54 protein-coding genes and 1 riboswitch (1 of these 55 running past the window's edge) are annotated in these 57,671 nt (G+C 51.9%); of the genes, 21 read left to right on the top strand and 33 right to left on the bottom strand.

The genetic code is table 11. From position 1 onward, the window contains the following. The first annotated feature begins 22 nt into the window (after window positions 1-22). From HVZ39_RS09080 to HVZ39_RS09070, 3 genes are read left to right on the top strand one after another with little or no spacing between them, the layout of a single operon-like run. Window positions 23-1,300, top strand: a complete 1,278-nt coding sequence (locus tag HVZ39_RS09080) for a nucleoside permease (protein ID WP_181633491.1) — start codon at window positions 23-25, stop codon at window positions 1,298-1,300. After that, window positions 1,297-2,301 (top strand): ADP-ribosylglycohydrolase family protein, encoded by a 1,005-nt coding sequence (locus HVZ39_RS09075; protein WP_019077202.1) that lies wholly within the window; start codon window positions 1,297-1,299, stop codon window positions 2,299-2,301. Before HVZ39_RS09080 ends, HVZ39_RS09075 begins: the two co-directional genes overlap by 4 nt. Continuing rightward, the gene (locus HVZ39_RS09070; RefSeq protein ID WP_104651457.1) at window positions 2,298-3,263 is read left to right on the top strand and encodes a PfkB family carbohydrate kinase; all 966 of its coding nucleotides are present in this window, start codon (window positions 2,298-2,300) and stop codon (window positions 3,261-3,263) included. Before HVZ39_RS09075 ends, HVZ39_RS09070 begins: the two co-directional genes overlap by 4 nt. Here HVZ39_RS09070 and HVZ39_RS09065 read toward each other — a convergent pair. The 3 genes from HVZ39_RS09065 to thiM are packed head-to-tail and all read right to left on the bottom strand — an operon-like array spanning window position 3,237 to window position 5,610. Further along, window positions 3,237-3,983: a GntR family transcriptional regulator gene (locus HVZ39_RS09065; protein ID WP_016153677.1), complete on the bottom strand. Its 747-nt coding sequence runs from the start codon at window positions 3,981-3,983 to the stop codon at window positions 3,237-3,239. The genes HVZ39_RS09070 and HVZ39_RS09065 overlap by 27 nt on opposite strands. 41 nt (window positions 3,984-4,024) lie before the next feature. Next, window positions 4,025-4,825 carry a bifunctional hydroxymethylpyrimidine kinase/phosphomethylpyrimidine kinase gene (gene thiD / locus HVZ39_RS09060; protein WP_181633490.1) on the bottom strand — a complete coding sequence of 267 codons (801 nt, stop codon included), beginning with the start codon at window positions 4,823-4,825 and terminating at the stop codon, window positions 4,025-4,027. Beyond that, a complete protein-coding gene (thiM, locus tag HVZ39_RS09055; RefSeq protein ID WP_181633489.1) occupies window positions 4,822-5,610 on the bottom strand; it encodes a hydroxyethylthiazole kinase in 789 nt (262 codons plus the stop codon). Before thiM ends, thiD begins: the two co-directional genes overlap by 4 nt. Before the next feature lie 31 nt (window positions 5,611-5,641). Beyond that, window positions 5,642-5,738: riboswitch (TPP riboswitch) on the bottom strand. A gap of 221 nt (window positions 5,739-5,959) precedes the next feature. On the opposite strand from thiM, the gene HVZ39_RS09050 reads away from it, so the two are divergent. Then, window positions 5,960-6,292 (top strand): RcnB family protein, encoded by a 333-nt coding sequence (locus tag HVZ39_RS09050; RefSeq protein WP_019077205.1) that lies wholly within the window; start codon window positions 5,960-5,962, stop codon window positions 6,290-6,292. A gap of 53 nt (window positions 6,293-6,345) precedes the next feature. Here the strand turns inward: HVZ39_RS09050 and HVZ39_RS09045 are convergent, their stop codons facing one another. The 6 genes from HVZ39_RS09045 to apbC all read right to left on the bottom strand — a co-directional run bounded on the left by HVZ39_RS09045 (window position 6,346) and on the right by apbC (window position 13,052). Then, entirely contained in the window at window positions 6,346-7,329 is a 984-nt protein-coding gene (locus HVZ39_RS09045) for a fimbrial protein (protein WP_181633488.1), read from the bottom strand. 11 nt (window positions 7,330-7,340) lie between these two features. Continuing rightward, window positions 7,341-9,827, bottom strand: a complete 2,487-nt coding sequence (locus tag HVZ39_RS09040; protein WP_181633487.1) for a fimbrial biogenesis outer membrane usher protein — start codon at window positions 9,825-9,827, stop codon at window positions 7,341-7,343. Window positions 9,828-9,840: 13 nt separating this feature from the next. Beyond that, window positions 9,841-10,521: a fimbrial assembly chaperone gene (locus tag HVZ39_RS09035; RefSeq protein ID WP_019077208.1), complete on the bottom strand. Its 681-nt coding sequence runs from the start codon at window positions 10,519-10,521 to the stop codon at window positions 9,841-9,843. 63 nt (window positions 10,522-10,584) lie between these two features. Beyond that, entirely contained in the window at window positions 10,585-11,124 is a 540-nt protein-coding gene (gene yehD / locus HVZ39_RS09030; protein WP_016156961.1) for a fimbrial protein YehD, read from the bottom strand. Window positions 11,125-11,396: 272 nt separating this feature from the next. Next, on the bottom strand, window positions 11,397-11,678 hold the full coding sequence (locus tag HVZ39_RS09025; RefSeq protein ID WP_029139599.1) for a DUF2574 family protein: 282 nt from the start codon (window positions 11,676-11,678) through the stop codon (window positions 11,397-11,399). A gap of 264 nt (window positions 11,679-11,942) precedes the next feature. After that, window positions 11,943-13,052, bottom strand: a complete 1,110-nt coding sequence (apbC, locus tag HVZ39_RS09020) for an iron-sulfur cluster carrier protein ApbC (RefSeq protein WP_016153686.1) — start codon at window positions 13,050-13,052, stop codon at window positions 11,943-11,945. A 164-nt stretch (window positions 13,053-13,216) separates the two neighbouring features. Between apbC and metG the strand changes: the two genes are divergently transcribed. Both metG and HVZ39_RS09010 read left to right on the top strand, forming a co-directional pair. Next, window positions 13,217-15,250 (top strand): methionine--tRNA ligase, encoded by a 2,034-nt coding sequence (gene metG / locus HVZ39_RS09015; protein WP_016156963.1) that lies wholly within the window; start codon window positions 13,217-13,219, stop codon window positions 15,248-15,250. 210 nt (window positions 15,251-15,460) lie between these two features. Beyond that, a complete protein-coding gene (locus HVZ39_RS09010; protein ID WP_181633486.1) occupies window positions 15,461-15,919 on the top strand; it encodes a YehR family lipoprotein in 459 nt (152 codons plus the stop codon). A 42-nt stretch (window positions 15,920-15,961) separates the two neighbouring features. On the opposite strand, the gene HVZ39_RS09005 is transcribed toward HVZ39_RS09010, so the two are convergent. From HVZ39_RS09005 to HVZ39_RS08995, 3 genes are read right to left on the bottom strand one after another with little or no spacing between them, the layout of a single operon-like run. Further along, window positions 15,962-16,432 (bottom strand): DUF1456 family protein, encoded by a 471-nt coding sequence (locus tag HVZ39_RS09005; protein ID WP_016153689.1) that lies wholly within the window; start codon window positions 16,430-16,432, stop codon window positions 15,962-15,964. 46 nt (window positions 16,433-16,478) lie between these two features. Next, window positions 16,479-17,198, bottom strand: coding sequence for a two-component system response regulator BtsR (gene btsR / locus HVZ39_RS09000; protein ID WP_016153690.1), 720 nt, complete (start codon window positions 17,196-17,198; stop codon window positions 16,479-16,481). After that, window positions 17,195-18,880 carry a sensor histidine kinase gene (locus tag HVZ39_RS08995; RefSeq protein ID WP_016153691.1) on the bottom strand — a complete coding sequence of 562 codons (1,686 nt, stop codon included), beginning with the start codon at window positions 18,878-18,880 and terminating at the stop codon, window positions 17,195-17,197. Before HVZ39_RS08995 ends, btsR begins: the two co-directional genes overlap by 4 nt. Window positions 18,881-19,105: 225 nt before the next feature. Between HVZ39_RS08995 and mlrA the strand changes: the two genes are divergently transcribed. Continuing rightward, window positions 19,106-19,837, top strand: a complete 732-nt coding sequence (mlrA, locus tag HVZ39_RS08990) for an HTH-type transcriptional regulator MlrA (protein WP_016153692.1) — start codon at window positions 19,106-19,108, stop codon at window positions 19,835-19,837. 74 nt (window positions 19,838-19,911) lie between these two features. Then, window positions 19,912-20,019 carry a protein YohO gene (locus HVZ39_RS08985; protein WP_003027354.1) on the top strand — a complete coding sequence of 36 codons (108 nt, stop codon included), beginning with the start codon at window positions 19,912-19,914 and terminating at the stop codon, window positions 20,017-20,019. On the opposite strand, the gene HVZ39_RS08980 is transcribed toward HVZ39_RS08985, so the two are convergent. The 5 genes from HVZ39_RS08980 to bglX all read right to left on the bottom strand — a co-directional run bounded on the left by HVZ39_RS08980 (window position 20,000) and on the right by bglX (window position 26,269). Continuing rightward, a complete protein-coding gene (locus HVZ39_RS08980; RefSeq protein WP_065554088.1) occupies window positions 20,000-20,731 on the bottom strand; it encodes an ABC transporter permease in 732 nt (243 codons plus the stop codon). The genes HVZ39_RS08985 and HVZ39_RS08980 overlap by 20 nt on opposite strands. Further along, a complete protein-coding gene (locus HVZ39_RS08975; protein WP_103766537.1) occupies window positions 20,715-21,662 on the bottom strand; it encodes an ABC transporter ATP-binding protein in 948 nt (315 codons plus the stop codon). The genes HVZ39_RS08980 and HVZ39_RS08975 overlap by 17 nt, the downstream gene beginning before the upstream one ends. Continuing rightward, window positions 21,655-22,821 carry an ABC transporter permease gene (locus HVZ39_RS08970; RefSeq protein ID WP_275943475.1) on the bottom strand — a complete coding sequence of 389 codons (1,167 nt, stop codon included), beginning with the start codon at window positions 22,819-22,821 and terminating at the stop codon, window positions 21,655-21,657. The genes HVZ39_RS08975 and HVZ39_RS08970 overlap by 8 nt, the downstream gene beginning before the upstream one ends. Before the next feature lie 15 nt (window positions 22,822-22,836). After that, window positions 22,837-23,754 (bottom strand): ABC transporter substrate-binding protein, encoded by a 918-nt coding sequence (locus tag HVZ39_RS08965; protein ID WP_016153696.1) that lies wholly within the window; start codon window positions 23,752-23,754, stop codon window positions 22,837-22,839. Window positions 23,755-23,971: 217 nt separating this feature from the next. Further along, entirely contained in the window at window positions 23,972-26,269 is a 2,298-nt protein-coding gene (bglX, locus tag HVZ39_RS08960) for a beta-glucosidase BglX (protein ID WP_016153697.1), read from the bottom strand. Between the two features lie 232 nt (window positions 26,270-26,501). Between bglX and dld the strand changes: the two genes are divergently transcribed. Then, window positions 26,502-28,211 (top strand): D-lactate dehydrogenase, encoded by a 1,710-nt coding sequence (dld, locus tag HVZ39_RS08955; protein WP_016153698.1) that lies wholly within the window; start codon window positions 26,502-26,504, stop codon window positions 28,209-28,211. A gap of 100 nt (window positions 28,212-28,311) precedes the next feature. Here dld and pbpG read toward each other — a convergent pair whose 3' ends face one another. Together pbpG and HVZ39_RS08945 are read right to left on the bottom strand one after the other, a co-directional pair. Continuing rightward, window positions 28,312-29,259 carry a D-alanyl-D-alanine endopeptidase gene (gene pbpG / locus HVZ39_RS08950; protein WP_016153699.1) on the bottom strand — a complete coding sequence of 316 codons (948 nt, stop codon included), beginning with the start codon at window positions 29,257-29,259 and terminating at the stop codon, window positions 28,312-28,314. A 180-nt stretch (window positions 29,260-29,439) separates the two neighbouring features. Next, window positions 29,440-30,027, bottom strand: a complete 588-nt coding sequence (locus tag HVZ39_RS08945; protein WP_016153700.1) for a Yip1 family protein — start codon at window positions 30,025-30,027, stop codon at window positions 29,440-29,442. Window positions 30,028-30,191: 164 nt separating this feature from the next. Here HVZ39_RS08945 and HVZ39_RS08940 point away from each other — a divergent pair, with 164 nt between their 5' ends. Beyond that, the gene (locus HVZ39_RS08940) at window positions 30,192-30,764 is read left to right on the top strand and encodes a DedA family protein (RefSeq protein WP_016153701.1); all 573 of its coding nucleotides are present in this window, start codon (window positions 30,192-30,194) and stop codon (window positions 30,762-30,764) included. A 24-nt stretch (window positions 30,765-30,788) separates the two neighbouring features. Here the strand turns inward: HVZ39_RS08940 and mdtQ are convergent, their stop codons facing one another. Next, window positions 30,789-32,228, bottom strand: a complete 1,440-nt coding sequence (gene mdtQ, locus HVZ39_RS08935) for a multidrug resistance outer membrane protein MdtQ (RefSeq protein WP_032931687.1) — start codon at window positions 32,226-32,228, stop codon at window positions 30,789-30,791. Window positions 32,229-32,397: 169 nt separating this feature from the next. Between mdtQ and HVZ39_RS08930 the strand changes: the two genes are divergently transcribed. Further along, the gene (locus HVZ39_RS08930) at window positions 32,398-33,132 is read left to right on the top strand and encodes a class I SAM-dependent methyltransferase (RefSeq protein ID WP_016153703.1); all 735 of its coding nucleotides are present in this window, start codon (window positions 32,398-32,400) and stop codon (window positions 33,130-33,132) included. A 184-nt stretch (window positions 33,133-33,316) separates the two neighbouring features. Here HVZ39_RS08930 and dusC read toward each other — a convergent pair whose 3' ends face one another. The 6 genes from dusC to HVZ39_RS08900 form a co-directional block, all read right to left on the bottom strand. Further along, window positions 33,317-34,267, bottom strand: a complete 951-nt coding sequence (gene dusC / locus HVZ39_RS08925; protein ID WP_016153704.1) for a tRNA dihydrouridine(16) synthase DusC — start codon at window positions 34,265-34,267, stop codon at window positions 33,317-33,319. 61 nt (window positions 34,268-34,328) lie between these two features. Then, window positions 34,329-35,522, bottom strand: a complete 1,194-nt coding sequence (locus HVZ39_RS08920; protein WP_181633484.1) for a 3-hydroxybenzoate 6-monooxygenase — start codon at window positions 35,520-35,522, stop codon at window positions 34,329-34,331. A gap of 14 nt (window positions 35,523-35,536) precedes the next feature. Next, entirely contained in the window at window positions 35,537-36,181 is a 645-nt protein-coding gene (gene maiA, locus HVZ39_RS08915; RefSeq protein ID WP_080858903.1) for a maleylacetoacetate isomerase, read from the bottom strand. A gap of 8 nt (window positions 36,182-36,189) precedes the next feature. Further along, window positions 36,190-36,891, bottom strand: coding sequence for a fumarylacetoacetate hydrolase family protein (locus HVZ39_RS08910; protein WP_016153707.1), 702 nt, complete (start codon window positions 36,889-36,891; stop codon window positions 36,190-36,192). Between the two features lie 15 nt (window positions 36,892-36,906). Next, a complete protein-coding gene (gene gtdA, locus HVZ39_RS08905) occupies window positions 36,907-37,944 on the bottom strand; it encodes a gentisate 1,2-dioxygenase (protein WP_019077221.1) in 1,038 nt (345 codons plus the stop codon). An 11-nt stretch (window positions 37,945-37,955) separates the two neighbouring features. Then, window positions 37,956-39,314, bottom strand: coding sequence for an aromatic acid/H+ symport family MFS transporter (locus HVZ39_RS08900; protein WP_181633483.1), 1,359 nt, complete (start codon window positions 39,312-39,314; stop codon window positions 37,956-37,958). A gap of 126 nt (window positions 39,315-39,440) precedes the next feature. On the opposite strand from HVZ39_RS08900, the gene HVZ39_RS08895 reads away from it, so the two are divergent. The 8 genes from HVZ39_RS08895 to preA all read left to right on the top strand — a co-directional run bounded on the left by HVZ39_RS08895 (window position 39,441) and on the right by preA (window position 46,450). Next, complete coding sequence (locus HVZ39_RS08895; RefSeq protein ID WP_016153710.1) at window positions 39,441-40,349, top strand: LysR substrate-binding domain-containing protein; 909 nt, start codon at window positions 39,441-39,443, stop codon at window positions 40,347-40,349. Window positions 40,350-40,480: 131 nt separating this feature from the next. Then, a complete protein-coding gene (locus HVZ39_RS08890; RefSeq protein WP_016153711.1) occupies window positions 40,481-40,879 on the top strand; it encodes a CidA/LrgA family protein in 399 nt (132 codons plus the stop codon). Continuing rightward, a complete protein-coding gene (locus tag HVZ39_RS08885) occupies window positions 40,876-41,571 on the top strand; it encodes a CidB/LrgB family autolysis modulator (RefSeq protein WP_016153712.1) in 696 nt (231 codons plus the stop codon). Before HVZ39_RS08890 ends, HVZ39_RS08885 begins: the two co-directional genes overlap by 4 nt. Window positions 41,572-41,719: 148 nt before the next feature. Next, window positions 41,720-42,604, top strand: a complete 885-nt coding sequence (gene cdd, locus HVZ39_RS08880; protein WP_016153713.1) for a cytidine deaminase — start codon at window positions 41,720-41,722, stop codon at window positions 42,602-42,604. Window positions 42,605-42,785: 181 nt separating this feature from the next. Next, window positions 42,786-43,505, top strand: a complete 720-nt coding sequence (gene sanA, locus HVZ39_RS08875; RefSeq protein ID WP_016153714.1) for an outer membrane permeability protein SanA — start codon at window positions 42,786-42,788, stop codon at window positions 43,503-43,505. A gap of 2 nt (window positions 43,506-43,507) precedes the next feature. Then, the gene (locus tag HVZ39_RS08870) at window positions 43,508-43,747 is read left to right on the top strand and encodes a DUF2542 family protein (RefSeq protein ID WP_016153715.1); all 240 of its coding nucleotides are present in this window, start codon (window positions 43,508-43,510) and stop codon (window positions 43,745-43,747) included. A gap of 232 nt (window positions 43,748-43,979) precedes the next feature. Continuing rightward, window positions 43,980-45,221 (top strand): NAD(P)-dependent oxidoreductase, encoded by a 1,242-nt coding sequence (locus tag HVZ39_RS08865; protein WP_181633482.1) that lies wholly within the window; start codon window positions 43,980-43,982, stop codon window positions 45,219-45,221. Further along, the gene (preA, locus tag HVZ39_RS08860) at window positions 45,215-46,450 is read left to right on the top strand and encodes an NAD-dependent dihydropyrimidine dehydrogenase subunit PreA (RefSeq protein ID WP_016153717.1); all 1,236 of its coding nucleotides are present in this window, start codon (window positions 45,215-45,217) and stop codon (window positions 46,448-46,450) included. The genes HVZ39_RS08865 and preA overlap by 7 nt, the downstream gene beginning before the upstream one ends. 57 nt (window positions 46,451-46,507) lie before the next feature. Here the strand turns inward: preA and mglC are convergent, their stop codons facing one another. The 6 genes from mglC to folE all read right to left on the bottom strand — a co-directional run bounded on the left by mglC (window position 46,508) and on the right by folE (window position 53,428). Continuing rightward, window positions 46,508-47,518: a galactose/methyl galactoside ABC transporter permease MglC gene (gene mglC, locus HVZ39_RS08855; protein WP_003027393.1), complete on the bottom strand. Its 1,011-nt coding sequence runs from the start codon at window positions 47,516-47,518 to the stop codon at window positions 46,508-46,510. A 15-nt stretch (window positions 47,519-47,533) separates the two neighbouring features. Next, window positions 47,534-49,054, bottom strand: coding sequence for a galactose/methyl galactoside ABC transporter ATP-binding protein MglA (mglA, locus tag HVZ39_RS08850; RefSeq protein ID WP_016153718.1), 1,521 nt, complete (start codon window positions 49,052-49,054; stop codon window positions 47,534-47,536). 71 nt (window positions 49,055-49,125) lie between these two features. Further along, entirely contained in the window at window positions 49,126-50,124 is a 999-nt protein-coding gene (gene mglB, locus HVZ39_RS08845; RefSeq protein ID WP_181633481.1) for a galactose/glucose ABC transporter substrate-binding protein MglB, read from the bottom strand. A gap of 293 nt (window positions 50,125-50,417) precedes the next feature. Then, window positions 50,418-51,443: an HTH-type transcriptional regulator GalS gene (gene galS / locus HVZ39_RS08840; RefSeq protein WP_047359172.1), complete on the bottom strand. Its 1,026-nt coding sequence runs from the start codon at window positions 51,441-51,443 to the stop codon at window positions 50,418-50,420. A 144-nt stretch (window positions 51,444-51,587) separates the two neighbouring features. Continuing rightward, window positions 51,588-52,745: a DUF418 domain-containing protein YeiB gene (gene yeiB, locus HVZ39_RS08835; protein WP_047500983.1), complete on the bottom strand. Its 1,158-nt coding sequence runs from the start codon at window positions 52,743-52,745 to the stop codon at window positions 51,588-51,590. A gap of 14 nt (window positions 52,746-52,759) precedes the next feature. Beyond that, window positions 52,760-53,428 carry a GTP cyclohydrolase I FolE gene (folE, locus tag HVZ39_RS08830; RefSeq protein WP_003027410.1) on the bottom strand — a complete coding sequence of 223 codons (669 nt, stop codon included), beginning with the start codon at window positions 53,426-53,428 and terminating at the stop codon, window positions 52,760-52,762. Between the two features lie 321 nt (window positions 53,429-53,749). Here folE and fghA point away from each other — a divergent pair, with 321 nt between their 5' ends. Both fghA and HVZ39_RS08820 read left to right on the top strand, forming a co-directional pair. After that, entirely contained in the window at window positions 53,750-54,586 is an 837-nt protein-coding gene (gene fghA / locus HVZ39_RS08825; protein WP_016153722.1) for an S-formylglutathione hydrolase, read from the top strand. 348 nt (window positions 54,587-54,934) lie between these two features. After that, window positions 54,935-56,920 (top strand): ligand-gated channel protein, encoded by a 1,986-nt coding sequence (locus tag HVZ39_RS08820; RefSeq protein WP_016156980.1) that lies wholly within the window; start codon window positions 54,935-54,937, stop codon window positions 56,918-56,920. 65 nt (window positions 56,921-56,985) lie between these two features. Here the strand turns inward: HVZ39_RS08820 and lysP are convergent, their stop codons facing one another. After that, on the bottom strand, window positions 56,986-57,671 hold the final stretch of the coding sequence (lysP, locus tag HVZ39_RS08815) for a lysine-specific permease (protein WP_016153724.1). 784 nt of this gene lie beyond the right edge of the window; only the last 686 of its 1,470 coding nucleotides appear in the window; its start codon lies beyond the right edge, outside the window; the stop codon is at window positions 56,986-56,988.

Below are 57,671 nucleotides of genomic sequence, written 5' to 3'. Positions count from 1 at the left end.
ACCTGTCATGAAGGATTTAAAGATGAAAACTACAGTTAAGCTGTCGTTCATGATGTTTGTAGAGTGGTTTATCTGGGGCGCCTGGTTTGTACCGCTGTGGCTGTGGCTGAGTAAAAGTGGCTTTAGCGCCGGGGAGATCGGCTGGTCCTACGCCTGTACCGCAATTGCCGCGATCCTGTCGCCCATCCTGGTCGGTTCTGTCACTGACCGTTTTTTCTCCGCGCAAAAAGTGCTGGCGGTGCTGATGTTCGTCGGCGCTATTTTAATGTACTTCGCCGCCCAGCAAACCACCTTCAGCGGATTTTTCCCGCTGTTACTGGCCTATTCGTTGACCTATATGCCGACGATTGCGCTGACCAACAGTATCGCTTTTGCCAACGTCAGTGACGTTGAGCGTGATTTCCCGCGCATCCGTGTGATGGGGACCATTGGCTGGATCGCCTCTGGGTTGGCCTGCGGTTTCTTACCGCAAATGCTTGGCTATAGTGACATCTCCCCTACCAATATTCCTCTGCTTATCACTGCCGGAAGCTCCGCTCTGTTGGGCGTCTTTGCGTTCTTTTTACCGGATACGCCGCCGAAAAGTACCGGCAAAATGGATTTCAAGGTCATGCTGGGTCTGGATGCGCTGATCCTGCTGCGGGATAAGAACTTCCTCGTCTTTTTCTTTTGCTCTTTTCTGTTCGCGATGCCGCTGGCGTTCTATTACATCTTCGCCAACGGTTATCTGACTGAAGTCGGGATGAAAAACGCCACCGGTTGGATGACGCTGGGCCAGTTCTCTGAAATCTTCTTTATGCTGGCGCTACCGTTTTTCACCAAACGCTTTGGCATTAAAAAGGTATTGCTGCTTGGTCTTATTACTGCGGCTATCCGCTACGGATTTTTTGTTTACGGCGGCGCGGAAGAATATTTCACTTACACCCTGCTGTTTCTCGGCATTCTGCTGCACGGCGTCAGTTACGACTTCTACTACGTCACAGCCTACATTTATGTCGATAAAAAAGCGCCCGTACATATGCGCACCGCGGCGCAAGGGCTTATCACCCTCTGTTGTCAGGGATTCGGTAGCCTGCTCGGTTATCGTCTGGGCGGCGTGATGATGGAAAAAATGTTTGCTTATCAGGAACCGGTGAATGGTCTTACCTTTAACTGGGCTGGCATGTGGGGATTTGGCGCGGTCATGATCGCCGTCATTGCCGTAATGTTTATGATTTTCTTTCGCGAGTCAGATAAAGAAATCACCGCCATTAAGGTGGACGATCGCGATGTAGCGTTGAAACAAGGGGAAGTAAAATGAAAGCAGAACGTATTCTCGGTGCTCTTTATGGGCAGGCGTTAGGGGATGCGATGGGTATGCCGTCGGAACTGTGGCCAAGAACCCGGGTTAAAGCCCATTTCGGTTGGATCGACCGTTTTTTACCCGGCCCTGCGGAGAATAATGCCGCCTGCTATTTTAACCAGGCGGAGTTCACTGATGACACTTCCATGGCGCTGTGTCTGGCTGATGCTCTGCTTGAGTGCGACGGAGAGATTGTACCCGACGTTATTGGCCGCAATATTCTGGCCTGGGCCGAACGTTTTGATGCTTTTAATAAAAACGTGCTCGGCCCGACCTCAAAAATTGCGCTAAAAGCCATTCGCGACGGCAAACCTGTCGCCGAACTGGAAAATAACGGCGTTACCAACGGAGCGGCAATGCGCGTTTCACCGCTGGGATGCCTGCTCCCCGCGCGCGATCTCGATGCCTTTATCGATGATGTGGCATTAGCCTCCAGCCCGACGCATAAATCGGATTTGGCTATCGCTGGCGCAGTGGTGGTCGCGTGGGCGGTATCACGCGCTATCGATGGCGGAAAATGGTCAGAGATTGTCGACGCGCTGCCAGCCATTGCCCGGCATGCGCAGCAAAAAAGGATCACTACCTTTAGCGCATCGCTCTCTGCACGCCTTGAACTGGCGCTGAAAATTGTCCGTAACGCTGACGGCATTGAGTCTGCCTGCGAGCAGTTGTATCAGGTTGTAGGGGCCGGAACCAGTACCATTGAATCCGTGCCATGCGCCATCGCTATGGTTGAGCTGGCGCAGACCGATCCTAACCGCTGCGCCATTCTGTGCGCGAACCTCGGGGGCGATACCGACACCATCGGGGCGATGGCAACTGCCATTTGTGGCGCGCTCCACGGCGTAAGTGCGATTAATCCGGCATTGAAACATGAGCTCGATGCGGTAAATCAGCTGGACTTTATCCGCTACGCCAGTGGATTGATGCGACTGCGCGAGCAGCGGGAGGCACTATGAGCACCACGCGTCTGCAACAACTTCTCCCGCAGTTACGCACACAGCGACCCGTTACGGTGGTGGGTGCGGCGGTGATTGATGTCATTGCCGATGCGTATGCCCTTCCCTGGCGCGGATGTGACATTGAACTCAAACAGCAAGGGGTGAACGTTGGCGGCTGCGCGCTCAATATCGCCGTAGCACTCAAGCGGTTAGGTATCGACGCCAGTAATGCTTTACCGCTGGGTCAGGGGGTGTGGGCCGATATTATCCGCAACCGGATGGCAAAAGAGGGACTGCACAGCCTGATCGATAACGCCGCAGGCGATAACGGCTGGTGTCTGGCTCTGGTCGAGCCGGATGGCGAACGTACCTTTATGTCCTTTAGTGGCGTCGAAAATCAGTGGAACGCTGACTGGCTGGCACAGCTGGAGATCCCACGTCACAGCCTGGTTTATCTCTCGGGCTATCAGTTAGCCTCTCCATGTGGTGAGTTGCTGGTGCATTGGCTGGAAGGGCTGGAGGAAGTGACGCCGTTTATCGATTTTGGTCCACGCATCGGCGACATTCCCGAGCCCTTACTGGCAAGAATTATGGCCTGCCGTCCACTGGTATCGCTCAATCGGCAGGAGGCGGAAATTGCCGCCGAGCGGTTTGCATTAAGCCAGGATATAGAAGGTTTTGGCGCACAATGGGTGCAACGTTTTGCCACACCGGTGGTGGTACGCCACGATAAAGACGGTGCGTGGTATTTCAGCACGCAAACTTCCGGTTGCATACCGGCATTTGCGACAGCGGTCGTTGATACCATTGGCGCTGGTGACAGCCACGCTGGCGGCATGCTGGCGGGACTGGCGTCTGGCTGGTCGCTGGCTGACGCGGTACTGCTTGGAAACGCCGTGGCGTCCTGGGTGGTAGGGCATCGCGGGGGCGATTGCGCCCCTACGCGCGAGGCGTTACTCCTCGCACACAAACACGTATAGATCGCTTCGACAATAGCTGATGCTGTATTCAATGGGCCGTTGCTGCTGGTCAAGCGCTACCTGCTTGATCACCAGCACCGGCACTTTGCTGTCCATTTGAATGTGCGCCTGGAACTCTGCGTCAGGCATTCGGGCACTGACACGTGAGCGGGTGCGCTGCGGGAAAATATGCTGGCTGCGAAAATAGTCATACAGTGAAACGCCGATGGCATCCACGTCATGAATTAGATGGGCAGGAACCCATGACTCTTCAATAGAAACTGCATCTTCATCTACGTAGCGAATGCGCTTGAGCAGGAAGACGTCACTCCCCGTGGCAACAGCCAGCTGCTGCGCTACCTCTTCCGGGCAAGGCACAATCCGCTTGTTAACCCACAGCGTATCTGGTTTTTTACCGCGCAACACCACCTGCTGTGAAAAACCACGCGCTTCTTTTAGCGAATACTCGAAGATGTTGTTGATTTGCGTCCCGTAACCGCGGGCGCGCGTCACGACGCCTTCTTCTTCCAAAGCCTGCATCGCCTTACGAACCGTAATTCGCGAAACGCCGGTCAACTGGCTGAGATCGCGCTCGCCGGGCAGGATGTTTCCATGCTCCAGAATCCCGCTGCGCACAGCGTTTTTCACCGTTTGCGCAAATTTCATATACAGCGGCGTGTTATCTGCCGCGGAAATGCGTTCATTCAGTTGCGCGATAAGCTGGGTATGCGCTTGTTCCATTTATCTTTTTCCTGCAGCCGTTTCTGCAGTCAGTATACTCATTACCACCACGCGTGGAAATGATGCACCGGACCAATTCCCTCACCGACTTCCAGGGTGTCGGCCTGCGCCAATGCCGCTGAAAGCCACAACTTAGCTTCCTGCACTGTCTGTGCCCAGTTGTCATGGCGCGGACGCAGCGCCGCCAGTGCCGCCGATAGCGTACAGCCAGTACCGTGGGTATTTTTGGTCATCACCCTTGGCGCGGTAAAACGCTTTTCGCCATCACGGGTAAAGAGCCAGTCGGGGCTTTGCGCATCCTCCAGATGACCGCCTTTCATCAACACCGCCTCGCAACCCAGCGCCCGCAGCGCCCTTCCCTGCTCTAACATCTCCTGCTCAGTCTGCGCATGGGGAGCCCCGAGCAGCGCCGCAGCTTCGGGTAAATTTGGGGTGATAATCGAAACCTGCGGCAGCAAATGGGTACGCAGCGTTTCAACCGCCGAGGGAGACAGCAACGGATCGCCGCTTTTCGCCAGCATCACGGTATCCAGTACGACATTTTGCACCCGATGGCGACGCAAACGTTCGGCGACCGCTTCAACAATATCCGTTTCCGCCAGCATACCGATTTTAGTGGTGTCGATACGCACATCACTGAACACCGAATCCAGCTGTGCAGCGACAAAGTCAGGTTCAATGCGATACACCGACTGTACCCCGCGCGTATTTTGCGCCACCAACGCCGTGATAACCGAGCAGCCGTAAGCGCCAAGCGCCGAGAACGTTTTTAAATCGGCCTGAATACCTGCGCCACCGCTTGGATCGGTTCCGGCAATGGTTAGTGCGTTAATCCGTTTCATAGTTGCTCCTGCGCGTTCAGGTTATAGAGGGCGTCGATAAATGCCGGGACAAAACTGCCCGGTCCGGTTGATTGTTGAGTGGCTATTTGTCCGGCCTGTTTCATCCAGCTACAGGCGGAGGCGACGTTATCAAGCCGGTCACCGTGCAGGGCGCAACTGGCCGCAACGACTGCCGACAGCGCGCATCCGGTGCCCACCACGCGCGTCATCAACGGGTCACCCCCGTTCACGCAGACGGTACGCTGACCATCGGTGATATAGTCAATTTCGCCGGTAACCACGACAATGGTCCCAACCTGACGAGCCAGTGCCTGCGCTGCGGGAAGCGCAGCGGCTGCCGTATCGGTCGTATCCACGCCGCGTCCCCCGCCGTTCATACCCGCCAGAGCCAGTATTTCCGAAGCGTTGCCGCGGATAGCTGCAGGCTGTAGCGCCAACAAATCCAGACAGAAGCGACGACGAAACTCCAGCGCCCCCACGGCAACGGGATCGAGCGTCCACGGGGTTTTAGCAAGTTGTGCCCGCTCAACTGCGGCGCGCATCGCCGTAGCCCGTTCCCGGGTTAAGGTGCCGACATTAATCAGTAATGCACTGGCAATAGACGCGAACTGACTGGCTTCCTCGGGCTCGATTACCATTGCAGGTGATGCGCCCAGCGCCAGCAGCGTATTGGCCGTAAAGCTTTGCACGACCTCGTTGGTCATGCAGTGTGTGAGAGGGGAAAGCGTTCTAAATTGGTGTAAGGTGTGAGCCGCGAGTGTGCGGCTGTGCAGGTCAGGCTGCATGGTTCAGCTCCTGCCCGCGCGAAGAAGGGACACGAGCAGTGTCAGACTTCCCTACGCTGGCATTATCCAGATCAGGTGGTACGGGTATTTCTCAGCCTTCACCAGGAAGGGCACCCCGAGTCGTTGAAACACAAGTTTCGGTAACAGAATACTGCCAACGCTTGATGATGTAAATTAGCGCAGCACCATGGCCCTCCACGAAATTACGGGGTAAGGTTGCAGCTAATCTGTACATTCATTTACACTTTTTACGAAATGACTGGCGTGATCACAAAAAAGTTCTTGTCAGATGCCCTATAAGCCAGGAATGATACACGACTGATGTTGATGACCCGAACAGGTAAAGAGGATGGGTATGAAGAATAAAATGTTGCTGGGTGCACTCCTGCTTGCAAGCAGCGTCGTCTGGGCCGCGCCGGCCGCAACAGCTGCTCCCACCGGAATTGATAAGTATGAGTTGAGCGGTTTCATTGCCGATTTTACCCATTTTAAACCTGGTGACACGGTCCCACCGCTGTACCGTACTGACGAATATGCGATTAAGCAATGGAACCAACGCAACCTGCCAGCACCTACCGCCGGTACCCACTGGACCTACATGGGTGGTGCGTACGTGCTGATCAACGATGCTGACGGTAAGATCATTAAAGCCTACGACGGCGAGATTTTTTATCATCGTTAATAGAAAAAACACGTACTTTCAGCAAGAAAGTACGTGAAATACCCGCAAATCAATTAGTCATAAGATACTGCAAATATTACTTTACTTTGTACTTCACCAGGCAGTAATGATTCCCCTGTCACGCGAACATATTTCGCAGTGATAGGGAAAGTGTACTGATTACTGATTGCTTCCAGTTTGGTCATTCTGTTCATTAGATTATCCCCCTGTTTTAGGGGAGAAGTCGCGGTGCCATTATATATCTGGAACCCCACCCCTTTGGCGCCATTTGCTATCGTGTTTTTTAGTATTTTCCCGCTTTCATCCCAGTCACCGCGCACCACTTTAAAAGTGACGGGATTGGTGGTAACGTTATATATACTTTCGCAATTCAATACCAGATTTGTGGAACCCGATTTGGTATTATTAACCGTGAGCATCTCATTCAATGTGGTATCTGGCATTTTAATTTCGTAGCGGGGTAATGAAAACTGACAGGTGGTGGGTTTATGCGTTACTGTAAAGCTTAAATTCTGTGTAAAAGCTGAATTACTCGATAAACGTCCGGTAACCCAGCAATAAAGATAAGCTAACCAGTTTGAAGTACAAGAATTATCAGAGGTAATACTTACTGCCGGGTCGCTCAGACTAAACGCATCACCGGATACTGTCTGCTTAATAGTCCCTGAATTTACATATTTTGCTGAGATGGTGAAACTTTTGGTATCCAGTACTTCGCCGGCACTAACCGTTTTCTTACCAATACTTACTGGAAAATCATTGCTGGTCAGATTGATATTAATTAAAACCTTCTTGCCGCTGCTCCCCTGAATTGCAACAATGTAATCCTTGAGCGGTGTTGTATAATATAAGCTATCACTGTTAGCTGTACACACTATGTTGCCACTGGAACTGAGATTAATTTGATTTGTTGCTGTTCCAGATGTCATATCCAGATTAATTGTCGTTAACCCGCCATTTTTTGTCTGAAATGTACACCCGGCATCAGCACCAAAGGATGACAGCAGCAAAAATATCAAAAATACGTATCCTTTCATATCTTGCATCCTTATCGGCAAATATAGACTTTATTCTCATCAATCACCCTATCGAAGGTAATTGTACAGAACTGTCCCTGCTGTTTATTAACTGCAACACGTACCGACGCGGGAATATCGTTGGTGCGAATAAATAACCGGCTACCCTGCCCCACCAGGCCAACATTATTACCGATATCATCTTCCACTTCATAACCGAATGATAACGGAGAGCCGTCCGGACGCTCGGCCAGGAAGTACCAGGGTTTGCGCCGATCGGTTTCAAACTCCGTCATCACGACCGCACCGCGATAGGGTACTGTACCTTTTCGATTGCCCAGTAATGCCACATCGCTATTAGTGTCGGAAAGATCCAGCATCAGCATATTTTCACGGTACGGCGTCAGACTGTCGTAAATCGCGTAACCTTTACTGTTGGTTGTTAGATAACGATGCCCCTGCACAGCCGCACCCTGTAACCCAGGCGCTTTAACAATGGCGAATGTATCTGAAAGCCGGGGAGTCAGAGCGACGCCCTCAGACCACACCACGATCCCCCCCTGAATATTGCCGCTGGCCTGTTGATACTTATTCGATTGGCTGTAACTACTGCCTACCGTCGCCACTGGCGCGCGCCAGACCATGCTAACGCCCGCAGTTGTCTCGTTCCCCTGTCGTTGCTGACTGAGGTTGGCACCATAGCTGAATTGATCGCGATGACCCGTCACCCCGCTTAAGCTGGTGTTATTCGACTGAAAGCCGTCATTATCAAACGTCGTGGAATTAGAGACGAACAGATCGCGTCGAGGAGTGGAAATACCGTCCCCCCACGAGAACGGGATGGAGATATACAGGTTAAAACGCTTATCCTCGTGGTTGTCCTCATCGTACGTTTGACTCACGGCAACGGTATAGCTAACTCGCTGCCAGGCGTTAGAGTAGCTAAGCTGATAATCTTTGCCGTTTCCACTGCGTTGCCAATAGTCGCGCCACAGGCCACTGACCGCCAGGGATCCCCAGTTTTCGGGTAACGCTTGATTTATATTCAGTGAAAAACTGTTCTTGCGGCCAAAGTCATTTTGATAGTAGTCCGCAATGTCATAAACGTCGTTTTTATCGCGATTATAGTTATTTTTATTATTCGCCCACACGTAGTCATTAAAGGTACGATAATTCCGCGAGGAATAACGATAAGCTGCAAGTGCAAACTGCGTACCGGTCTGCGTGACATATTTGTTCCATGCAACCTGATAGCTCTGACCATCAAAAACATCACCATTATCCTGCTCGCTATGCGATCGCGTGGCGTCTACCGATACTGCGCCAATGGGGGTATTCCAGCCAGTCCCAAGCACAAATGAAGAATAGTTTTGCGACAGCATTGTACCGCCATAGACCGTTAGCAGATTGTTCAGACCATACTGATAACTCCCTTGCAGGAAATCATACTGATTGCCAGCCCCTTCAATATGACTTCGCCCTGCAGCGAAATCATATTTCGATACGCCCGACTGCAGCATATTTGGCACAGATGAAAAAGGCACCAGATAATGAGATATCGAACCGTTAGCCTCTTTCACACTGACATCTAAATCCGAACCGCCGCCAGCGAGTTGTAGATCATCAATAGCAAATGGGCCTGGTGGTACTTCTTTCTGGTAAATAACAAAACCATTTTGTTCGATGGTTACCAGGGCGTTGCTCTGGGCAATCCCACGAACTACAGGGGTAAAATTCTGTTTTGAGTTTGGTAACATTTGCATATCGCGCCAGATACGCACACCACGAAAACGTACGGCATCAAAAATATCAGCCCCGGTATACATGTCACCGGCGCGCAATGTACCAAGAATCGACGGAACACCACGTTCCACATATAACGTGTTGCTCTTCCATTTGCCGTTGCCCTCGTTACCTTTCGTATAGTTGTCACTTGAATGCAACTGCCACCCCAGCAGGTTCAACCCGCTATTCAGGTTCACATAGCTGCTTTTATCATCACCACCGTGTTTATAATTACTGTAATACTGGCTGGCGTAATAAGAGGTATAAAAAGCGTTTACCCCACGATCCCAGGTTTCAGGCGGCATATATCCTGGTTCATATTCAATCACATATGCCTGAGGCACGCTTAAATTTAGAATAAACTCCCCAATGTCATAACTAACACTGCCGCCCTGCACTGCTGCACGCAGCGGCACGCAGCCTTCTTGTTTATCCGTTTTAATGTTCCCGGTGCGAATACCAATTTGCTGCAATTGAGCCCAGGGCAGACATGTCAGTTCGGGATCGTCTTTAATATCAATATCGTACCGACCACGCCACTTATTATTAAGATAAACATCCATTTCATATATACCGGGCATTGGCTTATCGCCATCAATTTGATAGCGAGAGATTTTCTCACCATTCAAACCACCGATCATAAAGTGGGTATCAAACGTGTCTTCTTCAGCCCATGCGGATGAAGCAGCCAACACCGACAGGATTGACAGTGTAATAGAATTTATCTTTGACATAATCAATCCTTGACTATCTTTCCGTTTTTATTTTTTCACTTAAGTAGTTTCCGTGATCATCAATAAGAGTAACCTTGTAATGATTAACGACAGCAGTGGTGACGACCTTTTTATCTGACCACGGAGCAAGTAACACTGTCTCGCTGTTTATTTTTGAATTACCCACTAGTTCAGGAATAGTAATCCAGTTGGCAGAATTATTTTTGATATTAATGCCACCGCTGACATCTCTGACGCTTAAGCGAGAAAAGCTTTTTTCATCTACACCGGCGATACCCTGCGGGCGATATATAAATTTGATGCGATTCTGCATAGCAAATTTAATCATGTTCTTACCTTCTGATTCCGCAGAATTAGGAGGAATATCTAACACATTCAGGAAAAAAAGACTTTCACGATCTTCCGGTAGCGTATTTGCCAATTGCTTAATTTTCAATTGTTGACCAGAGCCTCCGCTGACCTTTGCCACCGGAGGGCTCATTACAAATGGCACGTGGATTTTTTCGGGTGGCAGACTGGTATCTCCGTCATCTATCCAGGATTGAACCAGCGAGCTGCGACTGCCTTCATTCATTAATTGCACGGTAATTTCTTTTTTCTGCGCCGGATAAATGACACGGGTGCCGTAAATGTATATGCCGCCCCACGCAGGCATTACTGTACCGGCCAGTAAAAACACGAGTATTTTTTTCATTATAATTATCCTTACTGCGGAAATAATCGGCGGCCAGAGCCGCCGACAAACAGGATAGTCATCTTAATCAGTAACAACAGTCATCGTCAGCGAAGAGGCCACATCACCAGCGGAGACATCGGCAGAACCAATTTTCGCGTAGCGTGCGCTAAAGTTCAGAGTATATTTATTGTCCGCAGTTTTAGTTAACTCAATACCTGTATCGGGGTTAACCTGTTTAGTAAAATCATCACCATAGTAAACGGTGAAGCCAGCACCATTATTTGCTGCGGTATTTCGTGTAATATATTTATTATTGCTGTCAAACTGAGAACTGGAGAAAGTAATTTTTGGTGCTTTACTTCCTGTACATTCAACCGTCAATGGCACGGTGGTTTTATTTGAGTATCCTTCATAAACACCACCAGCACTTAAGGCATTTAATCTGTCAGCACCAATTTGGTTCATACCAATGGTCGCAGTGGTATCCCCTGTAAATTTACAGGTGGTCCCTACTACCTTACCAGTAATAATCAGTTCACCCTGATCAGAATCAGCAGCAAAAGCCCCAGCGCTCATAACTACAGCGGACAGAACAGCAGCGGAAATAATTGAACGTTTCATCGTATATTCCTTAATGAATTAACTTCTATTGGTTAAGAGGACTTAACCCGTGAAATTAAATTCGCACACCAGAAACGTTATCGCAATGTAAACGCGTTGTTTTATTGATTTAAAACAAATTGCAAAGCGCAATATAATAGAAACAAATCAGTCGTTTTTTTTATTCTTTTAAATTAATAAATTTACGAGATTAACTGTTGGGATGGAATTCTTCAGAGAAATGATCAGCCACGTATTATTCACAATAATAATGCATGGCTGATAAAAGACGTTTAATCGTAATGCGTCATCACAATTTGTCGTGTAGCGTCACCGGTGATAGTAACAATTTCAGTTACCGCACCTTTTGTTGGATTGGAAACACCCGCTCTGACGTTTGAAAAGGAAATGGCATTGCCACAGCGTTGCTGCACTTCGTTATTTACAACATCAGCGCTACAGGTGGGTTCAGTTACCCGACCATTGATATTCAGGGTGGCAGTATCTGTGGCGAAAGCAGAAGCGCTCATTCCATAAGCCAAAGTAATAACTCCCAAGAATAAATTTTTTTTCATTACGTTCATTATTCCTGTATCGGTTGGGAAACAGCACACAAGCCGTCTTTCCAGTAGATTATGGATTAACTGCCTCGCTAAGACCAATTGAGATTGTAGATTAATTCGACCAATTTAATCAATTTAAATGATGCATTGAGGGTGTTTATTCAGAAAAAGACATGAATTATACAGTCCGGATAAATAATTGAGTGAGATTTTTCATCCAATATATTCACTGCATCAATGCATTATTGATACAGTGAATATTTGTAACGCTATTAATTACACCGCGCGGAAGGCAATTTCACCCGGGATCACTTCCCCTTGCCAGTAGAGCTGGGCAGCGACACGTCCTGCAAGGTCGCGGTAAATGGCGGTAAATTCGCTGTCAGGACGGCTGATGACCGTCGGCGTACCACGATCCAGGTCTTCACGCAGAGAAATATGCAGCGGCATCTGTCCCAGCAGTTGGGTGTGATACTGCTCAGCCAGTTTCTGCGCGCCACCGGTGCCGAAGATTGGCTCGTGATGACCGCAGTTGCTGCAAATATGCATACTCATATTCTCAACAATACCCAGCACTGGCACTTCGACTTTTTCGAACATCACGATGCCTTTTTTCGCATCGATCAGCGCGATGTCCTGCGGAGTGGTCACCACAACAGCACCCGTGACCGGAATGTTTTGCGCCAGCGTCAACTGGATATCACCCGTACCCGGCGGCATATCCAGTACCAGGTAATCAAGATCCGGCCATAAGGTTTCTTGTAGCATCTGCAGCAGGGCTTTGCTGGCCATCGGGCCACGCCACACCATCGCATTATCGTCAGTAACCAGATAACCAATAGAGTTTGTCGCCAGACCGTGAGACATGATCGGCGCCATGTGGGTACCGTCTGGAGAGGTTGGACGCTGGTTCTCCGCACCGAGCATCGTCGGGATTGACGGGCCATAAATATCGGCGTCCAGTATCCCTACCTTCGCCCCTTCCGCAGCCAGCGCCAGCGCCAGGTTCACGGCAGTAGAGGATTTACCTACGCCACCTTTACCCGAACTGACGGCGATGATGTTTTTTACACCATTAATGCCCGGCTGGTTTTTCACGCGTTTCAGCGTCGCAATGTTATGCGACAGTTTCCAGTCGATCGCTTTCGCACCAGTAATACGCAGCAGATCGGCGCTACATTGCTCTTTTAAGTCCTCAAACGCGCTCTGCCAGACAAACGGCATGACCAGCTCAACGTGCAACGTGTCATCCATCCAGGCGACGTGATGCAACGCTTTAAGCGTCGTCAGATTATGTTTCAGGGTTGAATGCTGAAAATTCGCCAGCGTCCCGGCAACCATCGCGCGCAGGGTCTCTGGTGATTTGGCCTGGGATTGTGCGTTCATCCCGACTCCTTTTTGTTGTTCTGAAAATACAATAGTCACCAGGTAGTTTACTCCAACCGCAACAATTATTCATTTACGGATAAATGCCCTTATCGCTTGGCGCAGTAATTACCATTTTGGTACTATCAAAGCCCTTTTCACTACAAAAGAAGTAATTGCCCACTATGACTCAAGTCGCGAAGAAAATTCTGGTAACGTGCGCGCTGCCGTACGCCAACGGCTCTATCCACCTCGGCCATATGCTGGAGCACATCCAGGCTGATGTCTGGGTCCGTTACCAGCGAATGCGCGGCCACCAGGTTAACTTCATCTGCGCGGACGACGCACACGGTACGCCAATCATGCTGAAAGCACAGCAGCTTGGGATCACGCCAGAGCAGATGATCGGTGAAATGAGTCAGGAGCATCAGACTGATTTTGCGGGTTTTGACATCAGCTATGACAACTACCACTCTACGCACAGCGAAGAGAACCGTGAGCTGTCTGAGCTGATTTATACGCGCCTGAAGGAGAACGGTTTTATTAAGAACCGTACTATCTCCCAGCTTTACGATCCGGAAAAAGGCATGTTCCTGCCGGACCGTTTCGTTAAAGGCACCTGCCCGAAATGTAAATCTCCGGATCAGTATGGCGATAACTGTGAAGTCTGCGGCGCAACCTACAGCCCGACCGAACTTATCGAGCCGAAATCCGTCGTTTCTGGCGCGACGCCGGTAATGCGCGACTCCGAACACTTCTTCTTTGACCTGCCGTCATTCAGCGAGATGCTGCAGGCCTGGACACGCAGCGGCGCGTTGCAGGAGCAGGTCGCCAACAAAATGCAGGAATGGTTCGAATCCGGCCTGCAGCAGTGGGATATTTCCCGCGATGCCCCATACTTCGGTTTTGAAATCCCGGATGCGCCAGGCAAGTACTTCTACGTCTGGCTGGACGCACCAATTGGCTATATGGGTTCGTTCAAAAACCTGTGCGATAAGCGCGGCGACACGACCAGTTTTGATGAGTATTGGAAGAAAGATTCCGACGCCGAGCTGTATCACTTCATCGGTAAAGACATCGTCTACTTCCATAGCCTGTTCTGGCCGGCAATGCTGGAAGGCAGCAACTTCCGTAAGCCGACTAACCTGTTTGTACACGGTTATGTGACGGTAAACGGTGCGAAGATGTCCAAATCTCGCGGTACCTTCATTAAGGCCAGCACCTGGCTGAAGCACTTTGACGCCGACAGCCTGCGTTACTACTACACGGCGAAGCTTTCTTCACGCATTGATGACATCGACCTGAACCTGGAAGACTTCGTCCAGCGTGTAAACGCCGATATCGTCAACAAAGTAGTCAACCTGGCATCACGTAACGCAGGCTTTATCAGCAAGCGTTTTGACGGCGTACTGGCGGCTGAACTGGCCGACCCAGCGTTGTATAAAACCTTCACTGACGCTGCTGCGGTGATTGGCGAAGCATGGGAAAGCCGTGAATTTGGTAAAGCTATCCGTGAAATCATGGCGCTGGCCGATGTGGCAAACCGCTACGTTGACGAACAGGCTCCGTGGGTCGTTGCTAAACAGGAAGGCCGCGATGCCGACCTGCAAGCGATCTGCTCCATGGGTATCAACCTGTTCCGCGTCCTGATGACTTACCTGAAACCGGTTCTGCCAACGCTTGCTGAACGTGTAGAAGCTTTCCTGAACAGCGAGCTGAGCTGGGATGCCATTAAGCAACCGCTGCTCGGTCACAAGGTCAACACCTTTAAGGCGCTCTACAATCGCATCGACATGAAACAAGTTGAAGCGCTGGTGGAAGCGTCGAAAGAAGAAGTGAAGGCCGCTGCCGCACCGGTAACCGGCCCGCTGGCGGATGACCCGATTCAGGAAACCATTACCTTTGACGATTTCGCCAAAGTTGACCTGCGCGTGGCATTGATTGAAAACGCCGAGTTTGTGGAAGGTTCTGACAAACTGCTGCGTCTGACGCTGGATCTCGGTGGCGAGAAGCGTAACGTCTTCTCTGGTATTCGTTCTGCCTATCCGGATCCGCAGACCCTGGTTGGACGTCAGACCATTATGGTTGCTAACCTGGCACCTCGTAAGATGCGCTTCGGCATTTCTGAAGGGATGGTCATGGCGGCAGGTCCTGGCGGGAAAGATATCTTCCTGTTAAGCCCAGACGAAGGCGCAAAACCTGGCCAACAGGTGAAATAAATCAGACATCTCGAGCGCTGCAACTGCAGCGCTTTTTTTTGCTGAGGGATTTACCTTTAATCTTAAACACACTCCCCCACTCCATTTTCGGACTGCTTAGCCATCGCTATTAGATTTATTCTATACTGCTCTACTATTAAGGCCGCCCGGCCCCCTCATATTCATTAGCGTTATTATTTAGCATTCGATATTCATAAAATGGAGTTTTACATGACAGCGTTACAAAAATTAGTTTCTCTCGCCGTGGCATCGGTTGTGGTTTTTTCCCTGGCGGGTTGTGGTGATAAAGAAGAGACGAAAACATTCAATGCCAATCTTAACGGTTCGGATATCACCGTCTCTTACACCTATAAAGGTGACAAAGTTCTGAAACAAAGCTCCGAAAGTAAAATCAGCTATGCCTCTATCGGCGCCAACAATAAAGAGGAAGCCGCAAAAGTATTCGATGCGTTAAGCGCCAAATATCAAAATATTGCAGGCGTAGAAGAAAAGCTCACCTATACAGATACCTACGCGCAGGAAAATGTCACTATCGATATGGAAAAAGTCGATATAAAAGCGTTACAAGCAATTTCCGGGATGAAGCTTTCTGAGAAAGCCGATAAAAATATCAGCATGAAGCAAATGCAAACGGTAATGGAATCGGCGGGTTTTAAAGAAGTGAAATAACACCCTGGCGACCCGATATTCATCGTGGTCGCCAGCGTCGTTTTACGCTTTCGTTTTGTGCACTCGCGACGTCAAACCCCGCAGGAAGTAACGCAGAAACTGATCGCCGCATTCGCGATAGTTCTTATGATCCGGCGCGCGCATCATGGCGGTAATTTCCGGCATCGACACACGAAACTTCTGCTCGGTCATAATGGCCAGAATATCATCGGTTTTCAGCGAAAAGGCGATACGCAGCTTTTTCAGCACCGTATTGTTGTTAACACGACGCTCAAGCGCCAGTTCCGGCGCAGAATCGTCTTTTCCACGCAGATGATAAATCAGACCGTTTAAAAATCCGGAGAGAATGATATCCGGGCAGCGAATAAACCCGGCTTCATCTTCTTTTGTCATCCAGGTATCAAAACCTGCGGAGGTGGATTCCATGTCAGCAAGCGCAAGAATACGCACCATGTCGTTATTGTTCGCTTTCAGAGTGTAGCGCAGGCTACGAAGAATATCGTTACTTAGCATAGAGCCTTCAACTGTCGGTGATGCAATGGCGCGCAGTGTATCAGTTTTACAGTCCAATCGCCTCTTTTAGACTTTTAAGATAACGGCGACTTACCGGAACTGTCAGCCCGTTGCGCAAAATCAGTTCGGCCTGACCGTTTTCTTCCAGACGGATCTCCCGCAATTGCGCCATATTCACCAGATACTGCCGATGGCAGCGCAGCAAAGGTGTACGGCTTTCCAGCGTTCTGAGCGTCAGTTCGGTGAAACCTTCTTTACCATCGCTGCTGGTCACATACACGCCGCTCATGCGGCTGCTGATAAACGCCACGTCATCCATTTGCAGCAGATAGATTCGGCTGTGGCCGCTGCACGGAATAAACTTCAGCGCCTGCTGATTCTCCGGCAGTAGCGATACATCCTGCTTCGTGCGCTCCTGACGCAAACGGCTCAGCGTTTTTTCCAGTCGCGCCTCTTCAATCGGTTTGAGAAGATAATCAAACGCGTGTTCTTCAAAAGCTTTCACCGCATATTCATCAAAGGCAGTAAGGAAAACAATATACGGACGATGCTCAGGATCAAGCATGCCAACCATTTCCAGACCGCTGATACGCGGCATCTGAATATCAAGGAACAGGACATCCGGACGCAGTTTATGTACCGCGCCGATGGCTTCCACCGCATTCGAACATTCGCCGACGATCTCGATGTCGCTTTGCGCCTGCAACAGGATCCGCAGATTCTCCCGCGCTAACGGTTCGTCATCGACAATCAGCACTTTGATCATGCCAGTTCCTCCAGAGGAAGTCGTAAAGTGATTCGGGTAAAGCGGTCAGGTTCACACGCTACGCTGATGCCAAAATCGTCGCCAAACCGCTCGCGCAGTCGTTTATCAACCAGATTCATACCCAATCCGCTGGCCTCAGACGTTGGCTGATACAACCCGGCGTTATCTTCAATATCCAGCATCAGATACTGCCCTTCGCGGCGGGCGGTAATCGACACTTCGCCGGTATCCAGTAGCTGAGAGGTACCGTGCTTAATGGCATTCTCCACAATAGGTTGTAGGGTAAAGGCAGGTAATTGCTGATACGAAAGCGCATCTGGCACCGTCAAAGTCACCTGCAGGCGCGACTGAAATCGCGCCTTTTCAATTTGCAGATAGGCATTAACGTGCTCAATTTCATCAGCCAGCGTCACAATCTCCGACGGACGTTTTAAGTTTTTGCGAAAGAACGTCGACAGATACTGCACCAGTTGGCTGGCCTGCTCGCTATCACGTCGGATCACGGCTTTGATGGTGTTGAGCGCATTAAACAAAAAATGGGGGTTCACCTGAGCATGCAGGAGTTTGATTTCCGACTGCGTGAGCATCGCTTTTTGCCGCTCATACTGCCCAGCCAGAATCTGCGCCGAAAGCAGTTGGGCGATCCCTTCCCCCAGCGTGCGGTTGATCGAGCTAAAGAGGCGGTTTTTGGCTTCATACAGTTTGATGGTCCCCATCACCCGCTGGTTTTCCCCCCGCAAAGGGATCACCAGCGTCGAGCCTAATTTGCATTGCGGGTGCAAAGAGCAGCGGTAAGGGACTTCATTCCCATCGGCATACACCACCTCTCCGGTTTCTATCGCCCGTTGGGTGTACGACGACGAAATAGGTTTTCCGGGTAGATGGTGATCGTCACCAATGCCGGTAAATGCCAGCAGCTTCTCGCGGTCGGTAATTGCCACAGCACCGATATCCAGCTCTTCATACAGCACCTGAGCGACCTTCATGCTGTTAACCTCGTTAAACCCCTGGCGCAAAATACCCTCCGTTGAGGCGGCAACTTTGAGCGCAGTGGCGGAAAAAGCAGAGGTATATTTTTCAAACATCGCCCGTTTATCGAGCAAAATACGCATAAATAAGGCTGCACCCACGGTATTCGTCACCATCATCGGCGCGGCGATATTACTGACCAGCCGAAACGCATCGTCAAACGGCCGAGCGATTAACAAGATGATCAGCATCTGCACCAGTTCGGCGACAAAAGTAATGGCACCCGCGGTCAGTGGGCTAAAGACTTTATCGGTACGGCCACGACGGGTGAGCACGCTGTGCACCAGCCCGCCGAGCAAACCTTCCACAATGGTCGAAATCATGCAACTGAGCGCCGTCATTCCGCCCATTGAATAACGATGTAAGCCACCGGTTAGACCGACCAAACCGCCGACCACCGGGCCGCCAAGCAGCCCACCCATCACCGCGCCGATAGCACGGGTATTAGCAATAGAATCATCAATGTGCAGCCCGAAATAGGTGCCCAAAATGCAGAAAATGGAAAAGGTAACGTAGCAAAGCAGCTTGTGCGGGAGCCGGATCGTGACCTGCATCAGCGGGATAAACAAACGCGTTTTGCTCATGAGCCACGCGATAACGAGAAACACACACATCTGCTGAAGCAGCAGCAACACCAGATTAAACTCGTACATACCTGCCAACCACACATCACTTAAAAGCGCGTAACATACATGGGCTGCGCGTAACTTTCTTTGAAGTGTTGCAAAAAAAAAGGAATTTGTGAGAACGATCACTCGAAAGCGCGAGCATGACTACAAATTCACCCATTTGTTGATCAAAAAACAGACAAAACTACCTGGTTCGCAAAAGAGCGTCTAAAGTAAAACTGGGACCTCGCGAGCATAAGTGAGACGACGATGGCGCTTTACACAATAGGTGAAGTGGCTTTGCTTTGTGATATCAACCCTGTCACTTTACGCGCGTGGCAGAGGCGTTACGGATTACTGAAACCGCAGCGAACAGACGGCGGGCATCGCCTGTTTAACGACGCGGATATCGACCGGATCCGTGAGATAAAACGCTGGATAAATAACGGCGTTCAGGTCAGTAAGGTAAAAATGTTGCTCAGCAATGAGAACATTGATGTGCATAACGGCTGGCGCGAACAGCAAGAGACGCTGTTGAGCTATTTGCAAAGTAATAATCTGCATAGCCTCAGGATGTGGATCAAAGAGCGCGGTCAGGATTATCCCGCACAAACGCTCAACACCCATTTGTTCATTCCGTTACGCCGCCGCCTGCAATGTCAGCAGCCGATCCTGCAGGCGTTACTGGGGATCCTCGACGGTGTCCTCATCAACTACATCGCGATTTGTCTGGCCTCGGCGCGCAAGAAACAGGGGAAAGATGCCCTGGTTGTCGGCTGGAACATTCATGATACCACCCGCTTATGGCTGGAGGGTTGGGTTGCCAGCCAGCAGGGATGGCGCGTTGACGTCCTCGCCCACTCGCTAAACCAATTGCGACCGGAACTGTTTGAAGGCCGAACCTTACTGGTCTGGTGCGGCGAAAGCCAAACGCCCGCTCAGCAGCAACAACTGAACGAATGGCGCGCGTTAGGTCACGATATTTATCCACTCGGTATTTAAAACCAACCAGGATCGGCTCTTAATATTCTGTTAACAAACGTGTACAATCCTTAGATTCACATAAGGAGTGCATAATGAGCGCAGCTAAAATCGGTGTCATTACCCTCTTCCTGCTGATGGCCATCGGCGGTATCGGCGGCGTCATGCTGGCAGGCTACACATTCATTTTACGTGCCGGGTAAGGTGGCTCGCTAATCGCTCAAATCCGCGGTCAACGATCACCGCAGCCAGCGCGACCAGCAGCGCCCCCTGAATCACATAGGCGGTATTGAACCCGCTCAGTCCGATGATAATCGGCGTGCCCAGCGTGTTCGCCCCGACAGTTGAGGCTATCGTAGCGGTGCCGATATTAATAATCACCGACGTGCGAATTCCCGCCAAAATAACCGGTGCCGCCAGCGGCAACTCCACTTTACGCAGCCGCTGGCCCTGACTCATGCCCATTCCGCTGGCGATATCCATCACGCTGGGAGAAATTCCGCCGAGTCCCGCCAGAGTTGCCTGCAAGATAGGTAGCACGCCATACAAAATCAGCGCGATAATCGCGGGTTCAAGCCCAAACCCCATCACCGGTACGGCGATCGCCAGCACGGCGACCGGAGGAAATGTCTGCCCCACGGCGGCAATCGTTTCCACCATCGGCCTGAATTCCGCGCCCCAGGGCCGGGTTACCGCTATTCCCGCTCCGGTGCCAATGATGACGGCAATAAGGCTTGAAATCCCCACCAACGCAAAATGACTCAACGCCAGCGCCGTAAAACTTTCCTGCTGATACACGGGACGCGGCAGCGTCGGAAATAGCGAACTAAACAGGGCCTGACTGTGAGGCAACCCCACCAACAGGATCAGAAACAGCGCAACAAGCCATAGCAATGGATCAGCAAGACGTTTCACGGGTCGGCGTCTCCGAAAGCAAATCGCGAAAATGAAGCGTCCCGCAGGGCACCCCCTGAGGCGTCACGACCGGCAAGACATCGCAGCCACGCGCCACGAACACCGACAATGCATCACGTAGCGTCATCTCATCCACCAGCGGCTCGCCGTCTGAGTGTTCGCCGCGACGGATAAAATCCCCTACCGTACGCAGCGACAACAGCCTTACGCCCAGTTCACTGCGGCCAAAAAAAGTTTGCACAAAATCATTCGCTGGCGCAGTGAGCATCGACAGCGGCGTGCCTTGCTTCACAACTTTTCCCGCATCCATCAAAATCAGATGCTCCGCCAGTCTCAACGCCTCGTCGATATCATGTGTCACCAGCACAATGGTACGTCCCAACAAACGGTGGATACGCGTCATCTCCTGCTGCAGCGCGCCGCGGGTAACCGGGTCCAGCGCGCCAAAAGGCTCATCCATCAGTAGCACCTGCGGATCTGCGGCCAACGCACGCGCAACTCCAACCCGCTGCTGTTGTCCACCGGAAAGCTGATGCGGATAACGGTGGCGCAAACTCGCCTCAAGGCCCAGCAGCGCCATTAGTTCATCTGTTCGGTCATCAATACGTGAACGTGACCACTTTTGCAGCTGCGGTACGGTGGCAATATTCTGCGCGACGGTCCAGTGGGGAAACAAACCAATAGACTGAATCGCGTACCCCATGCGCCGTCGTAACTCCAGCACTGGCAGGCTGCGGATCTCCTCCCCGGCAAAACGGATCTGCCCGCTGTCATGTTCAACCAGCCGGTTGATCATCTTTAGCGTGGTAGACTTGCCCGAACCTGACGTGCCAATTAATACCGAAAAGCTGCCCTCTCCTAACTGCAGGTTAAGGTCGTCGACAGCTTTTTGTTGGCCATAGGTTTTACTGACATGGCGAAATTCAATCATTATTCGATACCTTTAGCAGCGCGATCCCTAAATCAAACAGCGCATCAATCAACACAGCCAGCACAACGACCGGGATCACGCCCAACAGCACTAAATCAACGGCGCTACTGAGCAATCCCTGAAAGACCAGCGCGCCAAATCCCCCTGCACCAATCAGCGCGGCTATCACCGCCATTCCCACCGTCTGGACCATCACCACTCGCAAACTGCGCAAGAAGACCGGCAGCGCCAGTGGAAACTGCACCGAGATAAACCGCTGACGCGCGCTCATCCCCATCGCCCGGGCGCTTTCAAGTACATCGCGTGGAACCTGATTCAATCCAGCCACTACGCCGCGAACCAGCGGTAAGAGCGCATACAGCACCAACGCAATAAGCGCAGGCGTCAGACCGGTTCCCGCTACGCCAAGCGAACCCAGCAAGGGAAAGTGCTTCACCAGTCCGGCAAGCGGCGCAATTAACAGGCCAAACAGCGCGACGGAGGGAATAGTCTGGATGATGTTCAGTACCGCGAATACCGGCCCCTGACGGGAGACAGAAAAAGTACACCAGACGCCCAGCGGCACGCCAATGAGCAGCGCGGGCACTACGGTAGCGAACAGAATCGTCAGATGCTGCGCCAGGGCGTCGTTAAAGACATCCTGGCGGTTGGCATATTCTTTAAGCAGAGAAAGATCGTTAAACGTACCGGAGAGCAGTAACACCAGCGGCAAAATGAATATTTGTGCGTGCAATAACCAACGCCACGACGCCCGTTCGGTGATGCGACGAATGGCGTCACTGGCTGCCAGCAGCATCAGTCCCAGCCCTAACCAGAACCCGCTGCCCAGGCTGGTTCTGGCCAGCGGGCTACCCGTCTGAGCCAGATACGTTGCCGTTGTGCCGGCGATGACCAGCGCCGCAATCACCAACAGTTGGCTAACGATAAGCGTCAATATATTGCCGGATTTTCCCGGTACAAAGCACAGAAGAAACAGCAACACGCAGGCCGCCGCTAATCCCCATGCCATGTCGGGTTGGATATCCCAGAGTTGACGCCCTTCACCGGAAACCAGGCGATTGGGAGCATAGCTGATGAAAGGAAGCGCTGCCGCCGCGATGGTCAGAAACACCAGCAGCAACAGCACCCGATTTACTAAAATATTCGACAAAACACCCACCTGCTGCAAACTCCGTTACTTCACCCATCCTTTTTGCTTCAGGTAGTCTGCTGCGACTTTTTTCGCATCCAGCCCCTCCACGGCGATACTGGCATTCAGCCGTTGCAGCGTTTTTTCATCCAGGCTGGCAAATACCGGTTGTAGCCATTCTGCCATTTGCGGGTAGTCCTGCAGCACCGATTCACGCACAACGGGCGCTGGCGCATAAATGGGCTGTACGCCTTGCGGATCGCTTAATGTTTGCAGACCGAGCGCCGCAACGGGACCGTCGGTACCGTAGGCCATCGCTGCATTAACCCCAGAGGTCTGCTGCGCCGCCGCTTTAATCGTCACCGCGGTATCCCCCCCCGCCAGCGACAACAGCTGATTCTGATTCAGTTTGAAATCATAGGCTTTTTCAAAGGCAGGCAGCGCGTCAGCCCGTTCGATAAATTCCGCAGAGGCGGCAAGTTTGAACGTCCCCCCGTCTTTCAGGTAACGGCCTAAATCGGCAAGGGACTCAAGCTTATTCTTTTGCGCGACATCCTGGCGAACCGCAATGGTCCAGGTGTTGTTGGCGGGCGCAGGCGTTAGCCAGATCAGCTTATTTTGCTCTGCGTCCAGCTTTTTCACTTTGTCATAACCGGCCTGCGCATTTTTCCATGCAGGATCATTCTCATCTTTAAAAAAGAATGCGCCATTGCCGGTATATTCCGGATAAATATCCAGTTCACCAGAGGTGATTGCCCCACGCACCACCGGAGTGGTACCCAGTTGTACTTTATTAACGGTTTTCACGCCGTGACTTTCGAGCACCTGCAAAATAATGTTGCCGAGCAGCGCCCCTTCGGTATCTATTTTTGAACCGACCGTGACGGGTGACGCGGCCTGTAAGGGCAAGCTGATCGCGGCTAACAACGCCAGCGAACCCACCCAAACTTTTGAAATTATCATGCTGCACTCCTCATTCTTTTACGGCCCTTTTCAGAGACTTGAGGAAAAAGCATAGTCGAAAAATCAAGCCTTAACCTGGCAATTGGGTAGTAACACTGAGAGTTACTCGCGGTAAGGCGATAATACAATAAAAAAATCCGGCAAACCCAAAGTGAGTTTACCGGATGGTACGATTTCGCAGGCCTGATAAGCGTCACGCTACCAGGCATGATATCAATTACAGCAGTTCAAATTCGCCCTGCTTCACTCTGGCGGAATCCACGCCGATAAAGACGTTGAACTTGCCCGGTTCGGCATCGTATTGCATACGCTGGTTCCAGAATTTCAGCGCTTCAACATCAATTGGGAAGCTAACGGTTTGGGTTTCACCCGGTTTAAGATTCACCTTCTCAAAACCTTTCAGCTGTTTTACCGGACGACTCATTGAAGCGGTAACATCCTGCAAATACATCTGAATCACCGTCGCACCTTCGCGTTTGCCGGTATTGGTCACCTGCACGCTGGCCGTCACGGTCCCGTCACGCTTCATCGTCGGAGAAGAGAGTTTCACATCAGAAACCGTGAATGTGGTGTAGCTCAGGCCATAGCCAAAGGGATACAACGGACCGTTCGCTTCGTCAAAGTAGCGCGACGTGTACTTATTCGGCTTATCGGCATTATACGGGCGACCGGTATTGAGATGGCTGTAATAGACCGGGATCTGTCCGACAGAGCGCGGGAAAGACATCGGCAACTTGCCTGACGGGTTGTAATCGCCAAACAGCACATCGGCGATGGCGTTACCGCCTTCCGTCCCGGCAAACCAGGTTTCGAGGATCGCATCGGCCTGTTGATCTTCCTTAACCAGCGCCAGCGGACGACCGTTCATCAGTACCAGAACCAGCGGTTTGCCCGTGGCTTTCAGCGCGGTAATCAGGTCACGCTGACTCTGCGGAATGGTGATATCGGTGCGGCTGGAGGCTTCATGCGCCATTCCCTGCGCTTCACCAACTACCGCGACGACTACGTCAGACTGCTTCGCGGCGTTAACGGCTTCATCAATCATCGCCTGCGGTGAACGCGGGTCAACCTTCACCGCCTCTTCATACTGGTTGAGGAAGTCGACAATGCCTTTGTCGTTGGTGATGTTCGCCCCTTTGGCGTATACCACTTTGCCCTGCTCGCCGATGGCATTTTTAATCCCCGTCAGCACCGTTACCGACTGATCGGCAACCCCGGCAGCAGACCAACTGCCCATCACATCACGCTTGCTGTCGGCCAGCGGACCGACAACCGCTACGGTGGCGGATTTTTTCAGCGGCAATGTTTCCAGACGGTTTTTCAGCAGCACCAGGCTTTCACGCGCCACTTCACGCGCCTCTTTACGGTGCAAACGGCTTTCCGCGTTGGTGTCCTGCGGGTCAGATTCTTTGGCCCCCAGATGGCTGTACGGATCGTTAAACAGCCCCATATCATATTTCACGTTCAGCACATGACGCGCAGCGTCGTCCAGCTCCGCCATCGTCACCTTACCTGACTTAATCAACCCCGGCAGGTATTTGCTGTAATACTCATCGCTCATGCTCATGTTGATGCCGGACTTGATCGCCACACGCACCGCATCTTCAGGATCGGCGGCAGTGCCGTGCTTAATCAGTTCCTTAATCGCGCCGTGATCGGAAACAGTAATGCCCTTAAAGCCCCACTCATCGCGCAGCACGTCTTTTAACAGCCATGCATCCGAAGTCGCCGGCGTGCCGTTCAGCGAATTAAGCCCCACCATCACCGCACCGCTACCGGCGTCCAGTCCGGCTTTGTACGGTGGCATATAGTCGTTGAACAAACGCTGCGGGCTCATATCGACGGTGTTGTATTCCTTGCCGCCTTCAACCGCGCCATAGGCGGCATAGTGCTTGACGCTGGTCATCACCGAATAGCGATCGGCCGGGCTTTTACCCTGCATCGCTTCCACCATGGTTTTGCCCATCGTGGCGGTCAAATACGTATCTTCGCCAAACCCTTCCGAGGCGCGGCCCCAGCGCGGATCGCGCGAGACATCGACCATCGGCGCCCAGGTCATATTCAGACCATCATCGGCGGCCTCATACGCAGACACTCGACCAACGGTTCTGACCGCATCGAGATTAAAGGAGGATGCCAGACCGAGACTTATCGGGAATACGGTACGCTGACCGTGCAATACGTCGTAGGCAAAAAAGAGAGGGATTTTCAGGCGGCTGAGATCCATCACCTGATCCTGCATTTTGCGGATATCCTGGCGCGTGACGGTGTTAAAAATTGCCCCAACCTGCCCGTCTTTGATCATCTCGCGGATGGCTTCTTTCGGGTTATCAGGCCCGACGCTTATCAAACGCAGTTGCCCAATCTTCTCATCCACGGTCATCTGCTTGAGTAAATCGGTAACGAAGGCATCCCGCGCTTCTGGCGTCAGTGGATGGTTACCAAACAGAGTGTCCGCCAACGCTGGTTGTAATGCCAGACTCACCGCGACACCTACAGAACATAGCCATTTCATGTTGATTCTCTCTTTATTTTTTCCCGACGAGGCAGCGAAAATATAACAAAAACCGCAGTTTGCCGTAAGACTAAACGGGAGCGATAAAGAAAGCTAAGGTTATTCTCCTAATTTTCGAAACCAGCGCGAATCAGTAAAAGACGAACCAGAGACAATATGAATGAGAAAGCGTATTGTCATACAAAGCGCTATGCTTGTTCCTGATATTGAGTCCCACCACAAGGAGTGGAGAATGTCTTCCATTACAACAGATAATAAAGCTTTCCTGAATGAACTGACCCGTCTGGTAGGTCATTCACACCTGCTGACAGAACCTGCTAAAACCGCCCGCTATCGCAAGGGATTCCGCTCCGGCCAGGGCGATGCGCTTGCCGTCGTGTTCCCCGGGTCGCTTTTAGAACTGTGGCGCGTTTTGAGCGCCTGCGTCGCCGCGGATAAAATTATCCTGATGCAGGCCGCTAACACCGGCCTGACCGAAGGGTCTACGCCGAGCGGTAATGATTATGACCGCGAGATTGTCATTATCAGCACCCTGCGTCTTGATAAGCTGCACGTCATCGGCAAAGGTGAACAGGTGCTGGCCTATCCAGGAACCACGCTCTATTCGCTGGAAAAAGCGCTCAAACCGTTTGGCCGTGAACCGCATTCGGTAATCGGATCTTCCTGTATCGGCGCTTCGGTTATCGGTGGCATTTGCAACAACTCCGGCGGCTCGCTGGTACAGCGCGGCCCGGCATACACGGAGATGTCGCTGTTTGCGCGTATTGACGAACAGGGAAAATTACAACTGGTTAACCATCTGGGTATCGAACTGGGCCAGACCCCGGAGCAGATCCTGAGCAAACTGGATGACGAGCGTATTAGAGATGACGATGTTCGCCACGACGGACGTCACGCGCACGATCATGACTACGTTACCCGCGTCAGAGATATCGACGCGGACACGCCCGCACGCTATAACGCCGACCCGGATCGCTTGTTTGAATCGTCCGGTTGTGCAGGCAAGCTCGCGGTCTTTGCCGTGCGTCTGGACACCTTCGAAGCCGAAAAAAACCAGCAGGTCTTTTACATCGGCACCAACCAGCCAGAGGTGCTGACGGAGATCCGCCGTCATATTCTGGCAAAATTCGAGCATCTGCCGGTCGCCGGTGAATATATGCACCGCGATATTTACGATATCGCTGAGCAATACGGCAAAGATACGTTTCTGATGATCGACAAGCTCGGCACCGACAAAATGCCGTTCTTCTTCACCCTGAAAGGCCGCACCGATGCGATGCTGGAAAAAGTGAAAATTTTCCGTCCTCACTTCACCGACCGGGCAATGCAGAAATTTGGTCATTTGTTCCCCAGCCACTTACCGGCGCGCATGAAAAGCTGGCGCGATAAATACGAGCATCACCTGCTGTTAAAAATGGCCGGTGGCGGCGTGGCTGAAGCCCAAAACTGGCTAAGCGAGTATTTCAAAACCGCTGAAGGCGACTTCTTTGCCTGTACGGCGGAAGAAGGCAGCAAGGCGTTCTTGCATCGCTTTGCGGCGGCTGGCGCGGCTATTCGTTATCAGGCCGTGCATGCGGATGAGGTGGAAGATATTCTGGCGCTGGATATCGCGCTGCGCCGTAACGACACCGAATGGTACGAGCATCTGCCTCCAGAGATCGACAGTCAACTGGTGCACAAACTCTATTACGGTCACTTTATGTGTTACGTTTTCCATCAGGATTACATCGTGAAAAAAGGCGTGGATGCGCATGCGCTCAAAGAGCAGATGCTGGAACTCCTGCGCGAGCGTGGGGCGCAGTATCCGGCAGAGCATAACGTCGGGCATCTGTATCAGGCGCCGGAAACCTTGACCCGTTTTTACCGTGAGAATGACCCCACCAACAGTATGAATCCGGGTATTGGGAAAACGAGTAAGCAGAAGTTCTGGAAAGAATCGTAAACCTGAAAAAGATAAGCGCTACCGGGCATGTTGCCGGGGCGCTTCGCTTGCCCGGCCTACTGCTACATTCGCTATGCGTAGGCCGGATAAGACATCTTATTTAATCGTTCTGTGCGGTTTGCTCGCCCTTCGCCGAACCTGCCGCCGCCATCTGCGCAGCTTTTTGCTTTTTATAGCTCAGCGCCGCCGCCGGAACCGGCATCACCTTGCCCGTTTCAATCCAGGTACGTAAACGGCTGGCATCGGCAAAGTGAGTATATTTGCCAAAGGCATCCATCACCACCAGCGCCACCGGTTTGTTGTTAATCACCGTGCGCATCACCAGACAGTGGCCTGCCGCATTGGTAAACCCGGTTTTCGTTAACTGAATATTCCAGTTATCGCGGTATACCAGATGGTTGGTGTTACGAAACGGCAGCGTATACGCAGGGTTGGCAAACGTCGCCATATCTTCACGCGTAGTACTTAACTGGCCGATCAGCGGATACTGTTTGCTGGCGATCAGCAGCTTGGTTAAGTCACGGGCGGTCGAGACATTGTGAATCGACAAGCCAGTGGGTTCCACAAAGCGTGTCTGAGTCATGCCGAGCGCTTTCGCTTTGGCATTCATGGCTTTGATAAACGCGTTGTATCCGCCCGGGTAATGATGCGCCAGGCTCGCCGCCGCGCGGTTTTCTGATGACATCAGCGCCAACAGTAACATGTCTTTACGGCTGATTTCGCTGTTCAGTCGTACGCGAGAGTAAATGCCTTTCATCTCCGGCGTCTGGCTAATATCGACTTTCAGCTTTTCATTCAGCGGCAGTCGTGCATCAAGCACCACCATCGCCGTCATTAATTTGGTAATCGACGCAATCGGACGCACAAGGTCCGGGTGGTTCGAATAGATAACTTTGTTGGTATTCAGATCAACGATCATCGCGCTACCGGACGCTATCTCAGGTTGAGAAGCCGCTGCGGTAGTTGCCGTTTTCGCCACGGCTTGGGGTGCAAAAGGAACGGCCAGCACCAGGGCAAGGCTTAATAATGAAACTCGGAATTTCAGCATGATGAGATTTCTGATAATGGTTCACGCACGTCACAACGCACACCGCCAGAGATTAAGTATTATCTCAAGCTAGCTCAGGCATCATAGCGATCCGGCAGGTTTGCTGCCACAGGAGAATCGTCTCGAAATGCTGCGTTGCTGACTTTTACGTCAACAACGCAGCGTAGACAGGTTTATCCGTCAGAATAACCGATAGCCGTAACCCCACAGGATTACCGTAATAGCCAGCAGAACTTCCAGTACCAGCACACCGATCGCCAGCGTCGAACTGGAAAAACTCAACCCTTCCTCACGAGTGATATTCAGGAACGTCGGAATACCGAGATAAAGTAAATAACCGGTGTAAAACAGCGCGAGAGTCCCGACTAATGCGCACAGCCAGACCAGCGGATAAAGTGCGACCAGCCCGCTTAAAAACAGCGGCGTCGCGACATATCCGGCAAAGACCATACAATGCGCCAGCGACGGACGCTGCGGGTAGTTACGCGCCATCCACCAGATAACCCGGCCCATGACGGCAACGCCCGCCAGCATCACCCCGTAAAACAGAATCGCCATTGCAAATCCAGTCAACAGGGATAATTTAAGGATATTGCCATCGCCAAAATCCCAGCCGATTTGTGTGGTACCGATGAACGCACAAACAACCGGGATTGCCGCCATCAGCAGTACATGGTGGGTATAGTGATGCGAAACGCTTTCGTTTTCGCTGTTGATCACATGCATTTCACGATCGGGATGGGAAAACAGCCCCCAGACATGGTTCATACCGCCCCCTTCTTGTCAGCTCCGGACCTCAACAGTTCAAGTATAATTCAGCTTTGGATTAATTTTTGTACAACAACAAAAATGACGAACCGCTAATTCAGCGCTTTTAAACCCCACGATGATTCACAGGGTGTATGCTTAACGTCGGGAGGTCATCCAGACATATGGATATAAACAGTCTTATTGCACATTACGGTTACGCCGCATTGGTCATTGGCAGTTTGGCCGAAGGTGAAACCATTACCCTGCTGGGCGGCGTGGCGGCACATCAGGGATTACTTAAATTTCCTCTGGTGGTTATCTCTGTGGCCCTGGGCGGGATGATTGGCGATCAATTGCTGTATCTGCTTGGGCGTCGTTACGGTGGAAAAATTTTGCGTCGTTTCTCAAAACATCGCGACAAAATCCGCCGGGCGCAGAAAATGATCCAGCGCCGTCCTTATCTGTTCGTGATTGGCACCCGTTTTATGTATGGTTTTCGCGTGATCGGCCCGTTGCTGATTGGCGCAAGCCATTTGCCGCCTAAAATTTTCCTGCCGTTGAATATCCTGGGGGCGCTGGCGTGGGCGCTGATATTTACCACTCTGGGTTACGTGGGGGGAGAAGTCATTGCGCCGTGGCTACACAATCTCGACCAGCATATTAAGCACTGGATATGGCTGGCTCTGGTGATTGTGCTGGTGCCAGGCGTTCGGTGGTGGTTAAAAAAACGCAGCAGCAAAAGTACAGCCCGGTAGCGCGATGTCTACCGGGCGGGTGCGTTACGAAGCGTGGTAGCCGCCCCCCAGCGCACGGTTCAACTGGATTGAGGCATCCAGCCATTGTCCTTGTAAAAGCAGAGCGTTGCACCGTTCACGTAATGCCGGGATCTTTGCCTCACTGACCCGGGAGCCCGCAATAATTCCGGCATTGAAGCGCGCCTGCGCCAGACCCACTACGCGCAGTGCATCATGCTCAATCTGCTGCTGATGCTGATTCTTCTGCGCCAGGGTTTCTACCTGCGATGCTGCACGCGCCACGTCATTCACCGCATCCACCACGGCTTTGTTGTAATTCGCCACCGTCAGGTTGCTTTGCGCTTGAGTAATGTCGAGATTCGCGTTCAGCCTGCCGCTATCAAAGATAGGTAGCGTCAGCCCGGCCGTTACGCCCATTTGCTGCGCGGAATGGCGAAACAAGTCGCTCAGATGTAACGCATCCTGTTGTAAAAATGCCATCAGATTTACATCGGGATAAAACGCCGCTTTCGCCGCATCAATGCTGCTCAGCGATGACTCAATGTACCAGTGCGCCGCCTGCAAATCCGGTCGGCGGGCCAGCAGCGAATAACCTAGCTGGGACGGGAGCTGGCTTTCCACCGCGGGCAGCGGGGTCGAATGGAGTTTCAGGGCTGTGGACTGCGAGTTGGTCAGCGCGCTCAACCGCGCTTCAATCACCTTCATTTTACCGCTGACATCGTTCAGCTGCTGCTCTGTTTTGCTGGAATCGATGTCGGTTTCAACGCCTTCCACCGAAGAAGTAAGACCATTTTGATACAGTTGACGATCAACGTTAATGACGTTCTGCTGCTCGGTTTCGATTTGCGTCAACACGGTTTTCAGCCCGGCCTGCGTTTGCCATTCCCAGTATAGACGAGCCACACCGCTCGCCAGCACCTGTCGCGTTTGCTCGCGCTCGGCTTCACGCGCCTTAACGGCCCCAATACGTGCCGTCACTTCGGCCCGATTTTTACCCCACAGATCCAGATTCCAGCCAGCAGTTAAACCCAAGGTGCCGTTGGTGTACCACGGCCCGGTCGTCCCGGCGGCCGGATCGGTAATGGCAAACGGACCCATCAGCCCTTCGGCTGACATTCTCTGACGCTCCACATCTGCTGAGAAATCGATCTCCGGGCCATCCTGCGCCTCCACAGCCTTAGCCTGCGCCTCCGCCAGTTGAATGCGCTGTTCCGCGACCTGCATATCAGGGGAGTTTCGTAACGTGCTGTCAATCAGCGCATTAAGCTGGGGGTCATGGTATGCCTTCCACCATTGGCTGTCCGGCCAGCCATTTTTTAACGCCGCAGGCAATGTGGTATCGACATTCGCAGCGGGGGTCTGCTGTGACAGAGACTGGCGGTCATCATGCATCGGCGCGCAACCTGACATCAAAATAAAAAGCGGCAACAATGCCGTCGTGACAAAAGCAGAATTACGATTCATGGAGAGACACAGGTAAGAAAAGATGTGCTGAGATTACGACTTGTCGCGTTTCCTTTTTTAGTTACGCGTGGCAATACACCTTTGGCAATAAAAATATATAATCGGAAAAATATACACCAAACAAATAATTTAGATTAATTAATTTTAATAATTTATGGATGGAGACATTATGTCACAGAATATCTATGACGATCCCGAGTTCTTTGCCGGATATGCCACGCTGGACCGTTCAGTAAAAGGGCTCGACGGTGCGCCAGAATGGCCGACAATACAAGCGATGCTCCCCGCTCTGCAGGGAAAAAATATCCTCGATTTGGGTTGCGGATATGGCTGGTTTTGCCGCTACGCGCGCGATAACCAGGCGGCCAGCGTAGTGGGACTGGATATTTCACAAAAGATGTTAACCCAGGCGCACAGCATGACGCAGGGTAATGGCATCGTTTATCGCCGTGAAGATCTCGAAACGCTTTCCCTGTCGCCAAATTCCTTTGACCTGGTTTATAGCTCACTTGCCCTGCACTATTTGCGCGATATCGCGCGATTATTCGTAACGATTTACCAGTCGTTAACACCGGGAGGCATGTTGGTATTCTCTGCCGAGCATCCCATTTATACTGCACCGCTTAACCAGGGTTGGATAAAAGATAAAACCGGGCAACAGTCCTGGCCGGTCAATCATTATCAGCAGGAAGGCACACGCATCAGTAACTGGTTCGCGGAGGGTGTCAAAAAACAGCACCGTAAGCTGGCGACCTGGATTAATGCGCTGATAGCCGCCGGATTCGAAATCGTTTGTGTCGATGAATGGGGACCGTCCGCTGAACAGATTGCTGAAAACCCGGCGCTGGATGAAGAAAAAGAGCGGCCAATGGTGTTTCTGCTCAGCGCACGTAAACCGGAGTAAGGTCATTACAGGAAGATTTTCAGAGGCTTTCCTATACTTAACCTGAACTCACCAAAAAAGGAACGCTGATGAAAATCTTACTGTGGATTATTTTAGTTATTTTTCTGATTGGGTTATTGGTGGTGACTGGCGTGTTTAAGATGATTTTTTGAAACAAAGGCCACTCCGGTGGCCGATTAATGTGTTAATGCAATTTAGCGATATCAATGGCCTGAATCGCGCGCGCGATATCCGGTGAATTGTTTAATGCGCGGATTTCCTGAAACAGCGCGGTTGCTTCTGAGTATTCTTTACGCAAATACCCTAACCATTGTTTAATCCGCGCCACGTGATACAGCCCGGTATCACCCTGCTTTTCAAGACGGGTATATTTTTGCAATAGCATCACGACATCAGGCCACGGCATACGTGGCTCGTTGTATTTCACCACACGGCTCAGGTTCGGAATATTTAATGCCCCACGGCCAATCATCACCGCATCGCATCCGCTGATAGCCATACAATCCTGGGCGCTTTGCCAGTCCCAGATTTCGCCATTCGCGATAACCGGAATGGTAAGCCGCTGGCGGATCTCACCGATCGCCTGCCAGTTGATATGCTCGGCCTTATAGCCCTGTTCCTTGGTTCGGCCATGCACCGCCAGCTCGCTGGCGCCCGCCTGCTGAACGGCATCAGCAATTTCAAACTGCCTGTCGCTGTTGTCCCAGCCCAGACGCACTTTCACCGTCACGGGGAGATGATCCGGAACTGCCTCGCGCATGGCTTTTGCGCCCCGGTAGATGAGTTCAGGATCTTTTAATAACGTTGCGCCACCGCCGCTGCCGTTGACCAGCTTCGACGGGCAGCCACAGTTCAGATCGACACCAAACGAGCCCAGTTCTACCGCGCGCGCCGCGTTCTCCGCCAGCCACTGCGGATACTGCCCCAGCAACTGTATGCGCACCCGCGTGCCGGATGGCGTCCGGCTATTGTTATGCAGTTCCGGGCAGAGCCGATGGAATACTTTTGCCGGCAGGAGCTGATCCACCACGCGCACAAACTCGGTGATGCACAGATCGTAATCATTCACTTCAGTCAGCAGCTCGCGCACCAGTGAGTCGAGCACGCCTTCCATCGGCGCCAGTAAAACACGCATATCGTCACCCGCAAAAAAAGAGGCGCTATGGTAGCGCCTCCGTTCGGGAGATTAAAGAGGCTCAGCGCGGCAACAGGCAGTTATCTTCTTTCCAGCCGTACAGCCATTCCATACCACGATAAAATTCCGCCTGAGATTTGCCTTTCCACAGCAGATTACGCACCTGGCGCTCGACGCCCGCAGCGTGGTACACACGTCCCATTTCGCGCGTCGACCAGACGATGCGCGCAGTACGCGGAATACGCACCGACTCATACAAGGCAAAGGCATCAGCCGCATCGCCGTCACACTGCTGTAACGCCTTACCGAGAGTAACGGCATCTTCAAGCGCCATACAGGCGCCCTGCGCCATATATTGTGCCACCGGATGCGCAGCATCACCCACCAGCGTAATGCGGTCGGTCCCCCATTTCTCTACCGGTTCGCGGTCAGCGGTGGACCAACGACGCCATGAGGTCGGCTTATCCAGCATCTGACGCGGACGCGCATGAATACCGGCAAAATAGGAGAGCACTTCCTCTTTACTGCCATCCTTTACCCCCCACTCCTCCTGCTGACGACTGTGGAAGGTCACCACCAGGTTATACTGCTTGCCGCCGCGCAGTGGATAGTGCACCAGGTGGCAGTGCGGTCCGGCCCACAGCACCGGCGCGTTAATGCGCAAATCGTCCGGCATATCATCGCAATCAATCACCGCGCGATAGACCACGTGCCCGGTAACGCGTGGCGCATCGCCAATCAGAGACTGACGCACAACCGACTTCACACCGTCACAGCCCACCAAAATATCCGCTGTCCAGTTGTTACCGTGCTCATCAAAGACCGTCACATCATCTTCTGTCTGGCGAATATCAACCACGTTAGTTGAAGTGCGATACTCAACGTTGGGATGAACCAGTGCCGCTTCCCAGACAGAAGCATGAATATCAACCCGATGGATAACCGCATAAGGACCGCCAAAGTGATCGCGGAACGCCTGCCCGGTTTCAATATGTACAACCTCTTTCGCGTTTACCGCATCCATCATGGTGATGTGATCGGTAAAAACGGCGCGCTTGCGAGCGACGTCACCCACGCCAAGGCTGTCCAGAGCAGAAAACGCGTTCGGCCCGAGCTGAATACCCGCACCAATCTCACCAATCTCGTGCGCTTTCTCCAGCAACATCACTTTAATGCCTTGACGGGCCAGCGATAGCGCGGTCGCCGCGCCGCCAATCCCGCCACCCACGATAATTGCGCGAGTCACTTTAGCCATTGTCGTTCTCCTTATCAGGCTGGAATTTTGTCTTGTTGATTCTCGGGCGCGGCGGCGATAAACGCCGGAAGCTGGGTACAGGCATCATATACCGCCTTACAGCGCGGATACCCGCTCAGATCGCAGCCCATACGTAACGCGTTCGCCCACTGCGGGATCAGACAGCAATCCGCCAGCGTCGGCGCATTCCCCACGCAGAACGTCCCCGAGTGACTCTGGCGCAGCATCTGTTCAACCGCGTTTAACCCTTGCTGGATCCAGTGCGCATACCAGCGTTTTTTATCCTCTTCACTGACCTTTAGCTCTTCGCTCAGGTAGCGCAGTACCCGCATGTTATTCACGGGATGGATATCACAAGCGATGGCATAAACAATTTCCAGCACCCGGCTGCGCGTCGGGAAGTCGGCTGGCAGCAGCGGCGACTGAGGAAAGTGACCATCCAGCCAGTCGGTTATCGCCAGCGACTGCCCGAGTGATTCTCCCTCATCAGTGACCAGCGTCGGTACAAGCCCTACCGGGTTCATCCGCCGGTAGGCCAGCTCGTTCTGCTGACCGATGCGAATGTTGACACCCACCGTCTGGTAATCAAGCCCCTTCAGCGCCAGCGCAATGCGTACGCGATATGACGCGGAGCTGTTAAAGAAACTGTACAGCTTCATCATCCACCTCAGACAATCTTCACAGCGATGGGGGTTAAACCGTCTACATTGCCGGTGATCACATCTCCTTTCACCACTGCGCCCACGCCCTCTGGCGTGCCTGTGTAGATCAAATCACCCGGCTGTAGTTCGAAAAAGCCGGACAGATAGCTAATCGTTTCATTAACGGACCAGATGAGGTGGCGAATATCGCTACGCTGATGATCGTCGCCGTTGACCTGCAACCAGATAGGCGCGTTGTTAACATCCGCACTTTCGCTGGCTTTATGCAGCGGCGCGATGGGGGCTGAGAGATCAAATGCTTTGCCGATTTCCCACGGACGCCCCATCTGGCGCATCTCCATCTGCCTGTCGCGGCGGGTCATATCCAGACCAGTGGCATAGCCCCAGATATATTCGTGCGCTTTTTCCAGCGGTATATCGCTGCCCTTTTTACCGATCGCCACCACCAGCTCTATCTCATAGTGATAGTTATCGGTCTGCGACGGGTATGGCAGCTCGAGGGTTTGACCGGCCGCCACCGGAACCACCGCATCGGCAGGTTTACAGAAGAAGAACGGCGGTTCGCGATCCGGATCAAAACCCATTTCACGCGCATGAGCGGCATAGTTGCGGCCCACGCAGTAAACGCGACGCACGGGAAACTGTTCATTACTGCCAACGACCGGAACGGTAACAGGCGCTTGTGGTTCGAATACGTATTGCGTCATTTTCTCTCTCCCAAATTAATAACGTGCTTCACGGAACAACCCCAGCGCTTCCTGAACCGGTCTGTCCGAAAAACTAAATAAGACGGCATCTTCGTGGGCCTGGAATGACACGCCGTGCCAGGTTGGCACCACGAAGATATCTTTTGGCGAAAAATTGAAGATCTCGGTGCCGATGGTGACCTGCCCGCTTCCTTCCACCACGTGATAGATAGTGCTGTCGGTGGTACGCGCCATCCGCGAGGAAAAGCCCTTCGGCAACAGTTGTAAAAAGGTCCCCATTGAAGGCATGGGATAACCACCGGTTACCGGGTTGACGTAACGCATCTTGTAACCGTCCCACTCATCGGCGTCGCCCATGCGGGTCAGGTCATGCAGCGCTTCACGGCTGCGATCGTAGCGATAGTTGAAAATTGGCGATGAGTTACCCTTCTGATGACGCAGCGGCAGCATATTGGCCGCGTAGCGTGGTAAGTAATCCCCTTCCTTGCGCGTGACTGGTTGCTGATCCTCCGGGTAATCTTCCGCAAAGCCGCAACCCAGCAGATTCACCAGTGGCAGATCCAGACCGTCCAGCCACACCACCGGTTCACTGCCTGGGTTGCCGTGGTCGTGCCAGCGCCACTGTGGCGTCAGAATAAAATCGCCTTCATGCATTTGGGTGCGCTCGCCATCCACCGCAGTAAATGCCCCTTTCCCTTCGACAATAAAGCGCAGCGCAGACTGATTATGCCGGTGACTCGGGGCAACCTCGCCCGGCATGATTAACTGCAATCCGGCGTACAGCGTTGGGGTGATTGAAGACTGTCCGCGCAGCATGGGGTTTTCCAGCACCAGTACGCGACGAATTGCCTCTTTCGCGCCAATCAGATCGCCGCTTTCCAGCAGCAGCGGGCGGATCTCCTGGTAGTTCCAGTACGCAGGAGCACAATGTGCGTTCGGCGTTGGAGGTACCAGGCGGTGCAGCGACTCCCACAGAGGGGTCAGATTCTGCCCGGAAATATGCTGGTAAAACTGCTGACGGCTGTTCTTAACATCCTGATTAAGTTCTGACATAGAGATTCTCCTTATTTGTTCACGATGCCTACGCGTGACAACGCGTCAGGGACAGAGGCCGACTGGCGGATAACAACCGTCAGCAGCATAAGCATCACCGCGCTGATGGCCGCCGGAACGGCAATAATGAAAAACAGGTTATCGAATGAGAAATTCATCGCCATCATCACGCCGCCGGAGAGCGAGCCGACAATCGCGCCGCAGCGGCCAATCGCATTAGACCAGCTGACGCCCGTAGCCCGGCTCTGCGTCGGATAAAGCGTGGCGGTTAAGGCATTCAGGCCCACCTGCGAACCGCTGATGCCGATGCCGGTGCCAAAAATGGCCAGCGCCATCAGCCACAGGCCGTTATCGCTCAGGCCAATCATGACAATACACACCGCACCCAGCGCATAGCTCACTGCCAGCACGCGGAAAGGATTGTATTTATCCATCAGCACTCCCAGCACCAGCGCACCGAGCGTACCGCCAATTTGAAAGGCGGCGGTCACCCATGAGGCATGCTGCAGGTCAATTCCGCGATGGTTAAGCAGCGTTGGCATCCAGCTGGAGAGCAGATAAATGATCAGCAGGCTCATAAAGAACACCACCCATAACATCAGGGTAATGGGCAACTGTTGCCCGACGAACAGCTGGCGAATGCTGCCTTTGGCAATCGCGGCGCCCTCGTTGAGATAAAATTGGGTATTGTCATAACGTTCCCGGGTGATGGCGCTGACGGTTCTGGCAATCACGTTTTGCGGCAACTGACGACGAACCTGCCAGCGCGGGGATTCCGGCAGCGCAAACAGCAGAGCCACAAACAGCATCAGCGGTAGCACGCCTCCCAGCACCAGGATGCCGTTCCAGCCAATAACCGGCACCAGCTGTGCGCTGACAATCCCGCCCATCGCCGAGCCCAGGGTAAAACCGCAGAACATCATGGTGACCAGTGCACCACGCCGACGCGCTGGCAGGTATTCTGAGGTCATAGTGATAGTATTTGGCATCGCGCCGCCCAGGCCTAACCCGGTAAGGAAGCGCAAAAAAACCAGCGTTTGCAGATCGGGGGAAAAAGCCGAGATCAGGCTCAGTGCGCCGAACAGCGCCACGCAGAGTTCAATCACCCGTTTGCGGCCAAAACGATCCGATAGCGGACCGCAGAGCAGTGCGCCAGCGGTCAGACCCAGCAGGCCTGCGCCAAACAACGGCGCCAGATCTCCGGCCGTCAGTTGCCAGTGGGTGCGAATATCAGGCGCGATAAAACCAATAGCTGCGGTATCAAAACCGTCGAGCATGACGACCAAAAAACAGCAAATGATAACGCGCCACTGGGTCTTACCGACGGGGGCGGAATCGATCAGTGCTTGTAGATCACGTTGTTGAGTCATAGTGAATGCCTCAGTGCAGGTAGAGTAAATGTCTGTTTTGTTTTAGGTATGTTGCGACTTTGTATGTTTGGAGATGAAATGTACAATGGCTTTTCATGCAGAGGCATAACCTGGAGGTTATAGCAAATGGCTAACTGGGCGCAGAAACTTAAGTTACACCACCTGCAAACGCTTATTGCGCTGGGCGAACAGGGGAATTTGACTCACGTCGCCCGAATGATGAATATCACCCAGCCAGCGTTGTCAAAATGGTTATCACAGCTCGAAGATGAGATGGGTATCACACTCTTTGAACGTCATAGCAAAGGCTTACGCCCTTCAGAAGGCGGCAAGCTGCTACTGCAGCATGCCCAACGCCTGATCAATGATATGGAACGTTCACAGTATGAAATCGCCCGTTTTAAGCAGGGAGGCCTGGTAGGGAGTCTGAAGATTGGCTGCTCGCCGGTGGCGACGGACTGCGTTTCACAGGCGATACTGGGTTTGCTCACAGAGCTGCCGACCTTGCATCTTAATATTGAAGAGAAGGTGATGACCCCGCTGCTGCACGATCTGCTCGCGGGTTCGGTGGATGTGGTGGTCGGACGCGTCGGTGGCCGGGCGCTTCAGTTGCCGCTCAATTACCAGGTGCTGTATACCGAACCGGTCTGTTTCGTCGCGCGCCCCGACCATCCACTGGCAAAATATCCCCTGCTCACCTGGCATGATCTGGCTAACTGGCGCTGGATTGTCTGGCCGACGGGAACGCCCATCCGGATAAGCATTGACAACGCGCTGGTAGATAACGGCGTCATGCTACCGGAAAACATCATTGAGTCGGCGTCGATAAACGTCAGCACCAACCTGCTGCAAAGTAGCGACATGATCTCTATTCTTTCTCTACGCCTGGCGCAGCGTTATGCCGCCCAGGGACAGCTGGCTATCCTGAATCTGCCGAAGATTGAACAAAAAGGCAGCGTAGGCGTGTTCTGGCGCAACAATGAAACGCCCACGACCGCCCTGAATCGTTTTCTGTATTACCTGGCACAGGTTTAACGTGAACAGTTAGGGCCATCGCCCGATGTTCCAGATATCTATTTCTTCTATGCTTAGAATTCATGATGTGATCGGTAGCACGTTTTGAAGTTTAATTGTATGATGAATCAGTCTCGTCAAGGGTTTCAACTATGAGCAAAGCACTGAACATTATCTGGCAATATTTGCGCGCATTCGTCCTGATTTATGCCTGCCTCTATGCAGGTATTTTTCTTGCATCGCTACTCCCCATCACCATTCCGGGCAGCATTATCGGCATGCTGATTCTGTTTGTCTTACTGGCTTTGCAGGTGTTACCGGCAAAATGGGTTAACCCCGGCTGCTATGTGCTGATTCGCTATATGGCCCTGCTGTTTGTCCCGATTGGCGTGGGGATCATGCAGTACTTTGATCTGCTCCGTGCGCAATTTGGTCCGGTGGTGGTGTCCTGTACCATCAGTACGCTGGTCGTTTTCCTGGTGGTGAGCTGGAGTTCTCACATTGTGCACGGTGAGCGCAAAATCGTTGGGCAAAAAGGGTCTAAAGAATGATGTCGTATATCTGGTGGTCGTTACCCCTTACCCTGGCGGTATTTTTTGGCGCACGTAAGCTGGCTGCACGATTTAAAATGCCGCTATTGAACCCGCTACTGGTCGCCATGGTGGTGATCATTCCCATTCTGATGCTGACCGGAATTCCCTACGATCACTATTTCAAAGGCAGTGAGGTGCTGAACGATTTACTGCAACCTGCCGTGGTCGCGCTGGCCTATCCGTTATACGAACAGCTGCACCAGATTCGCGCTCGCTGGAAATCAATTATTGCCATCTGCTTTGCGGGGAGCGTTGTGGCGATGGTTACAGGTACAACAATCGCCTTGTTGATGGGCGCATCGCCGCAAATTGCTGCGTCAATCATGCCGAAATCGGTAACCACGCCTATCGCTATGGCAGTGGGAGGCAGCATTGGTGGTATTCCGGCCATCAGCGCCGTGTGCGTCATTTTTGTTGGTATCCTCGGGGCTGTGTTTGGTCATACTTTGCTCAATGCGATGCGTATTCGCACCAAAGCCGCACGTGGACTGGCCATGGGTACCGCTTCGCACGCCCTGGGTACCGCACGCTGTGCAGAGCTGGACTATCAGGAAGGCGCGTTTAGCTCTCTGGCGCTGGTTATTTGCGGCATTATCACCTCGTTGGTCGCCCCATTCCTGTTCCCGATTATTCTGGCCCTGGTCGGTTAACCTTCAATTTTTGGCTAATTATTTGCGATGCGTTGCACATTTTTAATTTAAGTTTCATAAGTTGCATACACAATGAGATTTGGATCACATATAAAGCCGTAACAGGCCCGTAAACTACGATTCCATTACATTGTTATGAGGCATCGCCATGCATCCACGTTTTCAAACTGCTTTTGCCCAACTCGCGGATAACTTGCAATCAGCCCTGGCGCCTGTTCTGGCGGATGCGCATTTTCCCGCCATGCTGACTGCTGAGCAGGTCTCTTTGCTAAAACGCGAATCGGGACTGGACGAAGACGCGCTGGCATTCGCTCTACTGCCGCTGGCTGCGGCCTGCGCGCGTACTCCGCTGTCCAACTTCAACGTTGGGGCAATTTCTCGCGGCATCAGCGGCACCTGGTACTTCGGTGGGAACATGGAGTTCCTGGGGGCGACTATGCAGCAAACCGTTCATGCCGAGCAAAGCGCCATTAGCCATGCCTGGCTGCGCGGTGAAAAAGGGCTCGCCGCCATCACCGTCAACTACACGCCGTGCGGCCACTGTCGCCAGTTTATGAACGAACTGAACAGTGGACTGGATTTACGTATTCATCTGCCGGGACGTGCGCCACACGTGCTGCGCGATTACCTGCCAGACGCCTTCGGACCGAAAGATCTGGAGATTAAAACGCTGCTGATGGACGATCAGGATCACGGCTTCGCGCTGCAGGGCGATGCGTTGACCCAAGCGGCTATCACCGCCGCCAACAGATGTCATATGCCGTACAGCAACTCCCCAAGCGGCGTGGCGCTGGAATGTAAAGATGGTCGAATTTTTAGCGGTAGCTATGCGGAAAATGCCGCCTTCAACCCGACCCTGCCGCCGCTGCAAGGCGCGTTAAACCTGTTGAACCTTAACGGTTATGACTACCCGGATATCCAGCGTGCTGTGCTGGCTGAAAAAGCCGATGCGCCGTTGATTCAGTGGGATGCGACCTCCGCTACCCTGAAAGCGCTGGGCTGCAATAATATTGAGCGCGTGCTGCTCGGTTAATTGCCTGGCGCTACGCTTATCTGGCCTGCAATCGCTCCAGGTTGTCGGCCAGATTTGCTGTTGCTACCATCCAACAGGGCCGTTTTGCTGAAAATCCCCTCAATCAGATTGCTGTTTCTTGCGCTACGTCTTCCGGTACAGTAGCCTGATTGAAATTCCATCCAAATAACGAGTTTTCTGCATGTTAAAGCGCGTGTTTTACAGCCTGTTAGTCCTGGTAGGCTTGCTGCTTTTGACTGTGCTTGGGCTCGACAGGTGGATGAGCTGGAAGACCGCTCCTTACATCTACGACGAATTGCAGGATTTACCCTACCGCCAGGTCGGTGTGGTCCTGGGCACGGCGAAATACTATCGCACCGGCGTCATCAACCAGTATTACCGCTACCGCATTCAGGGCGCATTGAACGCCTATAACAGTGGAAAGGTAAACTATCTGCTGCTGAGCGGCGACAACGCACAGCAAAGCTACAACGAACCCATGACGATGCGTAAAGATCTGATTGCCGCAGGTGTCGATCCCGCTGATATCGTGCTTGATTACGCCGGGTTCCGGACGCTCGATTCAATTGTACGAACCCGCAAGGTGTTCGATACCAACGATTTCATCATTATTACTCAGCGATTCCACTGTGAGCGCGCCTTGTTTATTGCGCTGCATATGGGCATCCAGGCCCAGTGCTATGCGGTGCCCTCACCAAAAGATATGCTCACCGTGCGGGTACGTGAATTTGGCGCCCGCTTTGGCGCACTGGCCGATCTCTATATTTTCAAACGTGAACCCCGCTTTTTAGGCCCGCTGGTGCCCATCCCTACCATGCATCAGGTACCGGACGATGCACAGGGATATCCGGCGGTCACGCCTGAACAACTACTCGAATTACAAAAGAAACAAGGAAAATAAGCATGGATGTACAAACCCTTTTCGTCGTGTTGGCCTTTCTGCTCATTCCCGTATTTTGTTTTCGCGAAGCATGGAAAGGCTGGCGTTCTGGGGCCGTAGATAAAATTAAAAAGAATGCGCGCGAACCGGTTTACGCTTATCGCAATCAAGAGCCCCTGCAATTTTGGTCTTATGTGCTGGTTTATGCCGGGTGCGGATGTTTATCCTTCGGGATGGTTATTTACTTAGTCTTTTATCGCTAAAGAATTTTCCTTTATATTAGCATTTGAGAATAGCTAATATTTTGATAATAGTTACCATTTCAATGTAAGGGATTAATGCTGCCCGCCAGCATTTCCCTCAGACTATCTTCTATTTGTGAATCCTTTCACAGAATACTCTTCCTGCAGTGCTTAGCCTTAAGAATAGCCTTCACTTTTTATATTTTGTTATTAACGGTTTGCCTTAATTTACTCAAGCATTAAGGAAGAAAATATGCCACAACAAAATTATCTGGATGAGCTCACGCCTGCTTTTACCCCATTATTAGCAATAAAAGAGGCTTCCCGCTGTTTATTATGTCACGACGCCCCCTGTAGTCATGATTGCCCGGCGAAAACAGACCCAGGGAAATTTATTCGCTCTATTTATTTTCGTAATTTTAAAGGCGCGGCAGAAACTATCCGCGAAAATAATGCGCTCGGTGCGGTGTGCGCCCGGGTTTGCCCAACCGAAAAATTATGCCAGCGCGGATGTACGCGCTCAGGAATTGATAAACCTATCGATATTGCACGTCTGCAACGCTTTATTACCGATTTTGAACAGCAGACCGCAATGAAAATCTATCAGCCGGCAACAAAAACGCTCGGCAAGGTAGCTATCATCGGGGCGGGTCCGGCAGGGTTACAGGCCAGCGTAACGCTAAGTAATCTTGGTTATGATGTCACAATCTTCGAAAAACAGGCCCAGCCAGGTGGCTGGTTGCGTTATGGCATTCCTGAGTTTCGTCTGCCGCAAGCAGTTTTGGATCTTGAAATTGCCCGTATCGTTGAAATGGGCGTGACCATCAAGTGCAACTGTGAAGTCGGCAATGCCCTTTCCGTTGAGCAACTCAAAGCAGAATACCGCGCCGTACTGGTTACCGTAGGGATGTCTTACGGTTCAACGTTGTCTCTGTTTGAGAGGGCGAATCACGTCGAAATCGCCGTCGATTTTCTGCAACGAGCCCGGCAATCCAACGGCGATATTACCGTCGCACAAAGTGCATTAATCATCGGCGGTGGCGACGTGGCGATGGATGTCGCCAGTACGTTGAAGCTGCTGGGCTGCCCGTCAGTCACCTGTGTCGCGCGTGAAGAACTCGCCGACTTCCCGGCCAGCGACAAAGAATTCAGCAGCACACAGGCTTTAGGGGTGTCGATAATTGACGGCTTCACGCCCGTGGCGGTTAGCGGAAATCGAGTCACCTTTAAGCACGTACGCCTGGCAGGAGAACTCACGCTTGAAGCCGAACAGATTATTCTCGCCGTCGGCCAACATGCTCAGCTTGATAATTTCGCCGCGTTAAAGCCACAGCGCAATCTTATCGATACGCACAATTATCAAACCGCCGATCCGGCTCTGTTTGCTGCGGGCGATATTGTTAAAGGCGATAAAACCGTTGTTTACGCCGTGAAAACGGGAAAAGAAGCCGCTCAGGCCATTCATCACTATTTAGAGGGAGCTTGCTCATGTTAACGAAAGATCTTTCTATTACTTTTTGCGGCGTCAAATTCCCCAACCCGTTCTGCCTCTCTTCCTCTCCGGTGGGCAACTGCTATGAAATGTGCGCCAAAGCCTATGATAGCGGCTGGGGTGGCATTGTTTTTAAAACGATCGGGTTCTTTATTGCTAATGAAGTCTCCCCACGCTTTGACCATCTCACCAAAGAAGATACCGGCTTTATTGGCTTCAAAAACATGGAACAAATTGCCGAGCATCCGCTGGAGGAGAATCTGGCCGCAATTCGTCGACTGAAACAGGACTACCCGGACAAAGTCCTGATTGCGTCGATTATGGGGGAAAATGAGCAGCAATGGCAGGAACTGGCCCGCCTGGTTGAAGACGCGGGTGCCGACATGATCGAGTGTAACTTCTCGTGCCCGCAAATGACCTCACATGCCATGGGTAGCGATGTCGGGCAAAGCCCTGAGCTGGTTGAAAAGTATTGTCGGGCCGTTAAACGCGGCTCGTCCCTGCCGATGCTGGCGAAAATGACACCGAACATTGGTGATATGTGTGAGGTGGCTCTGGCAGCAAAACACGGAGGTGCCGACGGTATCGCGACCATCAATACGGTTAAATCCATCACGAATATCGATCTGAACCGAAAAATCGGGATGCCGGTCGTCAACGGTAAATCCAGTATTTCCGGCTACTCCGGCAAGGCCGTTAAACCTATTGCTTTGCGATTTATCCAACAACTGCGCATGCACCCTGAACTGCGCGATTTCCCGATTAGCGGCATCGGGGGAATTGAGACCTGGGAAGATGCCGCCGAGTTTTTACTGTTAGGCGCGGCCACGCTGCAGGTGACCACCGGGATCATGCAGTATGGCTACCGGATTGTGGAGGACATGACCAGCGGGCTGTCACATTACCTCGCCGATCAAGGGTTTGACTCACTGGAGGAGATGGTTGGTCTTGCCAATGCCAATATCATCCCCGCGGAGGATCTTGACCGTAGCTACATCGTCTACCCGAACATTCATCTTGATAAATGCGTTGGCTGTGGCCGCTGCTACATCTCCTGTTATGACGGCGGACATCAGGCGATGGAATGGAATGAGGAAACCCGCACACCGCATTGCAACACAGAAAAATGTGTGGGATGCCTGTTGTGTGGTCACGTTTGTCCGGTAGCCTGTATTGAGCTGGGTGAAGTGAAATTTAAACCCGGTGAGAAAGAGCATGCGTTAACGTTGTAACGCTGACAAAAAAGCCCGGTACAGATTACGCTGCACCGGGCTTTTTGCGGTATACGATTACTTCTTACGCGCGTACTTCAGTGAGTCCAGCGCGACCGCGAAGATGATAATGCCGCCCTTGATAATGTACTGCCAGTATGGGTTCACGCCAATGTAGGTCAGACCGTAGTTGATGACGGTGAAGATAATCACACCGGTCACCACGCCAAACACGGTACCGACCCCGCCGCTGAACGACACGCCGCCAACCACGCACGCCGCAATCGCATCCAGCTCATACATAAAGCCGAGGTTGTTAGTCGCCGAGCCGATACGCCCGGCTTCGAGCAAACCGCCGAAGGCATAAAACACGCCAGACAACGCATAGATGATCAGCAGGTTCAGCGCAACGTTGACCCCGGACACTTTCGCGGCTTCAGGGTTTCCGCCGATGGCGAAAATGTTTTTACCGAAGCGGGTCTTGTTCCACAGCACCCAGACAAACGCCACCGCAATCAGCGCATAGAAGGTGATGTAGGAGAGGCGGAAACTACCCAGCGCAATAAAGCCCTGCGCGAAGGTGGAGAATCCGCTGTCAAAGCCAGAAATTGGTGATGCGCCGACAAAGTCGTAGTACAGGGAGTTGATCCCGTAAACGATGATCATCGTACCCAGGGTGGTAATAAACGGCGTCACATTCAGATAAGCAATGATAATACCGTTCACCAGACCGATAATGGCGCCAATCACGCAAACAATCAGCACGACTACGATGATTGGCATTGTAGCCATTTCCGGGAACACCTTGTTGGCGTTCTCCATCGACTGTAGCAAGGTTGCCGCCACGACTGCCGCCAGGCCAACCTGACGTCCCGCCGACAGATCTGTCCCTTGGGTAACAATCAGCCCGGCCACACCCAATGCGATAATAATACGCACCGAGGATTGCGTCAGAATATTACTCAGGTTCAGTAAGCTTAAGAAAGTGGGATCCTGGAAAATAATAATCGCCAGCAAAACCAAAAGAACAACGTAAATTCCGCCTTCTTTCAGATAAGTAAGAAAACTTTTCTTATTTAACGCACTCATGAGGAGCCCCTAATCTTAAAGGTGCAAAGACGCAAGACGGAGGATTTCGTTTTGCGTTGTTGTTTTAGTGTCAACAATTCCGGCAACGAGACCATTGCTCATCACCAGAATACGATCGGTAATACCTAGCAGCTCCGGCATTTCAGAGGAAATAATAATAATCCCCTTATCCTTTTTCGCGAGTTCGGCAATCAGCTGATAAATTTCAAATTTCGCGCCAACATCGATACCACGCGTGGGTTCATCTAACATCAGGATTTCTGGCTGCGTTAATAACCAGCGACCAATAACCACCTTTTGCTGATTACCACCGGACAGTGAACCGATTTGTGTACGATGGCCCGGCGTTTTCACCCTCATTGAGTCAATTACCCACTGGGTATCACTCTTCATGCGGGAATTATCCAGCAGACCAACTTTGTTTTTATAGTTTTGGATATTGGAGATTAACGAGTTAAAACCAATATCCAGATACGCGTAAATACCGGTTGAGCGGCGCTCTTCCGTGACCAGCGCAAAACCATGGTTAATGGCCTCATTTGCGCTGTGGTTATTAATCTTTTTGCCGTGTAGCGTAATCGTACCCGATGATTTCTCACGAATACCAAAAAGCGTTTCAACGATATCAGTACGTTTTGCGCCGACCAGCCCGGCAATCCCGAGAATTTCCCCTTTGTGCAAATCAAACGAGATATCACGAATCGACGGCTGACGCAGCGAGGTCAGGTTACGTACTTGCAGAATGACTTCACCGGGTTTGTTTTCTTTATCCGGAAAACGTTGGTTCAGTGAACGGCCGACCATCATGGAGATGATCTTATCCATATCCAGCCCTTCCAGCGGCTGGGTCGCAATCCACTGGCCATCGCGCAGCACGGTAATTTCATCGCATAGCTGGAAGATTTCTTCCATCTTGTGAGAAATATAAACAATACCGCATCCACGCTCTTTCAGCTTACGGATAATGGTAAACAGATGATTAACTTCTTTCTCGGTTAACGATGACGTTGGCTCATCCATGATGACGATTTTTGCGTCATAGGAGAACGCTTTCGCAATTTCAATCATCTGCATTTGAGAAACGGATAATGTACCAACACGCGCACGCGGATCGATATCAATATCCAGCTCATCAAATATCGCTTTGGTATCGCGGTACATTTTGTCCTGATCGACAAACATGCCTTTGGTGGGATAGCGTCCCAGCCACATGTTATCCATCACAGAACGTTGTAATACCAGGTTTAATTCCTGGTGTACCATCGAAATACCATTTTCAAGCGCTTCTTTAGCAGAATGAAAATCGATTTCTTTACCCTGAAATAAAATACTACCGGAATCTTTTTGATAGATACCGAAAAGACATTTCAATAATGTTGATTTCCCCGCGCCATTCTCCCCCATTAAGGCATGAATGGAATGTGGGCGGACTTTTAAATTGACATTATCAAGAGCCTTAACGCCGGGGAAGGACTTGTTGATGCCGGTCATTTCCAACAAGTATTCGCCTGACGACTGAGTATGTGTGCTGACCATAATTATACCTTGTTGGCCTTGCAGAGTGCGTTATTAAGGGCGCAATGACATTGCGCCCAAAGACGGAGTATTTACTTATTGGTAAACTCTGCCAGATTATCTTTATCGACACCTACGTACGGAACGCGAACAATTTTGTTCTCAATTTTCCAGTTAGTGCCATCTGCCGCACCTTTGCCATCAGCCAGGTTTTTCGCCAGATCGAAGGTGGCTTTCGCCTGGTTGTTGGCGTCGTTCAGCACGGTACCAGCCATTGCGCCAGATTTCACCAGAGCCAGCGCTTCAGGCAGCGCATCCACACCAAATACCGGTACGCTGGTTTTGTTGTGCGCTTTCAGTGCTTCAACTGCGCCCATTGCCATCGCATCGTTGTTTGCGATAACCACTTCGATTTTGTTGGCATTCGGACCGGACATCCACGCATCCATTTTATCTTTTGCCTGAGCGGTATCCCACATTGCAGTATCTAACTGCAGTTGCTCAGTTTTAATGCCTTTATCGTTCAGCTCTTTAATCACGTAAGTGGTACGTGCTTCAGCGTCCGGGTGTCCCGGTTCGCCTTTCAGCAGAACAAACTGAATTTTGCCGTCTTTGTTCAGGTCCCAGTTCGGGTTCGCTGCCCAGTGTTTGGCGATCAAATCACCCTGAATAATACCGGACTCTTTAGAGTCGGTACCGACGTAAAACGCTTTGTCATAGCTGTCCAGCGCCTTACGAGAAGGTTCTTTGTTAAAGAACACGATCGGTACGTTCTGCCCGCGTGCCTTTTCAATGACCGTGCCTGCCGCTGCCGGGTCCACCAGGTTAATCGCCAGTGCCTTAACGCCTTTTGCCAGCAGCACGTCGATCTGGTCGTTTTGTTTGGACTGGTCGTTCTGCGAGTCATTCATCAGCAACTTTACATCTGGCGCCGCTTTGGCATCTTTTTCAATAGCCTTACGTACTACAGACATAAAGTTATCGTCATACTTATAGATAGTCACACCAATGCGGGTATCAGCAGCGTGCGCAGCCGCGCCGAATAACATGCTTGCCATTACAGCAGACAGGGTCAACACCTTCTTATTCATGGTATCTCCGGTTTTATTATGCAGGGTAGTACTTGAGATAAATGCTCGGCAGGCAGAACGTTACTGAAGTGTTACTGAACGCCGAAGCTCACTTTTAAAAAATATTTCTTCCGTGTCTGGCAACGCTCCAAAAACAGGCTTTAATTTTTGTTTAAGGCACCTTTACCTCGGTGAAAGTGATTATTCACCGTTACATAGTAGTTACAGCGCAACAAACAGTGTCATCATAGCTATCGCATTGTTAATATACTGTGAATTTACTCACATATTGAAAGCGGTTACATCGCGCAACGTTATGAGTTAGTGATCGGTGCCGCATTCTGCCGTAGCGCCACTGAATGGCGACGCACCAGCGTCGGCATAAAGCAATGCGTCGCCTCCAGGTCTAACGTGCCTGCAGCCCCCTGTAGCGCAAGCTCCGTCGCCATTTTTGCCATGGAGGCAATGGGATAGCGTACGGTGGTCAGTTGCGGATCGGTGTAACGCGCGATAGGAATATCATCAAAGCCAATGATAGAAAGGTGTAATGGAATAGCGATGCCGTTGTCTTTTAGCGCGGTCAGCGCGCCGGCAGCCATATTGTCGTTATAGGCGAAAACCGCCGTCAGTTGTAAGTTACGTCCCAGCAGTTCTACCATCGCAGATTCTCCGCCCTGCATATCGGGCGAACCGGTGCCGACCCAACTTTCTGCCGCAACAATCCCCTGCTCTTTCAGGGCTGTTAACCACCCTTCTTTGCGCATGGTGTCATCTTCAATGCGATGGCTTGACGCCAGATAACCGATGCGTTGATGACCATTATTCAGCAGCATTCGGGTCGCCATTTTGGCACCGCTGATGTTATCCAGGCAGACGCAACGGTGGGCGTAACCCGGCACCAGACGGTTGATCAGCACCATGCCGGGGATCTGATCCATAAACTCGGCGAGTTCCCGATCGCTCAGTGCTTTCGAGTGTACAATCAGTGCGTTACAGCGCTGACGAATCAACACCTCAATGGCATGACGTTCTTTTTCAGCCTCATGATAGCTGTTGCCAATCAGGACATACTTCTGATGCTGCTGGGCAACCATATCCACGGCTTTTACCAGCGCGCCAAAAAAGGCGTCTGATACATCCATGACCACAACACCAATCGTGTCGCTCACCTGCGTCGCCAGCGCTTGCGCGTTGGCATTAGGTCGATAGCCCAGCAGAGTAACTGCCTTCATTACCGCTTCACGCGTATCGGGACTCACCAGCGCACTGTTGTTCAGTACGCGGGAAACGGTCGCTACAGAAACGCCAGACTGTCGTGCCACATCACGTATGGTGATCATATTCACTGCCCTGTTTTAGATTGCGGTTGCCCGCAGACACCCCAGGCTGGGTATTTTGTCAGCACAACGAAACGCACTGCGTGAGAGATGTCACAGGAATGAAAGCGCTTACATCCGTTTTGTTAATGAATGTGATCCAGATCGTTATCTGGATGTACGCGGCAATGATGTCCCCGCAGCACGCAGGGTTAATTGACGCCACAGCCATTCCACTGGGCCCTGGCGGTAAAAACGTAGCCATATGACGGAGAAAAGTAGGTTAACGGCCCAAACCGGAATGACGAAATACAGCAGCTCCAGTCGGTCAAATTTCATAAATAAGCCGACCTGGTAAAACAGCGTGGTGCAGATTAAGGTTTGTAACAGATAGTTAGTTAATGCCATGCGCCCCACACAGGCGATGGCAATGACCCATTTTAAGCGGCTAAGCTGCGGCCAGAAGCCGAACATCAGCGCGGCGTAACCAATGGTTTGCAACGGCGCGCCCAGCTCTCGCGGGGCTTGTAGCAAGAAGGCACACCAGCGATATGCCCAGTCCAGATGCCACTGAGCGACGATAGCAGGCAGGTTAATCGCCATCCCGAGAATGACCAGCAGTACACCGGTGCGTCGGTAATGCTGTAAGCTGTACTGCCCTTTTAACCAACCGCTGCGCATCAATGCCGCGCCGAGCAGCATCATCCCCGCCAGTTGCCAGCCGTACTGTGCGCCCAGCGCCAGCAAGCTATTGGACATCATATCCACGCGATTGCTGACGGCTTCCATTCCACCGTTTATTTTCCAGTATTTTTCATACAGCAACGCTGAGGCATCCGGCGTCCAGGCACGACTGGTTTCACTCCCGGAGATTACCCCTAGCAGCAGCAATACGCCAACGCCCACCAGATAAAGCAGTACGCCGGTGTTAAATAAGCTTTTTACCGACGGCGCATCACGGATCAACCGCCAACAAATCAGGCCGATTAAGCCATATGCCAGCAGGATATCGCCATCCCAGAAGAGTAAACCGTGAATAAAACCCAATAGAACCAGCAGCGTAAGCCGCGACTGGATCCAGCGTTTACCGCGCGGGAGCAGCATTTGCAGACCGGCACCGAACAGCAGCGCAAACAGCGTGAGGAATTTTACCTGCGCAAAGAGATCGAGCAGCGCCCAGGTCCAGGCGTCGGATAAGGTGATGTTGCCATACCACGCGGGATTGAGGTATGCCGCCTTTGGCAGGCCAAAGGCGCTAATATTGAGAAGCAGGATACCAAGAATGGCGACGCCACGAATAAAATCCAGCGTGACATTACGCTCCATGGTCCCTGCCCTAATCAGTTGTGATGACGTACTGCGCGCAGGAATTCCTGACGCGTGTTCTGGCTGGACTTAAACAATCCGCCAAGAGAAGTGGTCGTGGTCGCACTGGTCGCATCGCGAATGCCACGCGCTTTCACACAGTAATGTACCGCATCAATCGACACCGCCACATTATTCGTCCCGAGCAGCGTTTGCAGCGCGGTGAGAATTTGCTGGGTGAGACGTTCCTGTACCTGCGGACGCTGTGCGAAAAACTGCACAATGCGGTTAATCTTCGACAGACCAATAACCGAATCTTTCGGGATATACGCCACCGTCGCTTTGCCATCGATAGTAACAAAGTGGTGTTCGCAGGTGCTGGTCAGCGTGATATCGCGGACCGTGACCATCTCGTCCACCTTCATTTTGTTTTCAATGACGGTAATTTTCGGGAAGTTGGCGTAGTCGAGGCCGGAGAAAATCTCATCGACATACATTTTCGCAATGCGATGCGGAGTTTCCATCAAACTGTCATCGCTCAAATCGAGATTGAGCAACTGCATAATCTCGGTCATATGACCCGAGATAAGACGTTTGCGCGTTTCGTTATCCATCTCTTGCACGGGCGGGCGTAGTGGCGTTTCAAGACCACGCGCGACCAGCGCTTCATGAACCAGGGCCGCTTCTTTACTGAGTGATGACATTTCTTCTTCTCCTGCAGGTGGGGCGCCTCTGCCCTGCATGGGGCAAAGTTTTTAGGCTGTGTCACAGCCAGAACATTGTGCGTGAGGCGGCGCACATAATCCAGTATTCACCGCGATAATTATTGAAATTGGCACAGCCTTTCAGCGTAGCGATTTCACTTGTAGTTCTACCCAGCGACGTCGAGTGTTAATGTAAAGTTATATAGATGATGAAGTATGTTTGCTCAATGCGGAAGTGAAAGTTGCTCACAGTGCCATGAATAATCTGTATTATGGTGAGTTCGCAAACATATTCAGGTTCAACACAACAAGGAGCCCCGCATGGAAATGCTTGAAGAGCACCGCTGTTTTGAAGGCTGGCAGCAACGCTGGCGTCACGACTCCGCCACGTTAAATTGCACCATGACCTTCAGTATTTTTCTTCCTCCCCCGCGCGATAACACCCCGCCTCCGGTGCTGTACTGGCTGTCGGGTCTGACATGCAATGATGAAAACTTCACGACTAAAGCCGGCGCACAACGCATCGCGGCTGAGCTGGGCATTGTACTGGTGATGCCGGACACCAGTCCGCGCGGCGAACAGGTTGCCAATGATGATGGCTACGATTTAGGCCAGGGGGCGGGATTTTACCTCAATGCTACCCAACAGCCATGGGCAACGCATTTTCGCATGTATGACTATCTGCGTGATGAGCTGCCGGCACTGATTCAATCGCAGTTTAACGTCAGCGATCGCTGCGCCATCAGTGGACACTCCATGGGCGGTCACGGCGCATTGATTATGGCGCTGAAAAATCCCGGGAAATACACCAGCATTTCCGCCTTTGCACCGATCGTAAATCCTTGCCGCGTTCCGTGGGGGGAGAAGGCTTTTAGCGCGTATCTGGGTGAAGATAAATCACAGTGGGCCGCGTGGGACAGCTGCGAGTTAATGTTGGCCAGCAAGCCCGCAGACGCGATTCCGACGCTTATTGATCAGGGAGACAGCGATCAGTTTCTCGCCGATCAGCTGCAACCCGCGGTACTAGCCGAAACGGCCCGTCAAACCGCATGGCCAATGACGCTACGCATCCAGCCAGGTTACGACCATAGCTATTACTTTATTGCGTCGTTTATTGAGGATCACCTGCGCTTCCACGCCCAGTATTTGTTGAAGTAACGCCTGAGTGAGGGCGCCAGCCCTCTTCATTTCTCCATCATTCCTTCACTTTTTCTCCTTTTTTCTTTCTCCACTATCCTATTGATTTAAAAAGCATTACCCTCAAAAAAAGATCAAACACAAATGATTTCGATTATCATTTGTGTTTACAAACATTCATACTTTTGTACAATCCATTCGCTTCTTTACTGAAAAGAGTCCTTAAAAGACAAATACATACAATTGTCATGGCCTTTCACATGACGCGCTGATCGTTACCCTAAATAATTCGAGTTGTATGAACGCGCGTAGCCACGCATCTGCAACTTGAAGTATGCCGGGTAAATTCATTTAAATGGAATGATACAAATGACTATACCTCACGTTAAGGCTGTAGCTGCCGCAGTATGCGTCGCCAGTCTCCCATCACTCGGGCATGCCGCTGAACAAGACACCGTGGTGGTTACCGCCACTGGCTTCGAGCAGAAAATTCAGGACGCTCCCGCTTCGATATCTGTTATTACCAAGCAGCAGATTGAGGACAAAGCCTATCGCGATGTTACCGATGCGCTAAAAGATGTCCCTGGCGTCGTCGTCACCGGCGGGGGTAGCAGCAGCGATATCAGTATTCGTGGTATGGCTTCGCAATACACGCTCTTCCTGGTCAACGGTAAACGCATCAGCACACGCGGCACACGTCCTAACAGCGACAACTCAGGTATTGAGCAAGGTTGGCTGCCGCCGCTGGAATCCATCGAGCGTATCGAGGTCATCCGTGGCCCAATGTCATCTCTGTACGGCTCAGATGCGATGGGCGGCGTCATCAACGTCATCACCAAGAAAGTGTCGAATACCAAAGCCTGGACCGGCTCTCTGCACGGCGATGCCACTTTCCAGGAAGACAGAGACTCCGGCGATATTTATCAGACCAACGCCTATGCGTCTGGGCCCCTGATTGACGGATTACTCGGCGCGAAAGTGACCGGGTTATTCTCTCATCGGGCAGAGGACAAAATCCTCAATGGCTACAATGAACAGCGTATGCGTAACGGGGGCTTAACCCTGAACTTTACGCCAGATGATAAAAATGACATCGACTTCGATTACGCACGTGAACTGCAGGATCGCGACAGTACGCCAGGCAAATCCATGGCCGAGGAAAGCTGCCGCAACGGAAGCTGCAAGCCCAACAGTAAAAGCGAAAACAAGTATGTGCACACAACGTATTCACTAACCCACAGCGGTTATTACGACGACTTCAACTCCACCAGCTATGTCCAGCAGGAAGAGACCGAGAACCCAGGTCGCCAGATGAAGTCCTACAACACGATTTTCAATAACCAGAACCAGGTCTTCCTTGGGGCGCACACCCTGACGTTGGGCGGGCAATACCGTTATGAAAAACTGAGTGATAACGGCAACCAGCTGCAAGCTGCTGATGGACTGAACAAACTGACCCGCTGGAGCTGGGCGCTGTTTGCTGAAGATGAGTGGGCCGTTACCGATACCTTCACGCTGACTGGCGGTCTGCGTATGGATAAAGATGAAAACTACGGCGACAACTGGACGCCGCGCGGTTATGGCGTATGGCATCTGAGCGATCAATGGACCTTAAAAGGCGGCGTTTCAGCGGGCTATCGCGCACCGGATCTGCGCCAGTCGTCTGCCAGTTGGGGACAGGTCACCGGCGGCGGTAGACTGAACGGAATCATTGTCGGCAACCCGGACCTGAAGCCGGAGAAAAGCCTCAGCGAAGAGATCGGTTTACTGTGGGATAACGGCAACGATCTCAACGCGGGCGTCACGCTGTTCAATACTGACTTCAAAGACAAAATCACCGAAGTGCGCCGCTGTAACAGCAGCTCCGATCCGGCCTGTACCATCGGCAATACCCACTATGACTTCGTCAGCGATCGCGTTAACGTCGATAAAGCCAATATGCGCGGCGTAGAATCCACTTTCGGCTGGAAGATGACTTCCGACATCAACTGGACGGCGAACTACACTTACACGGAATCTGAACAGAAAAGCGGTCAGTTCTCCGGTCAGCCATTGAACAAAATGCCAAAGCATATGTTCAACACCACGCTGGACTGGCAGGCCACGCAGGATCTCGGTTTCTGGAGCCGTCTGAATCTGCGCGGGAAAACGTCTGAATACCTGAGCCGTACTTCCATGGCGCAGGGCACCCCGTCCTATACTCAGGTCGATGTTGGTTTGCGCTATTATGCAAACAAAGATCTGCTGATGACCGCTGGCGTGTATAACGTGCTGGATAAGCAAATCGATTACGATACCTACGACACTGTTCTCGATGGTCGTCGTTACACGGTTGGCCTGACTTACAGCTTCTAAGTCTGGCGCAATAAAAAAACCCCGGCACTCATCATGCCGGGGTTTTTGTTATGCTTTTTATACTGTTATTTCTTCACGCGATCCGGGAATTTCATCTCGCTGTAGCGAACAAAATGAGTTCCTTTCGCCAGCTTATAGCCAAACCAGATAATCAGGAACAGCGGGATACCGATATAGGTTGCCATCACGCCGCCCCAGTCAATGCTATCTTTCAGGAACGCTTCGTAGTTCTGGCCCAGAGTGATAATCAGGCACAGCACAAAGGCGAAGATCGGACCCAGTGGGAAGAAGCCAGAACGGTACGGCAGATCCTTCACATCGTGACCCTGCAGCACATAACCGCGACGGAAACGATAGTGGCTAATCGCGATCCCCAGCCAGGCGATAAAGCCCGTCATCCCGGAGGTGTTCAGCAGCCAGAGGTACACGGTCTGGTTACCAAACATCGAGGTCAGGAAACACAGCCCCGCCACCACGGTCGTCGCATACAGCGCGTTACGCGGTACGCCGCCACGAGACAGTTTGCCGAAAATACGCGGCGCTTTACCGTCGCATGCCAGGGTGTAAAGCATACGCGTGGAGGCATACATCCCGGAGTTACCCGCTGACAGTACCGCCGTCAGGATAACCGCGTTCATTACTGCTGCGGCTGACAGCAGACCCGCATGCTGGAATACCAACGTGAACGGGCTAACGCTGATGTCTTTCACATCGTTGCGCAGCAGGCTCGGATCGGTGTACGGGATAATCA

This window comes from Citrobacter sp. RHB35-C21 (assembly GCF_013816515.1).
In the GTDB taxonomy this organism is placed as follows: Bacteria; Pseudomonadota; Gammaproteobacteria; order Enterobacterales; family Enterobacteriaceae; genus Citrobacter; species Citrobacter braakii.
This window is presented reverse-complemented; position numbering and strand designations above follow the sequence as displayed.

Excerpts from the sequence above, each read along its gene's own strand:
- HVZ39_RS09080 (WP_181633491.1), top strand. The coding sequence starts at position 23 with ATGAAAACTACAGTTAAGCTGTCGTTCATGATGTTTGTAGAGTGGTTT.
- HVZ39_RS09075 (WP_019077202.1), top strand. The coding sequence starts at position 1,297 with ATGAAAGCAGAACGTATTCTCGGTGCTCTTTATGGGCAGGCGTTAGGG.
- HVZ39_RS09070 (WP_104651457.1), top strand. The coding sequence starts at position 2,298 with ATGAGCACCACGCGTCTGCAACAACTTCTCCCGCAGTTACGCACACAG.
- HVZ39_RS09065 (WP_016153677.1), bottom strand. The coding sequence starts at position 3,983 with ATGGAACAAGCGCATACCCAGCTTATCGCGCAACTGAATGAACGCATT.
- thiD (WP_181633490.1), bottom strand. The coding sequence starts at position 4,825 with ATGAAACGGATTAACGCACTAACCATTGCCGGAACCGATCCAAGCGGT.
- thiM (WP_181633489.1), bottom strand. The coding sequence starts at position 5,610 with ATGCAGCCTGACCTGCACAGCCGCACACTCGCGGCTCACACCTTACAC.
- HVZ39_RS09050 (WP_019077205.1), top strand. The coding sequence starts at position 5,960 with ATGGGTATGAAGAATAAAATGTTGCTGGGTGCACTCCTGCTTGCAAGC.
- HVZ39_RS09045 (WP_181633488.1), bottom strand. The coding sequence starts at position 7,329 with ATGAAAGGATACGTATTTTTGATATTTTTGCTGCTGTCATCCTTTGGT.
- HVZ39_RS09040 (WP_181633487.1), bottom strand. The coding sequence starts at position 9,827 with ATGTCAAAGATAAATTCTATTACACTGTCAATCCTGTCGGTGTTGGCT.
- HVZ39_RS09035 (WP_019077208.1), bottom strand. The coding sequence starts at position 10,521 with ATGAAAAAAATACTCGTGTTTTTACTGGCCGGTACAGTAATGCCTGCG.
- yehD (WP_016156961.1), bottom strand. The coding sequence starts at position 11,124 with ATGAAACGTTCAATTATTTCCGCTGCTGTTCTGTCCGCTGTAGTTATG.
- HVZ39_RS09025 (WP_029139599.1), bottom strand. The coding sequence starts at position 11,678 with ATGAAAAAAAATTTATTCTTGGGAGTTATTACTTTGGCTTATGGAATG.
- apbC (WP_016153686.1), bottom strand. The coding sequence starts at position 13,052 with ATGAACGCACAATCCCAGGCCAAATCACCAGAGACCCTGCGCGCGATG.
- metG (WP_016156963.1), top strand. The coding sequence starts at position 13,217 with ATGACTCAAGTCGCGAAGAAAATTCTGGTAACGTGCGCGCTGCCGTAC.
- HVZ39_RS09010 (WP_181633486.1), top strand. The coding sequence starts at position 15,461 with ATGACAGCGTTACAAAAATTAGTTTCTCTCGCCGTGGCATCGGTTGTG.
- HVZ39_RS09005 (WP_016153689.1), bottom strand. The coding sequence starts at position 16,432 with ATGCTAAGTAACGATATTCTTCGTAGCCTGCGCTACACTCTGAAAGCG.
- btsR (WP_016153690.1), bottom strand. The coding sequence starts at position 17,198 with ATGATCAAAGTGCTGATTGTCGATGACGAACCGTTAGCGCGGGAGAAT.
- HVZ39_RS08995 (WP_016153691.1), bottom strand. The coding sequence starts at position 18,880 with ATGTACGAGTTTAATCTGGTGTTGCTGCTGCTTCAGCAGATGTGTGTG.
- mlrA (WP_016153692.1), top strand. The coding sequence starts at position 19,106 with ATGGCGCTTTACACAATAGGTGAAGTGGCTTTGCTTTGTGATATCAAC.
- HVZ39_RS08985 (WP_003027354.1), top strand. The coding sequence starts at position 19,912 with ATGAGCGCAGCTAAAATCGGTGTCATTACCCTCTTCCTGCTGATGGCC.
- HVZ39_RS08975 (WP_103766537.1), bottom strand. The coding sequence starts at position 21,662 with ATGATTGAATTTCGCCATGTCAGTAAAACCTATGGCCAACAAAAAGCT.
- HVZ39_RS08965 (WP_016153696.1), bottom strand. The coding sequence starts at position 23,754 with ATGATAATTTCAAAAGTTTGGGTGGGTTCGCTGGCGTTGTTAGCCGCG.
- bglX (WP_016153697.1), bottom strand. The coding sequence starts at position 26,269 with ATGAAATGGCTATGTTCTGTAGGTGTCGCGGTGAGTCTGGCATTACAA.
- dld (WP_016153698.1), top strand. The coding sequence starts at position 26,502 with ATGTCTTCCATTACAACAGATAATAAAGCTTTCCTGAATGAACTGACC.
- pbpG (WP_016153699.1), bottom strand. The coding sequence starts at position 29,259 with ATGCTGAAATTCCGAGTTTCATTATTAAGCCTTGCCCTGGTGCTGGCC.
- HVZ39_RS08945 (WP_016153700.1), bottom strand. The coding sequence starts at position 30,027 with ATGAACCATGTCTGGGGGCTGTTTTCCCATCCCGATCGTGAAATGCAT.
- HVZ39_RS08940 (WP_016153701.1), top strand. The coding sequence starts at position 30,192 with ATGGATATAAACAGTCTTATTGCACATTACGGTTACGCCGCATTGGTC.
- mdtQ (WP_032931687.1), bottom strand. The coding sequence starts at position 32,228 with ATGAATCGTAATTCTGCTTTTGTCACGACGGCATTGTTGCCGCTTTTT.
- HVZ39_RS08930 (WP_016153703.1), top strand. The coding sequence starts at position 32,398 with ATGTCACAGAATATCTATGACGATCCCGAGTTCTTTGCCGGATATGCC.
- dusC (WP_016153704.1), bottom strand. The coding sequence starts at position 34,267 with ATGCGTGTTTTACTGGCGCCGATGGAAGGCGTGCTCGACTCACTGGTG.
- HVZ39_RS08920 (WP_181633484.1), bottom strand. The coding sequence starts at position 35,522 with ATGGCTAAAGTGACTCGCGCAATTATCGTGGGTGGCGGGATTGGCGGC.
- maiA (WP_080858903.1), bottom strand. The coding sequence starts at position 36,181 with ATGAAGCTGTACAGTTTCTTTAACAGCTCCGCGTCATATCGCGTACGC.
- HVZ39_RS08910 (WP_016153707.1), bottom strand. The coding sequence starts at position 36,891 with ATGACGCAATACGTATTCGAACCACAAGCGCCTGTTACCGTTCCGGTC.
- gtdA (WP_019077221.1), bottom strand. The coding sequence starts at position 37,944 with ATGTCAGAACTTAATCAGGATGTTAAGAACAGCCGTCAGCAGTTTTAC.
- HVZ39_RS08900 (WP_181633483.1), bottom strand. The coding sequence starts at position 39,314 with ATGACTCAACAACGTGATCTACAAGCACTGATCGATTCCGCCCCCGTC.
- HVZ39_RS08895 (WP_016153710.1), top strand. The coding sequence starts at position 39,441 with ATGGCTAACTGGGCGCAGAAACTTAAGTTACACCACCTGCAAACGCTT.
- HVZ39_RS08890 (WP_016153711.1), top strand. The coding sequence starts at position 40,481 with ATGAGCAAAGCACTGAACATTATCTGGCAATATTTGCGCGCATTCGTC.
- HVZ39_RS08885 (WP_016153712.1), top strand. The coding sequence starts at position 40,876 with ATGATGTCGTATATCTGGTGGTCGTTACCCCTTACCCTGGCGGTATTT.
- cdd (WP_016153713.1), top strand. The coding sequence starts at position 41,720 with ATGCATCCACGTTTTCAAACTGCTTTTGCCCAACTCGCGGATAACTTG.
- sanA (WP_016153714.1), top strand. The coding sequence starts at position 42,786 with ATGTTAAAGCGCGTGTTTTACAGCCTGTTAGTCCTGGTAGGCTTGCTG.
- HVZ39_RS08870 (WP_016153715.1), top strand. The coding sequence starts at position 43,508 with ATGGATGTACAAACCCTTTTCGTCGTGTTGGCCTTTCTGCTCATTCCC.
- HVZ39_RS08865 (WP_181633482.1), top strand. The coding sequence starts at position 43,980 with ATGCCACAACAAAATTATCTGGATGAGCTCACGCCTGCTTTTACCCCA.
- preA (WP_016153717.1), top strand. The coding sequence starts at position 45,215 with ATGTTAACGAAAGATCTTTCTATTACTTTTTGCGGCGTCAAATTCCCC.
- mglC (WP_003027393.1), bottom strand. The coding sequence starts at position 47,518 with ATGAGTGCGTTAAATAAGAAAAGTTTTCTTACTTATCTGAAAGAAGGC.
- mglA (WP_016153718.1), bottom strand. The coding sequence starts at position 49,054 with ATGGTCAGCACACATACTCAGTCGTCAGGCGAATACTTGTTGGAAATG.
- mglB (WP_181633481.1), bottom strand. The coding sequence starts at position 50,124 with ATGAATAAGAAGGTGTTGACCCTGTCTGCTGTAATGGCAAGCATGTTA.
- galS (WP_047359172.1), bottom strand. The coding sequence starts at position 51,443 with ATGATCACCATACGTGATGTGGCACGACAGTCTGGCGTTTCTGTAGCG.
- yeiB (WP_047500983.1), bottom strand. The coding sequence starts at position 52,745 with ATGGAGCGTAATGTCACGCTGGATTTTATTCGTGGCGTCGCCATTCTT.
- folE (WP_003027410.1), bottom strand. The coding sequence starts at position 53,428 with ATGTCATCACTCAGTAAAGAAGCGGCCCTGGTTCATGAAGCGCTGGTC.
- fghA (WP_016153722.1), top strand. The coding sequence starts at position 53,750 with ATGGAAATGCTTGAAGAGCACCGCTGTTTTGAAGGCTGGCAGCAACGC.
- HVZ39_RS08820 (WP_016156980.1), top strand. The coding sequence starts at position 54,935 with ATGACTATACCTCACGTTAAGGCTGTAGCTGCCGCAGTATGCGTCGCC.